This window comes from Ancylobacter terrae (genome assembly GCF_045108345.1).
Lineage (GTDB): Bacteria > Pseudomonadota > Alphaproteobacteria > Rhizobiales > Xanthobacteraceae > Ancylobacter.
This window is the reverse complement of sequence record NZ_JBJGXH010000004.1, coordinates 166,487-220,622: the sequence shown is the minus strand read 5'-3', so window position 1 is coordinate 220,622 and position 54,136 is coordinate 166,487. Positions and strand designations below refer to the sequence as shown.

The 54,136-nt window shown below is 70.3% G+C and carries 57 protein-coding genes, 1 other RNA gene and 1 riboswitch (2 of these 59 cut by a window edge); of the genes, 27 read left to right on the top strand and 31 right to left on the bottom strand.

What is annotated here, in order from left to right; translation table 11 throughout:
- A protein-coding gene (locus ACEUEL_RS19580) for a TetR/AcrR family transcriptional regulator (RefSeq protein WP_405709032.1) crosses the window boundary here: on the top strand, positions 1 to 542 show its 3' portion. Its footprint begins 97 nt before the window's first position; the window shows 542 of its 639 coding nt (coding positions 98-639); its start codon lies off the left edge, out of view; its stop codon occupies positions 540 to 542.
- 79 nt (positions 543 to 621) lie between these two features.
- Here the strand turns inward: ACEUEL_RS19580 and ACEUEL_RS19575 are convergent, their stop codons facing one another.
- From ACEUEL_RS19575 to ffs, 6 genes are all read right to left on the bottom strand, one after another.
- Positions 622 to 930, bottom strand: coding sequence for a hypothetical protein (locus tag ACEUEL_RS19575; protein WP_405709030.1), 309 nt, complete (start codon positions 928 to 930; stop codon positions 622 to 624).
- 135 nt (positions 931 to 1,065) lie between these two features.
- A complete protein-coding gene (locus ACEUEL_RS19570; protein WP_405709027.1) occupies positions 1,066 to 1,377 on the bottom strand; it encodes a hypothetical protein in 312 nt (103 codons plus the stop codon).
- 80 nt (positions 1,378 to 1,457) lie between these two features.
- Positions 1,458 to 1,778, bottom strand: coding sequence for a YbaB/EbfC family nucleoid-associated protein (locus tag ACEUEL_RS19565; RefSeq protein ID WP_405709024.1), 321 nt, complete (start codon positions 1,776 to 1,778; stop codon positions 1,458 to 1,460).
- 12 nt (positions 1,779 to 1,790) lie between these two features.
- On the bottom strand, positions 1,791 to 3,740 hold the full coding sequence (locus tag ACEUEL_RS19560; RefSeq protein ID WP_405709021.1) for a DNA polymerase III subunit gamma/tau: 1,950 nt from the start codon (positions 3,738 to 3,740) through the stop codon (positions 1,791 to 1,793).
- Between the two features lie 76 nt (positions 3,741 to 3,816).
- Complete coding sequence (locus ACEUEL_RS19555) at positions 3,817 to 4,056, bottom strand: toxin-antitoxin system YwqK family antitoxin (protein WP_405709018.1); 240 nt, start codon at positions 4,054 to 4,056, stop codon at positions 3,817 to 3,819.
- Positions 4,057 to 4,099: 43 nt separating this feature from the next.
- An RNA gene (gene ffs, locus ACEUEL_RS19550) (signal recognition particle sRNA small type) lies at positions 4,100 to 4,195 on the bottom strand.
- Between the two features lie 121 nt (positions 4,196 to 4,316).
- Between ffs and ACEUEL_RS19545 the strand changes: the two genes are divergently transcribed.
- The 5 genes from ACEUEL_RS19545 to ACEUEL_RS19525 all read left to right on the top strand — a co-directional run bounded on the left by ACEUEL_RS19545 (position 4,317) and on the right by ACEUEL_RS19525 (position 11,522).
- Entirely contained in the window at positions 4,317 to 4,739 is a 423-nt protein-coding gene (locus ACEUEL_RS19545; protein WP_405709015.1) for an HIT domain-containing protein, read from the top strand.
- A complete protein-coding gene (gene nudC, locus ACEUEL_RS19540; protein WP_405709012.1) occupies positions 4,736 to 5,704 on the top strand; it encodes an NAD(+) diphosphatase in 969 nt (322 codons plus the stop codon). Before ACEUEL_RS19545 ends, nudC begins: the two co-directional genes overlap by 4 nt.
- Before the next feature lie 82 nt (positions 5,705 to 5,786).
- Entirely contained in the window at positions 5,787 to 8,591 is a 2,805-nt protein-coding gene (locus tag ACEUEL_RS19535) for a [protein-PII] uridylyltransferase (protein ID WP_405709009.1), read from the top strand.
- A gap of 59 nt (positions 8,592 to 8,650) precedes the next feature.
- The gene (locus ACEUEL_RS19530) at positions 8,651 to 9,217 is read left to right on the top strand and encodes a hypothetical protein (protein ID WP_405709006.1); all 567 of its coding nucleotides are present in this window, start codon (positions 8,651 to 8,653) and stop codon (positions 9,215 to 9,217) included.
- Between the two features lie 106 nt (positions 9,218 to 9,323).
- Positions 9,324 to 11,522, top strand: a complete 2,199-nt coding sequence (locus tag ACEUEL_RS19525; RefSeq protein WP_405709004.1) for a transglycosylase domain-containing protein — start codon at positions 9,324 to 9,326, stop codon at positions 11,520 to 11,522.
- Between the two features lie 16 nt (positions 11,523 to 11,538).
- On the opposite strand, the gene ACEUEL_RS19520 is transcribed toward ACEUEL_RS19525, so the two are convergent.
- The 3 genes from ACEUEL_RS19520 to ACEUEL_RS19510 all read right to left on the bottom strand — a co-directional run bounded on the left by ACEUEL_RS19520 (position 11,539) and on the right by ACEUEL_RS19510 (position 14,146).
- The gene (locus ACEUEL_RS19520) at positions 11,539 to 12,735 is read right to left on the bottom strand and encodes a multidrug effflux MFS transporter (RefSeq protein ID WP_405709002.1); all 1,197 of its coding nucleotides are present in this window, start codon (positions 12,733 to 12,735) and stop codon (positions 11,539 to 11,541) included.
- A 60-nt stretch (positions 12,736 to 12,795) separates the two neighbouring features.
- A complete protein-coding gene (locus tag ACEUEL_RS19515) occupies positions 12,796 to 13,551 on the bottom strand; it encodes a M48 family metallopeptidase (RefSeq protein ID WP_405708999.1) in 756 nt (251 codons plus the stop codon).
- A 64-nt stretch (positions 13,552 to 13,615) separates the two neighbouring features.
- Positions 13,616 to 14,146, bottom strand: coding sequence for a GcrA family cell cycle regulator (locus ACEUEL_RS19510; RefSeq protein ID WP_405709536.1), 531 nt, complete (start codon positions 14,144 to 14,146; stop codon positions 13,616 to 13,618).
- A gap of 371 nt (positions 14,147 to 14,517) precedes the next feature.
- Here ACEUEL_RS19510 and ACEUEL_RS19505 point away from each other — a divergent pair, with 371 nt between their 5' ends.
- The 3 genes from ACEUEL_RS19505 (at position 14,518) to ACEUEL_RS19495 (ending at position 17,962) form a co-directional block, all read left to right on the top strand.
- Positions 14,518 to 15,729 (top strand): aspartate aminotransferase family protein, encoded by a 1,212-nt coding sequence (locus tag ACEUEL_RS19505; protein ID WP_405708996.1) that lies wholly within the window; start codon positions 14,518 to 14,520, stop codon positions 15,727 to 15,729.
- Positions 15,726 to 16,685, top strand: coding sequence for an ornithine carbamoyltransferase (gene argF, locus ACEUEL_RS19500; protein WP_405708994.1), 960 nt, complete (start codon positions 15,726 to 15,728; stop codon positions 16,683 to 16,685). Before ACEUEL_RS19505 ends, argF begins: the two co-directional genes overlap by 4 nt.
- Positions 16,686 to 16,942: 257 nt before the next feature.
- Complete coding sequence (locus ACEUEL_RS19495) at positions 16,943 to 17,962, top strand: Hsp33 family molecular chaperone (protein WP_405708991.1); 1,020 nt, start codon at positions 16,943 to 16,945, stop codon at positions 17,960 to 17,962.
- A gap of 184 nt (positions 17,963 to 18,146) precedes the next feature.
- Here ACEUEL_RS19495 and argE read toward each other — a convergent pair whose 3' ends face one another.
- The 5 genes from argE to ACEUEL_RS19470 form a co-directional block, all read right to left on the bottom strand.
- Complete coding sequence (gene argE, locus ACEUEL_RS19490; protein ID WP_405708988.1) at positions 18,147 to 19,310, bottom strand: acetylornithine deacetylase; 1,164 nt, start codon at positions 19,308 to 19,310, stop codon at positions 18,147 to 18,149.
- A gap of 78 nt (positions 19,311 to 19,388) precedes the next feature.
- Positions 19,389 to 20,840 (bottom strand): TrkH family potassium uptake protein, encoded by a 1,452-nt coding sequence (locus ACEUEL_RS19485; RefSeq protein WP_405708985.1) that lies wholly within the window; start codon positions 20,838 to 20,840, stop codon positions 19,389 to 19,391.
- 79 nt (positions 20,841 to 20,919) lie between these two features.
- A complete protein-coding gene (gene apaG / locus ACEUEL_RS19480; protein WP_405708982.1) occupies positions 20,920 to 21,312 on the bottom strand; it encodes a Co2+/Mg2+ efflux protein ApaG in 393 nt (130 codons plus the stop codon).
- Between the two features lie 173 nt (positions 21,313 to 21,485).
- On the bottom strand, positions 21,486 to 21,878 hold the full coding sequence (locus tag ACEUEL_RS19475) for a DUF1236 domain-containing protein (RefSeq protein WP_405708979.1): 393 nt from the start codon (positions 21,876 to 21,878) through the stop codon (positions 21,486 to 21,488).
- A 127-nt stretch (positions 21,879 to 22,005) separates the two neighbouring features.
- Complete coding sequence (locus tag ACEUEL_RS19470; protein WP_405708977.1) at positions 22,006 to 23,214, bottom strand: O-succinylhomoserine sulfhydrylase; 1,209 nt, start codon at positions 23,212 to 23,214, stop codon at positions 22,006 to 22,008.
- Between the two features lie 57 nt (positions 23,215 to 23,271).
- A riboswitch (SAM riboswitch) is annotated at positions 23,272 to 23,351 on the bottom strand.
- A gap of 100 nt (positions 23,352 to 23,451) precedes the next feature.
- Between ACEUEL_RS19470 and ACEUEL_RS19465 the strand changes: the two genes are divergently transcribed.
- On the top strand, positions 23,452 to 24,576 hold the full coding sequence (locus ACEUEL_RS19465; RefSeq protein WP_405708974.1) for a 2'-deoxycytidine 5'-triphosphate deaminase: 1,125 nt from the start codon (positions 23,452 to 23,454) through the stop codon (positions 24,574 to 24,576).
- An 82-nt stretch (positions 24,577 to 24,658) separates the two neighbouring features.
- Here ACEUEL_RS19465 and ACEUEL_RS19460 read toward each other — a convergent pair whose 3' ends face one another.
- The 3 genes from ACEUEL_RS19460 to ACEUEL_RS19450 all read right to left on the bottom strand — a co-directional run bounded on the left by ACEUEL_RS19460 (position 24,659) and on the right by ACEUEL_RS19450 (position 27,623).
- Entirely contained in the window at positions 24,659 to 25,222 is a 564-nt protein-coding gene (locus ACEUEL_RS19460) for a PRC-barrel domain-containing protein (protein WP_405708971.1), read from the bottom strand.
- 180 nt (positions 25,223 to 25,402) lie between these two features.
- Complete coding sequence (locus ACEUEL_RS19455; RefSeq protein WP_405708968.1) at positions 25,403 to 26,725, bottom strand: sensor histidine kinase; 1,323 nt, start codon at positions 26,723 to 26,725, stop codon at positions 25,403 to 25,405.
- A 97-nt stretch (positions 26,726 to 26,822) separates the two neighbouring features.
- Positions 26,823 to 27,623 carry a response regulator gene (locus ACEUEL_RS19450; RefSeq protein WP_405708966.1) on the bottom strand — a complete coding sequence of 267 codons (801 nt, stop codon included), beginning with the start codon at positions 27,621 to 27,623 and terminating at the stop codon, positions 26,823 to 26,825.
- 224 nt (positions 27,624 to 27,847) lie between these two features.
- Between ACEUEL_RS19450 and ACEUEL_RS19445 the strand changes: the two genes are divergently transcribed.
- Entirely contained in the window at positions 27,848 to 28,099 is a 252-nt protein-coding gene (locus tag ACEUEL_RS19445; protein ID WP_405708963.1) for a NepR family anti-sigma factor, read from the top strand.
- Positions 28,096 to 28,653 (top strand): sigma-70 family RNA polymerase sigma factor, encoded by a 558-nt coding sequence (locus ACEUEL_RS19440; RefSeq protein WP_405708961.1) that lies wholly within the window; start codon positions 28,096 to 28,098, stop codon positions 28,651 to 28,653. Before ACEUEL_RS19445 ends, ACEUEL_RS19440 begins: the two co-directional genes overlap by 4 nt.
- A gap of 125 nt (positions 28,654 to 28,778) precedes the next feature.
- Here the strand turns inward: ACEUEL_RS19440 and ACEUEL_RS19435 are convergent, their stop codons facing one another.
- Entirely contained in the window at positions 28,779 to 28,949 is a 171-nt protein-coding gene (locus tag ACEUEL_RS19435; RefSeq protein WP_405708958.1) for a DUF1328 domain-containing protein, read from the bottom strand.
- An 87-nt stretch (positions 28,950 to 29,036) separates the two neighbouring features.
- Positions 29,037 to 29,942 carry a LysR family transcriptional regulator gene (locus tag ACEUEL_RS19430; RefSeq protein ID WP_405708955.1) on the bottom strand — a complete coding sequence of 302 codons (906 nt, stop codon included), beginning with the start codon at positions 29,940 to 29,942 and terminating at the stop codon, positions 29,037 to 29,039.
- A gap of 211 nt (positions 29,943 to 30,153) precedes the next feature.
- On the opposite strand from ACEUEL_RS19430, the gene argB reads away from it, so the two are divergent.
- From argB to dapE, 6 genes are all read left to right on the top strand, one after another.
- The gene (argB, locus tag ACEUEL_RS19425; RefSeq protein WP_405708952.1) at positions 30,154 to 31,074 is read left to right on the top strand and encodes an acetylglutamate kinase; all 921 of its coding nucleotides are present in this window, start codon (positions 30,154 to 30,156) and stop codon (positions 31,072 to 31,074) included.
- A 142-nt stretch (positions 31,075 to 31,216) separates the two neighbouring features.
- Positions 31,217 to 32,347, top strand: coding sequence for a DUF1036 domain-containing protein (locus ACEUEL_RS19420; protein ID WP_405708949.1), 1,131 nt, complete (start codon positions 31,217 to 31,219; stop codon positions 32,345 to 32,347).
- A 95-nt stretch (positions 32,348 to 32,442) separates the two neighbouring features.
- Positions 32,443 to 33,243: a class I SAM-dependent methyltransferase gene (locus tag ACEUEL_RS19415; RefSeq protein ID WP_405708946.1), complete on the top strand. Its 801-nt coding sequence runs from the start codon at positions 32,443 to 32,445 to the stop codon at positions 33,241 to 33,243.
- Between the two features lie 20 nt (positions 33,244 to 33,263).
- A complete protein-coding gene (locus tag ACEUEL_RS19410; RefSeq protein WP_405708943.1) occupies positions 33,264 to 34,043 on the top strand; it encodes a pyrimidine 5'-nucleotidase in 780 nt (259 codons plus the stop codon).
- A gap of 78 nt (positions 34,044 to 34,121) precedes the next feature.
- Positions 34,122 to 34,967 (top strand): 2,3,4,5-tetrahydropyridine-2,6-dicarboxylate N-succinyltransferase, encoded by an 846-nt coding sequence (gene dapD / locus ACEUEL_RS19405; protein ID WP_405708940.1) that lies wholly within the window; start codon positions 34,122 to 34,124, stop codon positions 34,965 to 34,967.
- Positions 34,968 to 35,159: 192 nt separating this feature from the next.
- Positions 35,160 to 36,350, top strand: coding sequence for a succinyl-diaminopimelate desuccinylase (gene dapE / locus ACEUEL_RS19400; RefSeq protein ID WP_405708938.1), 1,191 nt, complete (start codon positions 35,160 to 35,162; stop codon positions 36,348 to 36,350).
- A gap of 3 nt (positions 36,351 to 36,353) precedes the next feature.
- On the opposite strand, the gene ACEUEL_RS19395 is transcribed toward dapE, so the two are convergent.
- The gene (locus ACEUEL_RS19395) at positions 36,354 to 36,650 is read right to left on the bottom strand and encodes a hypothetical protein (RefSeq protein ID WP_405708935.1); all 297 of its coding nucleotides are present in this window, start codon (positions 36,648 to 36,650) and stop codon (positions 36,354 to 36,356) included.
- 209 nt (positions 36,651 to 36,859) lie between these two features.
- Here ACEUEL_RS19395 and ACEUEL_RS19390 point away from each other — a divergent pair, with 209 nt between their 5' ends.
- The 3 genes from ACEUEL_RS19390 to ACEUEL_RS19380 all read left to right on the top strand — a co-directional run bounded on the left by ACEUEL_RS19390 (position 36,860) and on the right by ACEUEL_RS19380 (position 38,144).
- Entirely contained in the window at positions 36,860 to 37,300 is a 441-nt protein-coding gene (locus ACEUEL_RS19390) for an NUDIX hydrolase (protein WP_405708932.1), read from the top strand.
- Between the two features lie 51 nt (positions 37,301 to 37,351).
- Positions 37,352 to 37,738, top strand: coding sequence for a TIGR02301 family protein (locus ACEUEL_RS19385; protein ID WP_405708930.1), 387 nt, complete (start codon positions 37,352 to 37,354; stop codon positions 37,736 to 37,738).
- A gap of 133 nt (positions 37,739 to 37,871) precedes the next feature.
- A complete protein-coding gene (locus ACEUEL_RS19380; RefSeq protein ID WP_405708927.1) occupies positions 37,872 to 38,144 on the top strand; it encodes a hypothetical protein in 273 nt (90 codons plus the stop codon).
- A gap of 54 nt (positions 38,145 to 38,198) precedes the next feature.
- Here the strand turns inward: ACEUEL_RS19380 and ACEUEL_RS19375 are convergent, their stop codons facing one another.
- Complete coding sequence (locus ACEUEL_RS19375; protein ID WP_405708924.1) at positions 38,199 to 38,669, bottom strand: YidB family protein; 471 nt, start codon at positions 38,667 to 38,669, stop codon at positions 38,199 to 38,201.
- Between the two features lie 183 nt (positions 38,670 to 38,852).
- Between ACEUEL_RS19375 and ACEUEL_RS19370 the strand changes: the two genes are divergently transcribed.
- On the top strand, positions 38,853 to 39,110 hold the full coding sequence (locus ACEUEL_RS19370; RefSeq protein ID WP_405708921.1) for a GlsB/YeaQ/YmgE family stress response membrane protein: 258 nt from the start codon (positions 38,853 to 38,855) through the stop codon (positions 39,108 to 39,110).
- Positions 39,111 to 39,204: 94 nt separating this feature from the next.
- On the opposite strand, the gene rpsU is transcribed toward ACEUEL_RS19370, so the two are convergent.
- The 9 genes from rpsU to ACEUEL_RS19325 form a co-directional block, all read right to left on the bottom strand.
- The gene (gene rpsU, locus ACEUEL_RS19365) at positions 39,205 to 39,447 is read right to left on the bottom strand and encodes a 30S ribosomal protein S21 (RefSeq protein ID WP_405708919.1); all 243 of its coding nucleotides are present in this window, start codon (positions 39,445 to 39,447) and stop codon (positions 39,205 to 39,207) included.
- Between the two features lie 158 nt (positions 39,448 to 39,605).
- Positions 39,606 to 39,914 carry a DUF1330 domain-containing protein gene (locus ACEUEL_RS19360; RefSeq protein ID WP_405708916.1) on the bottom strand — a complete coding sequence of 103 codons (309 nt, stop codon included), beginning with the start codon at positions 39,912 to 39,914 and terminating at the stop codon, positions 39,606 to 39,608.
- 11 nt (positions 39,915 to 39,925) lie between these two features.
- Positions 39,926 to 40,642 carry an orotidine-5'-phosphate decarboxylase gene (gene pyrF, locus ACEUEL_RS19355; RefSeq protein WP_405708914.1) on the bottom strand — a complete coding sequence of 239 codons (717 nt, stop codon included), beginning with the start codon at positions 40,640 to 40,642 and terminating at the stop codon, positions 39,926 to 39,928.
- 37 nt (positions 40,643 to 40,679) lie between these two features.
- The gene (locus ACEUEL_RS19350; protein ID WP_405708911.1) at positions 40,680 to 41,264 is read right to left on the bottom strand and encodes an NADPH-dependent FMN reductase; all 585 of its coding nucleotides are present in this window, start codon (positions 41,262 to 41,264) and stop codon (positions 40,680 to 40,682) included.
- Between the two features lie 9 nt (positions 41,265 to 41,273).
- Positions 41,274 to 41,888, bottom strand: coding sequence for a class I SAM-dependent methyltransferase (locus ACEUEL_RS19345; RefSeq protein ID WP_405708908.1), 615 nt, complete (start codon positions 41,886 to 41,888; stop codon positions 41,274 to 41,276).
- A gap of 109 nt (positions 41,889 to 41,997) precedes the next feature.
- Positions 41,998 to 43,146: a molecular chaperone DnaJ gene (dnaJ, locus tag ACEUEL_RS19340; protein WP_405708905.1), complete on the bottom strand. Its 1,149-nt coding sequence runs from the start codon at positions 43,144 to 43,146 to the stop codon at positions 41,998 to 42,000.
- Between the two features lie 165 nt (positions 43,147 to 43,311).
- Entirely contained in the window at positions 43,312 to 45,204 is a 1,893-nt protein-coding gene (dnaK, locus tag ACEUEL_RS19335) for a molecular chaperone DnaK (RefSeq protein WP_405708902.1), read from the bottom strand.
- 276 nt (positions 45,205 to 45,480) lie between these two features.
- Entirely contained in the window at positions 45,481 to 46,398 is a 918-nt protein-coding gene (locus ACEUEL_RS19330) for a sugar phosphate isomerase/epimerase family protein (RefSeq protein WP_405708900.1), read from the bottom strand.
- 206 nt (positions 46,399 to 46,604) lie between these two features.
- Positions 46,605 to 46,991: a VOC family protein gene (locus tag ACEUEL_RS19325; protein ID WP_405708897.1), complete on the bottom strand. Its 387-nt coding sequence runs from the start codon at positions 46,989 to 46,991 to the stop codon at positions 46,605 to 46,607.
- Positions 46,992 to 47,212: 221 nt separating this feature from the next.
- Here ACEUEL_RS19325 and ACEUEL_RS19320 point away from each other — a divergent pair, with 221 nt between their 5' ends.
- Genes ACEUEL_RS19320 through ACEUEL_RS19310 form a run of 3 tightly spaced genes read left to right on the top strand, consistent with a single transcriptional unit; the run spans position 47,213 to position 49,951 of the window.
- Positions 47,213 to 47,902, top strand: coding sequence for a glutathione S-transferase family protein (locus tag ACEUEL_RS19320; protein ID WP_405708895.1), 690 nt, complete (start codon positions 47,213 to 47,215; stop codon positions 47,900 to 47,902).
- Positions 47,899 to 49,071, top strand: coding sequence for a tRNA epoxyqueuosine(34) reductase QueG (gene queG, locus ACEUEL_RS19315; RefSeq protein WP_405709533.1), 1,173 nt, complete (start codon positions 47,899 to 47,901; stop codon positions 49,069 to 49,071). The genes ACEUEL_RS19320 and queG overlap by 4 nt, the downstream gene beginning before the upstream one ends.
- Positions 49,072 to 49,081: 10 nt before the next feature.
- The gene (locus ACEUEL_RS19310) at positions 49,082 to 49,951 is read left to right on the top strand and encodes a Rossmann-fold NAD(P)-binding domain-containing protein (protein WP_405708892.1); all 870 of its coding nucleotides are present in this window, start codon (positions 49,082 to 49,084) and stop codon (positions 49,949 to 49,951) included.
- A gap of 15 nt (positions 49,952 to 49,966) precedes the next feature.
- Here ACEUEL_RS19310 and ACEUEL_RS19305 read toward each other — a convergent pair whose 3' ends face one another.
- Positions 49,967 to 50,611 carry a TetR/AcrR family transcriptional regulator gene (locus tag ACEUEL_RS19305; protein WP_405708889.1) on the bottom strand — a complete coding sequence of 215 codons (645 nt, stop codon included), beginning with the start codon at positions 50,609 to 50,611 and terminating at the stop codon, positions 49,967 to 49,969.
- 410 nt (positions 50,612 to 51,021) lie between these two features.
- Between ACEUEL_RS19305 and ACEUEL_RS19300 the strand changes: the two genes are divergently transcribed.
- Both ACEUEL_RS19300 and ACEUEL_RS19295 read left to right on the top strand, forming a co-directional pair.
- A complete protein-coding gene (locus tag ACEUEL_RS19300) occupies positions 51,022 to 52,911 on the top strand; it encodes a potassium transporter Kup (RefSeq protein ID WP_405708886.1) in 1,890 nt (629 codons plus the stop codon).
- Between the two features lie 241 nt (positions 52,912 to 53,152).
- A protein-coding gene (locus ACEUEL_RS19295; RefSeq protein WP_405708883.1) for a putative bifunctional lysylphosphatidylglycerol flippase/synthetase crosses the window boundary here: on the top strand, positions 53,153 to 54,136 show its 5' portion. 108 nt of this gene lie beyond the right edge of the window; only the first 984 of its 1,092 coding nucleotides appear in the window; it begins with the start codon at positions 53,153 to 53,155; the stop codon falls past the right edge of the window.

The following is a 54,136-nucleotide window of genomic DNA, read 5'->3' as shown; positions in this document are numbered from 1 at the left end:
CCCTGCGTCTGTTCGCGCAGCGCGGCGTCGCCGGCACCTCGGTGCGCGACATCGCGCAGGCGGCGGGTGTCGCGGAAGGCGCGCTCTACCGCCATTTCCCATCCAAGGAGGAGCTCGCGCGCGACCTCTTCCTCACCCGCTACGCCGAACTCGCGGCGGCGATCGGCCAGGTCGTGGCGGCGGAAGCGGGCTTCGGGCGGCAATTAGCGGCACTGGTGCGGCACGCCTGCGCGCTGTTCGACGAAGACCGCGCGCTGTTCGCCTATCTGCTGATCACCCAGCACGACCATCTCGCCCATGTACCGGCGGAGCCGGCGCGCAACCTCGTCGCCACGCTGGAAGCGCTGTTCACGCAGGCGATCCGCGACGGCGAGATACCGCCGCAGGATGTGGCGCTGGCGGTGGCGCTGGCGCTCGGCGCGGTGGTGCAGCCGGCGGTCTTCGCGCTGTACGGCCGACTGGAGGCGCCGCTGAGCCCGCGGGCCGATGCCATCGCCGCGGCGATCGGCCGGATGCTGGGATGCGCGCCGGGGATCGGCTGACGCTGGCCGGCCGAGCCGGGCCTCACGCGAAACCGGCGGCCGAGGGGCCGCCGGTCGATTGCTGCAAAGGCCGTCGGGATCAGGGGCAGATCTGCCGCCAGCCCCAGCCGCCGCCGGGCAGCGGGCCGCGACGCCAGACGCAGGCGGGGTCCGCCGGCGGGCCCCAGCCGCGCGCATAGGGCGGCACCGGCCAGTAGCGCCAGTTCGGCCGCCAGCCGCAGCGCCAGATGCCGCAGACCCAGCGGACGTTTTCGGTGAGGGCCGGCGCGTCCGGCGCGCTCAGGCCGACGGCGGGAGCCGCGACGCCGGCCTGCGCACCGCCGGACAGCGCGGCGGCGGAGACCAGGCAGGCGGCGGCGAACAGCGAGTGACGGAACGGCGCTTTCATGGAGGGAGCCTCGTGAGCGGAAGGGCGATCAGCGCACGAAAGACTGCGTCGGCGCCTTGCCCGCGGCAAGCGCCGTCCCTTCGCATCCTTAATGATTGGCGTAGCGCCCTCCGGCCGGCGGCGGCGCCGCGCGCGTCAGTTCGGCCAGCAGCGCTGGAGGCCGCGTCCGAGGTGGTATCCGGGCGGGCATTCGAGCACCGGCGGCATCGGCTCGACGCGCGGACCGGGCGGCACGAAGCCCCGCGGGATTTCCTCGGCGGGCGCCCAGCCATTCGGCCAGCACCGCTGGCCGCCGCGCCCGATATGATAGCCGGGCGGGCACGGCCAGGCGACGGTGGCCACCGTCGAGGGCGGCGTGGCGACGGGGGCGATCGGCGCGGCCGAGGCGGGCGGCGCCGCGAGGGCGAGTGTGGCGGCCAGCCCGGCCGCGAGCAGCGGAAACTTCATCTCGGCGTCTCCCATGGAACGACGGTAGGACAGCAGGGCCGGCGCGCGCCGGGCGGCGATCGGGAGCGGGTGGCTTCCGCTCAGAACAGCTTCATGCCGGGCGGTATCGGCAGGCCGGCGGTGAGCGCCTGCGTCTTCTCCTGCACCAGACGGTCGGCCTTGGCGCGGGCATCGCCATGGGCGGCGACGATGAGATCCTCGAGGATCTCCGCCTCGGCCGGCACCATGAGGCTGGGATCGATGGCGATGGTCTTCAGCGTGCCCTTGGCGCTCATCGTCACGCGGACCAGGCCACCGCCGGAGGCACCCTCGACCTCGGCCGATTCCAGCTCCTTCTGCATCTCCTCCATGCGGGACTGCATTTCCCGCACCTTGGACATCATGCCGAGCAGGTCTTTCATCAGGCGTTCCTTTCAGAAATCGATATCGTCGTCCGGTCCCGGGCCGTCGCCGGCGGAGGGGTCGATCATGTCGAGCGCGTCGGCGTCGGGGGCTGGCGGCGCGCTCTCGCGCGAGCGCACGTCGACGATGGCCGCCCCCGGGAATCGCGTCAGCACCGCCGCCACCAGCGGGTCGGCCCGCACGCCGGTGAGGCGCTCGTCGCGTGCGGCGGCGGCCTGTTCGGCGAGGGTGGGCTCGTCGCTGTCCTGCGAAAGGGCGACCAGCCAGCGACGGCCGGTCCATTCCTGCAGCTTGTTCTGGAGTTCCTGCACCAGCACCGGCGAGGCGCCCGACACCAGCGCGATCTCGATCCGCCCCTCCTCGAAGCTCACCGGCCGCATCTGCGTCTCGACGGCGAACTTGGTGCGCAGGTCGCGCTTGGCGGAAGCGAGGGCGACGACGTCGGCGAGGCTCGCGAGGCGCGGTCCGGGCGCGGGGGCGCTCGCCGCCGCGGCGGGCCGGGGCGCGCTCGACTGCGCGGCGAGGCTGAGCCGGGCGGCGGGCGCGGGCGTCGCCTGCGCAACAGGCTGCGGCGCAGGGGAGGGCGCGGCCATGGCCGGTGCCGCGGCGCTCAGGACGGCACCGCCCGAGGCGGCGCGTGCCGACGGCCCGCCGGAGGGGGAGGGCGCCGCCGGCGCCGGGCTCGCGCCCCCGCCCGAAGGGATCTCGCGCAGCTTGCGCAGCGCCTCGTCCGGGGTCGGCAGATCGGCGGCATAGGCGAGGCGCACCAGCACCATCTCCGCCGCCTGCACCGGCCGGCCGGAGGACTGCACCTCGGCGAGTCCCCTTGTCAGCATCTGCCAGGCCCGCGACAGCACGCGGATCGACAGCGCGCCCGCGAAGGCGGTGCCGCGCACGCGCTCCGCTTCCACCAGCGAGGCGTCCTCGCCGCTCGACGGGACGATCTTGAGCCGGGTAACGAAATGAGTGAACTCGGCGAGGTCGGCGATGATCACGGCCGGGTCGCCGCCGGCATCGTACTGCGCCCGGAGTTCGCCCAGCGCCGCGGCGATGTCGCCCTTCATCAGCGCCTCGAACAGGTCGATGACCCGGGCGCGGTCGGCGAGGCCGAGCAGCCCGCGGACTTCCTCGGCGGGCACACTCGCCATGCCGCCACCCGCCGCGCCGGCATGGGCGATGGCCTGGTCCAGCAGGGAGAGCGAGTCGCGCACCGAGCCTTCCGCCGCGCGGGCGAGCAGCGCGAGGCCTTCCGGCTCCACCGCGACCTGCTCCGCCGTGCAGATGCGGGCGAGATGGGCGGCGAGCTCGCCGGCGTCCACGCGGCGCAGGTCGAAGCGCTGGCACCGCGAGAGCACGGTGACCGGCACCTTGCGGATCTCGGTGGTGGCGAAGATGAACTTCACATGCTCGGGCGGCTCCTCCAGCGTCTTCAACAGCGCGTTGAAGGCCGACGTCGAGAGCATGTGCACTTCGTCGATGATGTAGACCTTGTAGCGCGCCAGCGCCGGCCGGTAGCGCGCCGCCTCGATGATCTCGCGGATGTTGTCGACGCTGTTGTTCGAGGCGGCGTCCATCTCGATGACGTCGACATGGCGCGATTCGATGATGTCGCGGCAGTGCCGGCCGAAGCCGGGCATGTCGAGTGTCGGCCCGCCGCCCCCTTCCGACGGCTCGTAGTTCAGGGCGCGGGCGAGGATGCGGGCGGTGGTGGTCTTGCCCACCCCGCGCACGCCGGTGAGCATGTAGCCCTGCGCGATGCGCCCCGAGGCGAAGGCGTTGCGCAGCGTGCGCACCATCGCCTCCTGGCCGATCAGGTCGGCGAAGGTCTGCGGCCGGTACTTGCGGGCGAGTACGCGATAGGGGGTGGCGCCGCCGCGCGCGGCCGGCGTCCCGCCGAGGTCGAAACCCGGCGCGTCGTCGGGAGAAAGGGCGGTCGGGGGGTCGGGATGGTCCGCGCTCATGGACCCCTTCATAGCATCGCGGCGGGGGGCGGGTGCAATGCGGCAGGCGAGGGCCCGGCGAAAAATGCCGCGGCGGTCAGCCGCCGTCCTTCATTCGCGTGACCTTGTAGACCTCGCCCTGCCGATCGAACGTGGTCCACGTGCCGACCTGCCGGCCCGCCTCGAAATGGCCCGAACGCAGCCGCGTGCCGTCGCGGCGGAACCATTCCCAGAAGCCGGTCGGCAGCTCGTTCAGCGTCTGGCCGCGCGCCCACAGGCTGCCGTCGCGGTGACGCGTCTCGAACGGGACAATGTCGGGATCAGCGTCGCGTGCCATGGCCGTCTCGATCGCCGGAGGGGCTGCGCACGCGGAGCAGAGGGTGGGAGGCTGACATGCGACCCGAGACGGGCTCGTTGGGGCTGCTTCCTTCCGGACCTGACCCGGTTGGCGAGTGGCTCGTCCACCGCCAACCTCCCGGTCCCTATATCGTCCGAACCGGCGGCGGGTGCAAGGGGGGCGCCCGCGACCAAAGTCGCATGCTGCGCCCAGCCGGCGAATGCCGTATATGGGCGGTCCCTGGCCGGCCCGGAGCCCGCATGTCCCCGCACGACGCCTTCCAACTCGACCCGCGTCTGGAGGCCGACACCCTCTATGTCGGCGAGGCGCCGCTCTCCACCATCCGCCTGCTGGACGATTCCCGCTTCCCCTGGATCGTGCTGGTGCCGCGCCGGCCCGGCGTGGTCGATCTCCGCGATCTCGACGCGCAGGAGCGCACCGTGCTGATGGAGGAGATCGTCGGCATCAGCGGCGTGCTCAAGGCCATGACCCAGTGCGACAAGCTGAATGTCGGCACGCTGGGCAATGTCGTGCCGCAGCTTCACGTGCACATCGTCGCCCGCTTCCAGACCGATGATGCCTGGCCGCGCCCGGTCTGGGGCCATGGCAAGCGCGAGCTCTATGACGAGGCGGTGGCGGATGCGCTGCTGACCCGGCTGCGGGCGGAGCTCGGCGTCAGGTGAGCGGCAGCCTCGCGAGCAGCATCGGTGCGCTCGGCCGCTGGCCGCATCTCGGCTATGCCGGCTTCGCGCTGGACAGGGTCAGCGAACGGCGTGGCGAGGCGGCCGCCTTCGCCGCCCACCCTGAGGCCCGGGCCTGCCTGATCGCCGGCGAGACCATCGTGCTGGCGCCCGGCGCCGGCGGGTTTCCCTTCGATGCGTTGATGACGCTGGAGCGGGCACGCGCGCTCGGCGGCACCCTGAGCGAAGCCTGCCTGCTCGGGCTCGACGGCGAGGCGCCGCGCTTCGCCCTGCCGCTGCCCGCCCCGGCGCTCGGGGCGCTGGATCGGCATGCCGATCTCGCCGTCTCGGATCTGCGCTCCATCGCGGTCGAGGAAAAGGTGCCGGCGGGCCAGGTCGGGCTGCTGGCCTGCGCCAAGGCGATGCTGGCCTGGCACGCGCGGCGCAGCTTCTGCTCCAATTGCGGCGGCCGGCTGGAGGCGACCGAGGGCGGCTGGCGGCGCGACTGCGCCCAATGCGGAGCGCAGCATTTCCCCCGCACCGACCCGGTGGTGATCATGCTCGCCATCGACGGCGACGATTGCCTGCTCGGCCGCTCGCCCCGCTTCGCGCCGAACATGTGGTCGGCGCTGGCCGGATTCGTCGAGCCGGGCGAGACGCCCGAGGCGGCGGTGCGCCGCGAGACGCGCGAGGAGGCGGGCATCGCCACCGGCGCGGTCCGCTACGTCGCCGCCCAGCCCTGGCCGTTCCCGATGTCGCTGATGCTCGGCTTCCACGCGCAGGCGCTGGGGCGCGAGATCACCCTCGACGCCAACGAGCTGGAAGGCGCGCGCTGGTTCTCGCGCGCCGAGGCGGCGAGCCTTCTCGCCCGCACCCATCCCGACGGGCTCGTGGCGCCGCCCGCCATGGCCATCGCCCATCATCTCATCCGCGCCTTCGTCGAGGGCCGCGATCCGCCCCCGCTCTGACACGCCCCCTCCGTCCCGCGCTGCAGGATGACGGGTCGGAGCGGATCGGCTAAAGCGGATGGCTCAGCCGCCGGACCCGCCCATGAACGAGATTCGCCGCCGCCGCTCCGACTTCGCCTTCAAGGAGCTGTTCGATGTCGACGAGGTGCGCGGGCAGCTGCGCGAACTGGCGCGCGAGCATTCCAGCGGTCCGAATTCCCGCAACGACGCCGAACTGCGCACGGCCGTCGCCCGGCTGCTCAAGCGCGTCTTCCTCGAGGGACAGGCGACCGCGCAGCGCTGGCTGATGCAGGACGGCTCCGGCCGGCGCTGCGCCGAGCGGCTCTCGCGGCTGCAGGACGAGATCATCGGGCTGGTGCACGAGATCGCGGTCGGCATCCTCTACCCTTCCGACAACCCCTCCACCGCCGAGCACATGGCGATCGTCGCCATCGGCGGCTATGGCCGCGGGCTGATGGCGCCGGGCTCGGACACCGACATCCTGTTCCTGCTGCCCTACAAGCAGACCGCCTGGGGCGAGAGTGTCGCCGAGGCGATCCTCTACGTGCTCTGGGACATGGGGCTGAAGGTCGGCCATGCGACGCGCTCGGTGGACGAGTGCATCCGCCAGGCGCGCGGCGACATGACCATCCGCACCTCGCTGCTGGAGGCGCGCTTCCTGCTCGGCGACCGCCCGCTCTTCGACGAGCTGGTGCGCCGCTTCGACAAGGAGGTGGTGGAAGGCACCGCCGCCGAGTTCGTCGCCGCCAAGCTCGCCGAGCGCGAGGAGCGGCTGAAGCGGGCGGGCCAGTCGCGCTACCTGGTCGAGCCCAACGTGAAGGACGGCAAGGGCGGCCTGCGCGACCTGCACACGCTGTTCTGGATCGCCAAATATGTCTACCGGGTGCGCGAGACCCGCGATCTCGTCGCCAAGGGCGTGTTCACGCCGGAGGAGGCGGCGCTGTTCCGGCGCTGCGAGGACTTTCTCTGGTCGGTACGCTGCCACCTGCATTTCCTCGCCGGCAAGGCCGAGGAGCGCCTTTCCTTCGATCTCCAGCGCGAGATGGCCGAGCGGCTCGGCTACACCGAGCATCCCGGGCTGAAGGATGTCGAGCGCTTCATGAAGCACTATTTCCTCGTGGCCAAGGACGTCGGCGATCTCACCGCCATCGTCTCGGCGGCCCTCGAGGAGCGCAACGACAAGCCGGTGCCGCGGCTGAACCGCATGATCGCCCGGCTGCGCCGCTCGCCGCGCCGCGCGCTGAAGGAGAGCCCGGACTTCATCGTCGACCATGACCGCATCAATGTCGCCGATGGCGGCGTGTTCGAGCGCGATCCGGTCAACCTGATCCGCCTGTTCCACATCGCCGACCGGCACGAGATGTCGTTCCACCCGGACGCGATGCGCCTCGCCACCCGCTCGCTCAAGCTGATCGACGCCCGCGTGCGCGAGGATGCCGAGGCGAACCGGCTGTTCCTCGAGGTGCTGTGCTCGAAGAAGACGCCGGAGATCGTGCTGCGCCGCATGAACGAGGCCGGCGTGCTCGGCCGCTTCGTGCCGGAGTTCGGCCGCATCGTCGCGATGATGCAGTTCAACATGTACCACTCCTACACGGTCGACGAGCACCTGATCCGCTCGATCGGCGTGCTGACCCAGATCGAGAAGGGCGAGCGGCCCGAATACGGCCTCGCCAACGAGCTGATGGGGCAGATCAAGAACCGCCAGCTGCTCTACGTCGCCGTGTTCCTGCACGACATCGCCAAGGGCCGCCCGGAGGATCACTCGATCGCCGGCGCGCGCGTCGCACGCAAGCTGTGCCCGCGCTTCGGCCTCAACGCGGCCGACACCGACACCGTGGCGTGGATCATCGAGCAGCACCTGACGATGTCGACCATCGCCCAGTCGCGCGACCTCTCCGACCGCAAGACCATCGAGAACTTCGCCAGCGTGGTGCAGACGCTGGAGCGGATGAAGCTGCTGCTGATCCTCACCACCGCCGACATCCGCGCGGTGGGTCCGGGGGTGTGGAACAACTGGAAGTCGCAGCTGCTGCGCACCCTCTATCACGAGACCGAGCCGGTCATCACCGGCGGCTTCTCCGAGAGCAACCGCCTGCAGCGGGTGGCGCGGGCGCAGAGCGAATTCCGCGCGGCGCTGCCGGACTGGAGCCCGGAGACGCTGGAGCGTTACATCGGCCTGCACTACCCGACCTACTGGCTGCGCATGGACCTCGCCCACAAGCTGGGCCATGCCCGCTTCATCGCCGAGGCGGAGGCCGCCGGCCGCGCGCTCGCCACCACCGCGCACACCGATGCCGCGCGCGGCGTCACCGAACTGACCGTGCTGGCGCCCGACCATCCCAAGCTGCTGGCGGTGATCGCCGGGGCCTGCGCCTCCTCCGGCGCCAACATCGTCGACGCCCAGATCAACACCACGACCGACGGGCGCGCGCTCGACACCATCGCGCTGACCCGCGCCTTCGAGCAGGACGCCGACGAGATCCGCCGCGCCGACCGCATCTCGGCGGCGATCGAGAAATCGCTCTCGGGCGAGATCCGCCTGCCCGAGGTGGTGGCGCGCCGCGTGCCGAAGCGCCCGCGCGCCTTCCATGTCGAGCCGGAGGTGACGCTGAACAACGCCTGGTCGAACCGGCACACCGTCATCGAGGTCTCCGGCCTCGACCGGCCCGGCCTGCTCTACGGCCTGACGCAGACGCTCTCGCGGCTGAACCTCAACATCGCCTCCGCCCATGTGGCGACCTTCGGCGAGCGCGCGGTCGACGTGTTCTACGTCACCGACCTCATGGGCGCCAAGATCGTCGGCGCCGCCCGCCATTCCAGCATCCGCCGGGCGCTGTTGCACGTGCTCGACGCCGACGACGAGGCGGAGGCCGCGAAGGCGGTGTGAGCCGGCGGGGCACGGGCGACATCCGTGCGGGAAAGGGAACACGGGACAGGCCGCCGCACATGGGCCGCGACACGATCGACGTGGAGATCAGGCTGCGGGACATCCGCAACTTCTTCACCGAGCCGGATATCGATCCGTTTGAGGGCGAGATCATCGACCTCTCCGGCATCGAGCAGGTAATGGATGCGCTGAAGAGCCGCCCGGGCTGGCGCAGGTGCCGGCTGCGCACCCGGCTGTCGGTGCCCTTCACCGCCGAGACGGCCTCGATCGAGGCGCGCATGCCCGAGGCGCTGCGGGCCTATTGCGACAAGCACATCCAGTATTGCGAGCGCAAGATCCGCGAGGTGCGGATCGAGGGGCGGCGCGGGCTGAGGGTCGGCGCGTTGTTCCTTGCCGCCTGCATGGCGGCGTCCGCCAGCGTCGACACGCTCCTCGCCATTCCCGGGCTGCTCGGCCAATTGCTGTCGGAAGGGCTGCTGATCGCCGGCTGGGTCGGGCTGTGGCGGCCGATCGAGCTCTTGCTCTACGAATGGTGGCCCTACTCGCGCGACATCGCGCTCTACCGCAAGATCCGGGACATGACGCTGGTGATCGAGCCGGCGCCCGCCGCGTCGCCATCCGCCTGACGCTGCGAAAGCAACCACCCTCCCGCCGCAAAACGGCCCCTTAACGCCCCCTTAAACGGCCGGTTTTAAGGTTGCTATGCCGCGTCGGCGAAGGGTTGGGGACTAGATGGCGAGACGAGGCGGAAACGGGGAGCGGCGCGAGCCGGTGATGGGCTCGGCCGACGCCGTCGCCGAGCTGCGCCTCGGGCCGGACGATCGCCCCGGCGCGTTCCGCGCCACGATGCCCGATCGCCCGTCGCGCCGCACGTCCTTTCCCGAGTTCGAGCCCGAGGTGACGCGCGTGCCCAAGGCCTCCCGGAGCACACGCGGAACGACCACGGGCACCCGCCGCAAGCGCGGCGGGCGCGGCTTCCTCGCGCGCGCCTTCTACTGGAGTCTCGTCGCCGGCATCTGGGTGGTGCTCGGCGTCGCCGGCTTCGTCGCCTATGAGGCGAGCCACCTGCCGGCGATCCAGAACCTCGCCATTCCCGAGCGCCCGCCCACGGTGATCATCCAGGGCCAGGACGGCAAGACCATCGCCACCCGCGGCGACATGCGCGGCGCGGCGATCCCGCTGAAAGCGCTGCCGCCCTACCTGCCCAAGGCCTTCGTCGCCATCGAGGACCGCCGCTTCTACGATCATTTCGGCCTCGACGTGATCGGCCTCGCCCGCGCCGTGGTGGTGAACCTCACCGCGGGACGGCTGCGCGAGGGCGGCTCGACGCTCAGCCAGCAGCTCGCCAAGAACCTGTTCCTGACGCAGGACCGCACCCTCTCGCGCAAGGTGCAGGAGGTGGTGCTAGCGATCTGGCTGGAGAGCAAATATTCCAAGGACGAGATCCTCGAACTCTATGTGAACCGGGTCTATTTCGGCGCCGGCGCCTATGGCGTCGAGGCCGCCGCCCAGCGCTATTTCGGCAAGCCGGCGCGGCAGGTCACGCTGTCGGAAGCCGCGATGCTGGCGGGTCTCGTCAAGTCGCCCTCCGCGCTCGCGCCCACCCGCAACCTGAAGGCGGCGCAGGACCGCGCCGCGCTGGTGCTGGCGGCGATGGAGGAGGCCGGCTTCATCGACCACGCCACCGAGCAGGTCGCGCTGGCCCATCCGGCGACGCTGGCCAAGAAGCAGGGCCCGGATTCCAGCGGCTATGTCGGCGACTGGGTGATGGAGCAGCTCGAGGACAAGGTCGGCCCGATCGAGGGCGACATCACCGTCCAGACCAGCATCGACCCCAAGCTGCAGGCGGCGGCGGAGCAGGCGCTGACCGAGACGCTGAACCGCAGCGGCGCCAAGTTCGGCGTGCAGCAGGGCGCGGTGGTGATGATGGACACCGACGGCGCCGTGCGTGCGTTGGTCGGCGGGCGTTCCTACGAGGACAGCCAGTTCAACCGCGCCGTGACGGCGCGGCGCCAGCCCGGCTCCGCCTTCAAGCCGTTCGTCTATCTCACCGCCATGGAGCGCGGGCTGACCCCCGACACGGTGCGCGAGGATTCCCCGCTCCAGCTCAAGGGCTGGAAGCCGGAGAACTACAGCCACGAATATCGCGGCCCGGTGACGCTGGAGACCGCGCTCGCCTATTCGCTCAACACGGTGGCGGTGCGCCTCGCGCTGGAAGTGGGCCCGGCGGCGGTGGCGAAGACGGCCACGCGGCTCGGCATCGCCTCCAAGCTCGATCCCAATCCGTCCATCGCGCTCGGCACCTCCGAAGTCTCGGTGCTGGAACTGACCAGCGCCTACGCCCCCTTCGCCAATGGCGGCATCGGCGTCACCCCGCACGTGATCGAGCGGGTGCGCGACGCCAAGGGCAGGGTCATCTATTCGGCGCCGGGCGCGAGCCGCGGCGCGGTGATGGCGCCCCCGCACGTCGCCATGATGAACCGCATGCTGCAGCAGACCATCGCCATCGGCACCGCCCGCAAGGCGGAGCTGCCGGGGTGGCCGGCGGCCGGCAAGACCGGCACCAGCCAGGATTTCCGCGACGCCTGGTTCGTCGGCTACACCGCGCGCTACGTTACCGGCGTGTGGCTCGGCAACGACGACTCCTCGCCCACGAAGAAGGCATCCGGCGCCGGCCTGCCGGTCGAGATCTGGAGCCGGGCGATGCGGGTGGCGCATGAGGGCGTGCCGGTCGCCGCGCTGCCCGGCATGCGCACGCCGAGCCCGTATGAGCAGGCGGTGTCGGGGACGGAGATCATCGACGAGCCGGTGACCACCGGCGCGACGGCCCCGGCCGGCATTCCGCGTCCCTCGGCCGTGGTCGGCGGCGGCGCGCAGGGCACCGGCACCATCGACAACTGGCTGCTCGACAAGCTGTTCGGCCGAAACTGAGCGAAGGGCGCCCCGCTCACGCCGCGCGGATGGCCCGCGTGCTCCGCTCCAGCACGAAGGCGGCGATGCCCATCGCCGCCACCGCCCCGGCGAGCGGCAGCGCCGTGCCGCCCAGCATCTGCCCGAGCCCGATGCCGACCAGCGCGCTGAAGCCCATCTGCACGAAGCCGGCGAGCGAGGAGGCCGCGCCGGCGCGGTCGGGGTGGCGCTGCAGCGCGCCGGCGATGCTGTTGGGGAAGCTGCACCCGACCCCGGCGAGGTAGAGCGCCATCGCCGCGACCAGCCCGGCCACCGGCGCGAGGCCGGCCAGCACCGCCGTCAGCATCATCACCCCGCCCAGCGCCTTGAGCAGGCAGCCGACGCCGATCACCCGGTCGACCGTGAAGCGGTGGCGGTCGATCAGGAACGGGCCGATGAAGGTGCCGGCCATGTAGCCGAACACGCTGATGCCGAAGCACAGCGCGAAGGGGATCTCGCCGAGGCCGTAGAGCCCCTGCAGCACGAAGGAGGACGAGGATATCCAGGCGAAGATGCCGGCATAGCCGAGCGTCATCAGCCCGATATAGACGCGCGTCGCCGGCGTGCGGGCCACCGCCGAAAGGCTGGCCAGGATGGAGCGCGGCGACAGCGCCTCCGGCCGCGCGGCCCGCAGCGTCTCCGGCAGCGCCTTCGCCACCACGAAGGTCGCGCCGAGGCCGATCGCGAAGGACAGCGCGAAATTCGAGCGCCAGCCGAAGGCGACTTCCAGCATGCCGCCGAGCAGCGGCGCGGCGGCCGGCACCACCGCCATGATCGAGGCCATGCGGGCGAGTTCGCGCCCCGCGCGCGGGCCCTCATAGAGATCGCGCACGATCGAGCGGGCGAGAACGATCGGCCCGCAGGCGCCGAAGGCCTGCACGAAGCGGGCGGTGGAGAGCACCTCGATCGAGGGCGCCAGCGCGCAGGCGGCGCTCGCCGCGCAGAAGATGACGAGGCCGGCGAGCAGCACCGGCTTGCGCCCGAAACGATCGGCCAGCGGGCCATAGACGATCTGCCCCGCCGCGAAGCCGAACAGGAAGGCGGAGAGCGTGAGCTGTCCGCCGGCCGGGCTCGCCCCGAGCGCGCGGGTGAGCGCCGGCAGCGAGGGCAGGTACATGTCGGTCGAGAGCGGCCCGAGCGCGGTGAGCAGCGCGAGCAGCACGGTGAGGGCGAGCGTATCGGGGCGAAGCATCATGGCGGGCGGCGCCGGTTTAGACCCGCCGCGGGCGGCTGTCGAGGCGGTGCGCGTCGGGGGTCAGGCGCCGTAGCGGTGCAGGCCGGCGCCATTGGCCTTCAGCCAGGCCTCAGCGCGCCGCCGCTCGGGAAACAGCCGGTCCACCGTCTGCCAGAAGCGCGGGCCGTGGTTCATCTCCCGCCGGTGCGCCACCTCATGGGCGGCGAGATAGTCGAGCACGAAGGGCGGGGCGAGGATCAGCCGCCAGGAATAGGACAGTGCGCCGGTCGCCGAGCACGAGCCCCAGCGGCTCGCCGTATCGCGCAGCGTGATGCGGCTGACGGTGACGCCGAGCGCCCCGGCATGCCGGCGCGTGGCGGCGACGAGGTCGGCTCGCGCCTCGCGCCGGAGATAGTCGCTGATGCGCCGGGCGATATGGGCGGCCTCGCCGGCGACGCACAGAAGGGCACCGGCCTCGCTGGTCTCGCGCCAGACCGTGCCGCGCGCGCCCGGCCGGTGCTCGATCCGGTGCGGCTCGCCGCGCAGCGGCACCAGCGCACCCGGCGCGAAGGCGACCAGCTGCGGCAGCCGGGCGAGGCGCTGGGCGATCCAGTCGGTGTGGCGTTCGGCGAAGAGCCGCGCCTCCTTCAGCGAGCCGCGCGCGGGGATGGTGAGCATCACGTCGCGTTCGGCATTGCGCACCCGCAGCGTGTAGCGCCGCGCCCGCGGATTGCGGCGCAGGCCGACGCTCACCTCCTCGCCGCCGATGCGCAGGGTCAGGCGGTCGGGCTCGGGTTCCGCCGGCGCACGGCGCGGGCGCAGAAGTCGAAGCAGCATGGGCATGGCTCGCGATGCGGTCGTCTTCGCATCCCACCCAACCATGGCCGCGGCGCGGCAGTCCTCAGAGGCGGACCATGCGCCGGTCGCGACGGCGGTCCTGCACCGGCTGGTAGGCGATGCGGGCGTGGTAGGCGCAGTAGGGCAGGCCGGTCTTGGAACGGCTGCCGCAATAGTAGAAATTGTCCGTACCCGGATCGCCCACCGGCCAGCGGCAGGTGAATTCGGTGAGGTCGAGAATGGTGCAGCGCTCCGCCAGCGGGATCACCTGTGCCACCGGGTTCGGCAGATCTTCCGGCTCGATCTCCACCATCGGCTGGAGCGAGGCCGCCAGCGCGGTATTGCCCTGAACCATCGGGCGCGTCCGCATGGCCGGCGCGGCCGGAGCCGGGGTTCCCGCCGGGCGCGGCTTGCGCGCCCGCGGCGGGGTGGCGACCGCCACCGTCTTGGCGCGGCCGGAGAGGCCGAGGCGGTGGACCTTGCCGATCACCGCGTTGCGGGTGATGCCGCCGAGCTCGGCGGCGATCTGGCTGGCGGAAAGCCCTTCCGACCACAGTTTCTTGAGGAGCTCGACGCGCTCGTCCGTCCAGTTCATCGGCTGTTCCTCCTTGCGCTCGTCCATCGAGAGCGGAATCCCCAACCCCGCCGGTCGAGCGAACCCGACCGACCCTACGCCGCCGACGCCACTATGGGATTTCACCGCCGCACGAGATGTCGTATCTGACGATCGGGAGGCTACAATATGCGTTGACTCCCGAACAAGAGTCGCCGAGCCGAAACAATTGTTTTCCCCAGTTGAGAGTCCGCGCTGCAACACTGCACCGCCGGCGCGGCCCCGCGACACGGCGCAGCGGTTGAACCGGCTGCCGCGCTCATGTAGATTCCGGCCTGCGGGTGCCGCCCATCGGGGCGGCACGTTTCGTTTTGGACCCCGGTTTTGGCCTGAAGAGAGAGGGGAGGGGATACGTGATCGACCCCATCCTGCCGACCTATAATCGTGTTGACCTCGTCTTCGAGCGCGGCGAAGGCGCCTGGCTCGTCACCCGAGACGGGCAGCGATATCTCGACTTCACCGCCGGCATCGCGGTCAATGTCCTCGGTCATGCGCACCCTTATCTGGTGGCGGCGCTCACCGAGCAGGCCGGCAAGCTGTGGCACACCTCGAACCTGTTCCGCATGGAAGGCGGCGAGAAGCTCGCCAACCGCCTCATCGCCGCGACCTTCGCGGACACCATGTTCTTCACCAATTCGGGTGCGGAAGCGCTGGAATGCGCGATCAAGATGGCGCGCCGGTACCATTTCGCCAGCGGCCATCCCGAGCGCACCCGCATCATCACCTTCGAGGGCGCCTTCCACGGGCGCACGCTGGCGACCATCGCCGCCGGCGGCAACGCGAAGTATCTGGAGGGCTTCGGCCCGGCCATGCCCGGTTTCGACCAGGTGCCGTTCGGCGACCTGGCGGCGGTGAAGGCCGCCATCACGCCGGAGACCGGCGCCATCCTGATCGAGCCGGTGCAGGGCGAGGGCGGCGTGCGTGCCGCGCCCTGGCCGTTCCTGCGCGAGCTGCGCGCGCTGTGCGACCAGCACGGGCTGCTGCTGATCCTCGACGAGGTGCAGTGCGGCGTCGGGCGCACCGGCAAGCTCTTCGCCCATGAATGGGCCGGCATCACGCCGGACATCATGGCGGTGGCCAAGGGCATCGGCGGCGGCTTCCCGGTCGGCGCCTGCCTCGCCACGGAGGAGGCCGCCAAGGGCATGACCGCCGGCACCCACGGCTCCACCTATGGCGGCAACCCGCTGGCCATGAGCGTCGCCAACGCCGTGCTCGACGTCGTGCTGGCGGACGGGTTCCTCGACCAGGTGCAGGCGACCGCGCTGCGGCTGAAGCAGCGCCTTGCCGAGCTCAAGGACCGCCACCCCGCCATCATCGCCGAGGTGCGCGGCGAAGGGCTGCTGCTCGGCCTGCGCACGCTGGTGCCGAATGGCGAGGTGGTCAACGCGCTGCGCGCCGAGGGCATGCTCGGCGTCGGCGCCGCCGACAATGTCGTGCGCCTGCTGCCGCCGCTCAACATCGGCGAGGCGGAGATCGACGCGGCGTTCACGCGGATCGATGCGGCCTGCGCGAAGCTGGAAGCGAACCTCAGGGCGGCCGGCGCGCCGCGGGGAGCCGCCGCATGAGCGCGAACGGCAGCCACACGGACGGCCTCCAAGGCGGCGGCATCCGCCATTTCCTCGATCTCGACGCCCTGCCGGCGGGAGAACTGCGCCACCTGATCGACCTGTCGCGCGACCTCAAGAGCCGGCGCAAGCATGTGGCGGCGGAGAAGCCCTTTGCCGGCAAGGTGCTGGCCATGGTGTTCGAGCAGCCCTCGACGCGCACGCGCATCTCCTTCGATGTCGCCATGCGCCAGCTCGGCGGCGAAACGATCATGCTGACCGGCGCCGAGATGCAGCTCGGCCGCGGCGAGACCATCGCCGACACGGCGCGGGTGCTCTCGCGCTATGTCGATGCCATCATGATCCGCATCCTCGACCCGGAGTCGCTCGCCGAACTGGCGGCGAACGCGACCGTGCCGGTGATCAACGGCCTGACGCGGGCCTCGCATCCCTGCCAGATCATGGCCGACGTGATGACCTTCGAGGAGCATCGCGGCCCGATCGGCGGGCGCACCGTGGCCTGGACCGGCGACGCCAACAATGTGCTCGCCTCCTGGATCCACGCCGCCCAGCGCTTCGACTTCGCGCTGAACGTGGCGACGCCGCCGGAGCTGGCGCCGCGCCCGGCGCTGGTCGACTGGGTGCGCGCGACCGGTGCGAAGGTGACGTTCGGCCATGACGCCGAGCGGGCCGTCGAGGGGGCCGATTGCGTCGTCACCGACACCTGGGTGTCGATGGGCGACGAGGAGGCCGAACGGCGGCACAACCTGCTGATGCCCTATCAGGTCAATGGCGCGCTGATGAAGCGCGCCAACCCCGATGCGCTGTTCATGCACTGCCTGCCGGCCCATCGCGGCGAGGAAGTGACCGACGAGGTTATGGACGGCCCGCAATCGGTGGTGTTCGACGAGGCCGAGAACCGCCTGCACGCCCAGAAGGGCATCCTCGCCTGGTGCCTCGAGGGCGCCGGGGCGTAGCAGCAAGGCACGCCCCTCATCCTCTCCCGCCCGCGGGGGAGGTGGCCGGCGGCGCCGGTCGGAGCGGGAAGCGTCGTCGCGCGCGATGGTTCGGCCCCAGAGGGGCCACATCCGCCGCTCCCCGCCAGCGGGAGAGGAGGGACGGAAGGGTCCGCAGACGCGGCCCGCGATGGCGGGGGGGCTCGCCAGTCCCCCATCGCGGTTCACCCCTCGCATTCCCGGACGAGGGCACCTATATGGCGCGGACGGAGCCATCCATGACATCACAGAGCTTTACCGCCCGTTCGCCCAGTGCCGAGGCCGTCGACGATCGCGTCCTGCCGTTCCACGTGGACGGGCTCGACGTGCGCGGCCGCATCGTGCGGCTCGGTCCCACCCTCGACGCGGTGCTGGCGCACCACGCCTATCCCGCGCCCGTCAAGCGGCTGCTCGGCGAGGCGGTGGCGCTCACCGTGCTGCTCGGCTCGACGCTGAAGATCGAGGGCCGCTTCATCCTGCAAACCCGCACCGACGGGCCGGTCGACCTGCTGGTGGTCGACTTCACCGCGCCCTCGAACGTGCGCGCCTATGCCCGTTTCGACGCCGAGCGCCTCGGCGCGCTCGATGCAGCGGCGCTGCGCGACAGCGGCGCGCTGCTCGGGCGCGGCCACCTCGCCATGACCATCGACCAGGGCGTGCAGCTCAACCGCTACCAGGGCGTCGTCGCGCTGGAAGGCGGTGGGCTCGAGGATGCCGCGCACCAGTATTTCCAGCAGTCCGAGCAGATCCCGACCCGCGTGCGGCTCGCCGTCGCCGAGGAAGTGCGCGCCGGCGGGGCGGCCTCGTCCTGGCGCGTCGGCGGGCTGATGGTGCAGTTCCTGCCGACCGAGGGCGGGCGCGTCGCCCATGCCGACCTCGCCCCCGGCGACGCGCCGGAGGGGACGCCGGTGCACGAGGTGGCGGAGGACGATGCCTGGCGCGAGGCGCAGTCGCTGGTCGGCACGCTGGAGGATGTCGAACTGGTCGACGCGAGCCTGTCGAGCGAGCGCCTCCTGTTTCGCCTGTTCCACGAGCGCGGCGTGCGCGTGTTCGATCCCGAAGGCATCGTCGCCCGCTGCTCCTGCTCGCGCGAGCGGGTGATGAACGTGCTGGCGAGCTTCGGCCGCGAGGAGCGCGCCGATCTCGTCGAGGACGGCAAGGTCACCGTCACCTGCGAGTTCTGCGGGCGGAGCTACGGCTTCGCGGCGGAGGAAGTGGTGGGGCCGGACGAGGCGGGCGAGGCACCGGCGGCGCACTGACGGGCGAGGCGGGGCGGCTTCCTCACGTCGCGCCGTCATGCCGTCATCCCCGGGCCGAGCCCGGGGATGACGGCATGACGGCGGGGACCGTGTGAGCAAAGGCGGAACGCGATCCCGGATCGGCTTTCGGCCGTCCCGGACACGTGCCGCCGAGGAAAACAGCGCTGATCGACGGACGACCCGCCTACCCCGCGCACTCCGCGATCAGCCCCTTCAGGAACCGCTCGCAGGCGCGCAACTGGGCGACGTCGATATATTCGTCGGGCTTGTGCGCCTGATCGATCGAGCCGGGGCCGCAGATGACGGTGGGAATGCCCGCCGCCTGGAAATGCCCGCCTTCCGTGCCGTAGGAGACGGCGAAGGTGCGGTTCTGGCCGGCGAGGCGCAGCGCCAGCGTCTCCGCCTCCGATCCCGGCTCGGGGGCCAGCGGGGGCACCTTGTAGATGAAATCGGTGACGATCGAGGATTCCGGCGCCGTGGCGCGCAGCCCCGGCAGCACCTCGCGCTCGGCATAGGCCATGACGGCGGCGATCAGTGCCTCCTCGTCGAAGCCCGGCAGGCCGCGCACGTTCCAGCGCAGCGCGCAGCGCTCGGGCACGATGTTGCCGGCGGTGCCGCCCTCGACGATGGTCACCTGGAGGGTGGAGGACGGCGGGTCGAACCGCCCGCTGGGGTCGCCCGCGGCCTCCAGCGCCGCGCGGTGCCGGTCGATCTCGCCGATCAGCCTGGCCGCGGCGAAGATGGCGTTGGCGCCGAGATGGGGCATCGAGGAATGTGCCGACCGCCCGGTCACGGTGGTGACATAGGCGATGCCGGACTTGTGCGCGTCGACCACCCGCATCGAGGTCGGCTCGCCGACGATGCAGGCCCTCGGCTTGGGCAGGTCGACGCCGAGTCGGCGCACGGCGGGCACGACGCCGGTGCAGCCGATCTCCTCGTCATAGGAGATGATCAGGTGGATGGGGGTCGCCAGCCGCGCCGCGAGCATGTCCGGCACCATGGCGAGGCAGGTGGCGACGAAGCCCTTCATGTCGCAGCTGCCGCGCCCGTAGAGCCGCTCCCCGCGCAGCGCGAGGGCGAAGGGATCGCTGCTCCACGACTGCCCCTCCACGGGAACGACGTCGGAATGGCCGGAGAGGCAGATGCCGCCCCGCCCCGGCGGCCCGATCGTGGCGAACAGGCTGGCCTTGTCGCCGGTCTCGTTCGGCACCAGCGTCGAGGCGACGCCGAGCCCGGCGAGATAATCCCGCACATAGTCGATCAGGGCGAGATTGGAGCGGCTGCTGGTGGTGTCGAAGCCGACGAGGCGGTCGAGAAGCTCCTCGGTGGTGGGTCGGCCGGCCGGCATGTGATCTCCCCGATGCAATGCGCCGCAGCATAAGGGCGCGCTCGCGCCGCTCCAAGGACGATCTCAGCGCGGGCGGTCTCAGCGCATCCAGAACCGCGGCAGGAACAGCACCAGCACGGTGAACAGCTCGAGCCGCCCCAGCAGCATGCCGAAGGAGAGCAGCCAGATGACGCTGTCCGGCATGCCGGCGAAGTTGGAGGCCGGCCCCACCAGCGGCCCGAGGCCGGGTCCGACATTGCCGATCGCCGTCACCGCCGCCGACAGCGCGGTGGCTAGATCGAAGCCGAGCGCGTTGATGGCGAGACCCAGCACCAGGAAGCTGCCGAGATAGAGAAACACGAAGGAGAGCACGGAGCCGACCACCTCGCTCGGCACTGGCGAGCCGCCATAGCGCACGGGGAACACGCCGTTGGGGTAGATCAGTCGCTTGAGGTGCTGCACCAGCGCCGAGCCGACGATGGCGAGGCGGAAGGTCTTGGCGCCTCCCGAAGTCGAGCCGGTGCAGCCGCCGAGGAACATGATCATGAAATAGAGCATCTCGGTGGGGGCGCCCCATTTCGAATAGTCGTCGCCGACGAAGCCCGTTGTCGACATCAGCGACACGACGTTGAACAGCGCGTCGCGCAGCGCCGGCTCGCCGCGGTCGATCCCGGCCAGCACCTGCTGCAGGAAGGAGATGAAGGTGAACAGGGCGATGAGGCCGAGGAACAGCCGCACCTCGGTATTGGCGACCAGGCGGCTGAAATCGCCGGCCAGCACGCGCACATAGAGCACGAAAGGCAGCGAGCCGGCGAGCATGAAGACGATGGCGGCGTAATCGATCGCCGCGCTCTTGAAGAAGCCGATCGAGGCGTCGTGCGTCGAGAAGCCGCCGGTCGAGATCGTCGCCATGGCATGGGCCACGGCGTCGAACACGCTCATGCCGCAGGCCGCATAGGTGATGGCGCAGGCGAAGGAGAGCAGCAGATAGGTGCCGAGGATGCCCTTGGCCATCTGGGCGGCACGGGGCAGCATCTTCTCCGACTTGTCCGAGGATTCCGCCCGGAACAGCTGCATGCCGCCGATCTGCAGCATGGGCAGGAAGGCGATGGCGAAGACGATGATGCCGATGCCGCCATACCAGTGCAGGAAGGCGCGCCAGATCAGGATGCCGGGCGGGCGGGTATCGAGGCCGGAAATGACCGTGGCCCCCGTCGTGGTGAGGCCCGAGACCGCCTCGAAATAGGCGTCGGCGAAGGACAGCCGCGTCTGCGCCCACATGAAGGGGATCGCCGCGAAGGCCGAGAGCACCACCCAGCTCGCGGCGGTTAGCAGGAAGGTCTGCCGCAGGTCCAGCCGTTCCACCCCGCCCGAACGGCCGGCGAGCCAGAGCGACAGGCCGACGAACACGGTAACAGCGCAGGCGACGATATAGACGAGAAAATCCGACTGACCCGCGGCGAGGTCCACCAGCGCCGGGATCATCATCGTGGTGCCGAGGATGGCAAGGAGGACGCCGAGAACGGCGGCGATCGGGCGAAGGTCGATCACGTGAGCAGGAACCGCGCGAGCAGGAACGCGACCATAGCCGCTTCGTGGCGCGGCCGGAAGCGCCGGCAGCCGCGCCGCATCAGTTGAGGATGCGCGCCGCGTCCGGCAGGTCGAGTGAGAAGGCCGGGATGTCGGCAGTGAAGACCTCGCCGCCGGCGGTGACGAGTTCGTAGCTGCCTTCCATGATGCCGGTCGGGGTCGGGAGGGGAACGCCGCTGGTATATTCGAACTGCGCGCCGGCCGCGAGCACCGGCTGTTCGCCGACGACACCGGCGCCGCGCACCTGCTGCACGCGGCCGAAGGCATCGGTGATCGACCAGTATCGCGTCTTGAGCTGCACCGTTTCGGGACCGAGATTCACGATCTCCACCGTATAGGCCCAGAAATACTGGTTACGCTCGGGGTCGGAGCGCTCGGGCGCGAAGCGCGGCGTCACGGTCACCTGTATGTCTCTCGTCGTGGCCCGATACATTCTGCCCTCTGCCGGCTGACGCGACCAGTGAAGAGCTTTTGGCGCCGCCGGGCAAGCGCCGTTGAGCCAGCGCCGTTGAGCCAGCACCGTCCTTTGCCGGCGCCTCGCGCGCGTCCATGCGAAAGGCCGCCCGTCCTCTCTGGACGGGCGGCGCTTGGGGCGACGCTGGAATGCTAGTTCACCACCTCGATGATCGTGCGCGTGCGCGGGTCGACGATGACGTGGCGCTCGTTCACCACCGCGAAACGGTATTTCTCGTAGCGCGGCACCTCATAGAGCACCACCTGCTCGGGCAGCGGCTCGCCCACCGCCACCTGTCCCTCGTAGATCACCGAGGGCCGTCGCTCCTCGACGACATAGGTGCGCACCGCCGGCGGCGGCGGATCGATCGCGGTGCCGAGCACGCCGCCGGCAATACCGCCGACCACCGCGCCCACCGGGCCGCCGATCACGGCGCCGGTAACGGCACCGCCGGCCACGCCGGCCGCCGTCCCCTCCTGGGCGGCGGCGAGGCCCGGCGCCAGAAACGCGATGGATACGGCGCCGATCATCAAGGTCTTGCGCATGAATCTCTCCCTGTACGTGGATGCGTACTGTTCTATGGAAAGATGAACGCAGTAGAAGAGCGGAGGTTCCGCCCCCGTATTGCTGACCTATTTCAGCAACCCATTACCGGGCGTCGATCCGTATAGGTCAGACCCGCGCCAGCGCCTGGGCGATATCCTCGGAGAGGTCGTCGACATGCTCCAGGCCGACGGAGAGCCGCACCATGCCGTCCGAGATCCCCATCTCGGCCCGCGCCTCCGGCGAAAAGCGCTGGTGGGTCGTCGTCGCGGGATGGGTGACGAGGCTTTTGGCATCGCCGAGATTGTTGGAGATGCGGGCGATCCGCAGGCCGTTGAGGAAGCGAAAGGCGCCGGCCTTGCCGCCCGCGACCTCGAAGGTCACCAGCGTGCCGCCGCCGCGCATCTGCCGCCGGGCGAGATCATGCTGGGGATGGTCGGCGCGGAACGGATAGATCACCTTGGTGATCTTCGCGGCCTCCGCCAGCCGGTCGGCCAGCGTTGCCGCGCTCGCCTGCATGCGCTCGACCCGCAGCGGCAGCGTCTCCAGCCCCTTCAGCATCACCCAGGCATTGAACGGCGAGGCGGACGGGCCGGTCTGCCGCAGGAACGTCTGCAAATGGTCGGTGAGGAACTTCTGCGAGCACAGCACCACGCCGGCAAGGCAGCGGCCCTGCCCGTCGATGTGCTTGGTCGCCGAATAGACGACGACGTCGGCCCCGAGCGCCAGCGGGCTCTGCAGCATCGGCGTGGCGAACACGTTGTCGACCACGAGGCAGGCGCCCGCCGCCTTGGAGATGGCGGCGACGCCGGCGATGTCGACGATCTCCAGCGTCGGGTTGGTCGGGCTCTCGAGGAAGAACACCTTTGTCTCCGGACGCACCGCCGCCTGCCAGGCGGCAAGGTCGGTGCCGTCGACCAGCGTGGCGGCGACGCCGAAGCGCGGCAGCAATTCCTCGATCACATAGCGGCAGGAGCCGAACAGCGCACGCGCTGCCACCACATGGTCGCCGGCCTTGAGCTGGCAGAGCAGCGCGGCCGTGACCGCCGCCATGCCGGACGCGGTGGCGCGGGCGACCTCGGCCCCTTCGAGCAGCGCGAGGCGGGTCTCGAACATCGCGACGGTGGGGTTGGAATAGCGCGTGTAGATGAAGCCGGGATCGTCGCCCTTGAAGCGGGCCTCGGCCTGCTCGGCGGTGTCGTAGACATAGCCCTGCGTGAGGTACATCGCCTCCGCCGTCTCGCCATAGGGCGAGCGCAGGATGCCGCCATGCACGAGGCGGGTATCCGGCCGCAGGGCGGCGACATCGGCGGGGGTGAGCTTGGGCGTGTCGTTCATCTGCGCTCTCCGGACCTCGGGCCATGACCGGAGACAGGCGCACCTCAAGGCGGAGGCATCGCCACGCATCCGGCCTTTTAGCATCCTTGTTTTACGTGGCGGCAAGCCGGCCGGCTCAAATAACCACGGTGAGAGCGGCGTAAAGCAATGCATGGCTTGGCGTCAAGGGGCGCGTCCGTTAAAGCGAACGACGGGCGCGGGTCCACCGGCACCGGGCGACCCGAGGGGAGAGTGAGCGTGCCCGAACTCGACTTGCCGCGACACGGCGACGGCATCCTGCCCGACAGCGCCATCGCCGCGCTACATGCGGCGGGCGCCATCCGCGCCGCCTCGCCCTTCGACGCCGACCAGATCCAGCCGGCGAGCCTCGACCTGCGCCTCGGGCCAGTCGCCTGGCGCATCCGGGCGAGCTTCCTGCCCGGCGCCGAGGCCGATGTCGAGGATCGCCTGCGCCAGCTTCTGCTGCACACGCTGGACCTCACCACCGGCGAGGTGCTGGAAACGGGCTGCGTCTATCTGGTCGAGTTGCAGGAGGCGCTGGCGCTGCCCGCCGACATCGCCGCCTCGACCAACCCGAAGAGCTCCACCGGCCGGCTCGACGTCTTCACCCGCGTCATCGCCGATCGCGCCCGCTCCTTCGACGCCATCCCGGTCGGCTATCGCGGCAAGCTCTATCTGGAGATCAGCCCGCGCACCTTCCCGATCCTCGTCCGCCAGGGCTCGCGCCTGTCGCAGATCCGGTTCCGCCGCGGCGATGCGCGCCTCGACGAGACCGCGCTCGCCGCGCTGGACCGTCGGGAGCGCCTCGTCGACGCCCCGGCGCCGGACGTCGCCGGCGGCGGGATCGCGGTGAGCGTCGACCTCTCGGGCGAGGGCTTCGGCGGCCTGCTCGGCTTCCGCGCCAAGCGGCACACCGGCCTGATCGACGTCGACGTGCGCGGGGCCTGCGACGTCGACGACTACTGGGAGCCGCTGGCGACGCGCGGGCGTCGCGAACTGGTGCTCGACCCCGACGCCTTCTACATCCTGGCCTCCAAGGAGGCGGTGCACGTGCCGCCCGACTATGCGGCGGAGATGGTGCCCTTCGACCCGCTGGTCGGCGAGTTCCGCGTCCACTATGCCGGCTTCTTCGACCCCGGCTTCGGCCATGCGGCCGCCGGGGGGCGCGGCGCCCGGGCGGTGCTGGAGGTGCGCTCGCGCGAGGTGCCCTTCATCCTCGAAGATGGGCAGATCGTCGGGCGGCTGGTCTATGAGAAGATGCTGGCGCGGCCGCGTTCGCTCTATGGCGAAGGGCTCGGCTCGAACTACCAGGCGCAGGGCCTGAAGCTCTCCAAGCATTTCCGCGCCATACCGCGGGGCTGAAACGCGCGAGAGCCCGCCGCCGGAAAATCCGGCCGCGGGCCCGCGGCGGTGTGGGACCGCCGCACTACCGATTGAGGCGCCTTTACTGGGTGCGCGTGGTGTTCGAGGCCTGACGGACCTCGTCCAGCGTGCGGAACTGCGGCGCGGCGTTCAGCTCTTCCTTGGTCATCGCGACCACGATCTTGGTGCCGTTCTCGGTCGGCGCCATGGTCAGCGACTCGAAGGAGACCGCGACCGGCTTCGCACCGATGCCCAGGAAGCCGCCGACATCGATCACCGCGCCGCCCACGCTGCCGTCCTTGTTGACGACGACATCGCTGATGGCACCGAGCTTCTCGTCATTGGCGGTCACCACGTCGGTGCCGATGAGATCGCTGCCGAGAATCTGGTCGGCGCTCTGCTCCGAGACGAAGCGCGGCGTCGCGGGCACGGTGGTGGCGGTGGTGTTCGGCACGGCCGGCGCCGCGTTCGGGGCCGGGCTCGTCATGCTGTCGGGCATCTTCTCGGCCGGCGCGGGCGGCAGCGGGCTGCTGGGGTTGGCCGCGGGCGGGGGCGAGGTCGGGTTGGGCGCCGTCTGGGCAAAGGCGACCGCCGGGGTCACCGAAAGCGCGGCGAGGGTGACGAACGTCGCGATCTTGCGGGTCATGCTGTCCTCCAGTAGCGGTTATCATCCGGTCCAGCCGAGCGACTGATGTCGTTGCCGGCTGTCTGAAGATGAAACGTCCCTGAGGCTTTTATTGTTCCCATTACGTAAGGGAATATTGCCGAATTAACGCAGAGGGATAGTGAAAACTATGATATTACCACGCGCGAATGCGGGTCTCGCTCAGCGTGGTGCCAGGATATGCTGCGCCGGTATAAGGACCCGGCAGGAAAGACCTTCGGGCGCGAAGGTGAGCGTGACCTCGCCGTCCAGCGCCCGCGATAGATTCCGTTCGATCACCAGCGAACCGAAGCCCCGTCCCTCGGGCGGCTGGACGGGCGGGCCACCCCTCTCGGTCCAGCTCAGCTCGATGTCGTCGCCGTCGGCGTTGCGCCGCGACCAGGCGATGTCGACCCGGCCGCCCGGCACCGACAGCGCGCCGTATTTGGCGGCGTTGGTGGAGAGCTCGTGCAGCGCCAGGCCGATGTTCTGCGCGGCTTCCGGCTTCAGCATCACGTCGGGACCGCTCAGCCGGACCTGGGCGTTCTCGCGATCGATGTGATGGCCGAGCTGCGAGCGCACCATGTCGGTGAGCGAGGCGCCATGCCAACTCTCCTGCACCAAGAGGTCGTGCGAGCGGGCGAGCGCCTGCAGCCGGGCGCTGAACTGCTCCACGAACTCGTCGATCGAGCCGGCATGGCGCGCGGTCTGCCGCGCCATGGCCTGGATCACGGCCAGCAGGTTCTTGGAGCGGTGCGTGAGCTCGCGCATGAGCAGCCGCAGATGGCGCTCCTGCTCCTTGCGCTCGGTGATGTCGACGATGGCGCCGGTGAGCCCGACCGTCTGGCCGCCGATATCCCGCAGCGGCTCGACGTGAAGGTCGTACCAGTGCGTGCCTTCGGCTTCCTCGACCTCGATCTCGCCCTTGGTGGTCTCGTGGCGTTCCAGCGCGGCGCGCTTCAGCCGCACGATCTCGGTGCAGCCCTTGTCGCCGAGCAGGTCGGAATCGCTGGCGCCGAGGGCGCGTTCCAGCGGCAGGCCGAACAGGGGCTTGCTGATGGAGGTGTAGCGCTGCTCGCTGTCCTGGGTGAAGATCGCGACCTTGGAGCCGCGCAGGGCGAGTTCGTAGCGTTGCAGCGCGGTGGCAAGTTCGAGCGTCAGACGCCGCTGTTCGCTGGCGGCGTAGCCGGGCGTCGGCATCTGCCGCAGCGAATCCAGATTGAGCCAGAGCAGGATCGCGATGGTCACCGCGAACAGGCTCGCGCTGAGCCGCACCGAGCTTTCCACCACCGGCCAGGCGGCGCCGAAATTGATGGCGGCGAGCACCGAGAGCAGACCGACCGACAGCACCAGCGCGGCCAGCAGCAGCATCAGCCACCAGCTGCGCGGGGAGAGGTCCGAGCGTCGCCGCAGCAGCCAGAAAAGGGCCGCGCTGATGGCGATGCAGGACAGGGCCGTGGTGAAGCGAGCGAGGTCGTTGATGAGGTCGAGCGTCTCGGGATTCATGCGGCGCTGTCACGCATTCTGCCGGGGGCCTTGAAGGACGGAAAAGCCGGCGGGAGCCCCGCCGGCTTTTCCCGACGGGCTCGCCGCCGGCACGCGATCACGCGGTGGCGTGCTGCTCGCGCGGGCGGGCCTTGCGCTCGAAGAACAGCGCCTGGCTGATCACCGCCGCCACCGTGGCGGGCTGGAACGGCTTGGCGATCAGGAAGGCCGGCTCCGGGCGCACGCCGGTAAGGAAGCGTTCGGGATAGGCGGTGATGAAGATCACCGGCACCTCGACGCTCTGGATCAGCTCGTTCACCGCGTCGAGGCCGGAACTGCCGTCGGCAAGCTGGATATCGGCCAGCACGAGGCCCGGCGTCTTGCGGCGGGCGAGGGTCATGGCCTCCGAATGGGTGCGGGCAATGCCGGTGACATGATGGCCGAGGCTCTCGACCAGGCCCTCGAGGTCGAGCGCGATGAACGGCTCGTCCTCGATGATCAGCACGTCGGTGGCGATCTCGGCGGCGAGCTCGCGCCCCGCCTGCTCGACCAGCGAACGCAGCTGGGGCACATCGACGTCGAGGATCGCGGCGGCGTGCTCCTCGTCGAAGCCTTCGAGGGAGACCAGCAGGAAGGCCTGCCGTACCGGCGGGGTGATATGGCCGAGCCGCTCCTCGCCGCGGATCGGCGCCGGTCCGCGCTCGACCTCGCCGTTCAGCGGCACGGAATTCCACAACCGCGTGAGCATGCGGTAGAGCGCGACGCGCGGATCGCCGGTGTCGAGCATCTTCGGATCGGCGATCAGCGTTTCGATCAGGCTCGTCACATAGGCATCGCCCGACGATTGGCTGCCGCTGAGAGCCCGTGCATAGCGGCGAAGGAACGGCAGGTGCTGCGCAACGATTTGCGACGTGCTCACGAAATTCTCCCCATGAAACAACCCAGAGCGGGCGTTCCGGCAGTCGGGTCCGGACCCCACCTTAACGCCGCCGATGGTGACCGGTTCCGACCGAAGCGAAAAAAGTGGTGATTTTCATTTTTCGGATGGAACCGCCGTCCCCGCCCGCTGTTATCGGTGGCATCCGGCGCTCGGGACGTGTGGTGTCCGTGCCATCGGAAGTGTGAATGTCAGGAATAGAGCTGATGGAAGACAAGCAGTCGGAGGTCGGCGCGGACGGCTCGACCGAAGCTGTCGCGGCCGGCACTTCAGGTTCGGCGGCCAAGCGTATCGTGGCGGCCGGGCGGGAAACGGGGTTGGACGGGGATATTCAGGCCAAGATCGGCCAGCATCTGCGCGCCATGTATGATGACGTGGTGCGGCAGGGGGTGCCCGATCGCTTCATGGATCTTCTGTCTCGGCTTGACGGCCACGATGAGCGGGAGAAGGGCCGGTGAGCCAGTTCGATCCGGCCCTGCGGGACGAGATCATCGCCGCGATCCCCAACCTGCGCGCGTTCGGCATTTCGCTGACCGGCAGCGTGGATCGGGCGGACGACCTCGTGCAGGAGACGCTTCTGCGCGCCTTCGCGAACATCTCCTCGTTCCGCCCGGGCACCAATCTGTCGGCGTGGCTGTTCACGATCCTGCGCAACCTGTTCCGGTCGGAATACCGCAAGCGCCGGCGCGAGGTTCCCGATTCGGATGGTGCCTTCGCGGCCACGCTGGCGACCAGCCCCGACCAGAATTCGCATCTGGACTTCGAGGATTTCCGCGCCGCCCTCGACCGGCTGCCGAACGACCAGCGCGAGGCCCTCGTGCTCGTCGGCGCGTCCGGCTTCTCCTACGAGGAAGCCGCGGATATTTGCGGCTGTGCCGTCGGCACCATCAAGAGCCGGGTTAACCGCGCCCGCAATCGTCTCGGCGAGATGCTCGCCATCGAGACGAGCGAGGATTTCGGTCCCGACATCGCGACCCGCGCCGTTCTGGCCGTGGGCGGCGAGCGCCGGTGAGGCGCATTCCATCCTGAAAATCAGAGAAGGCGGGGCGTCTGCGCGCAATGGCGTCGACGCGCGCATCGGATTCGGCCCGACGGGCGGCCACCCCGGCGCCGTTTCAGCGGCGCCGGGGCGGGTGTCTAGGCCCGCCGACCGCGCATGAACCCCATGATCGCCGAGATGGCGAACAGCACGATGGCGACGAAGAAGATGATCTTGGCGATCTCGATGGCCGTTCCGGCGATGCCGCCGAAGCCGAGCACGGCGGCGATCAGCGCGATCACCAGGAAGGTCAGGGCCCAACCCATCATGTCTTTGATCCTCCAGCCACGCGGGCGCCTGCCCGCCAGTGGCTGTACAACCAGCCCGATGGTGCGCGGTTCCCGGTCGTCGGCGGATTAAGGACGGAAGCGCTTCATCAGCTCCGGACCCAGCCGCCGCGCCTCGGCGACCAGCGCCGCGGTGATCGGGGTCATCGGGTCGCGATCGAGCACGACGAGGCCGATCTCGTGCACCACTTCCGGATCGACGATCGGAAGGGAGCGGATGGTCGAGGGGAAGGAGAACACGTCGGCCAGCGTCGTCGGCACCACGCTGGACCACTGCCCCGTGCGCACATGCGACAGCAGGGCGATGGTCGAGTTCGATTCCAGCGTCGGCGCCACGGTGTGGCCGGCGCGGGTGAGCTCCGCCTCGACGATGCGCCGGTTCTGCATGTCGGGCGTCAGCAGGCACAGCGGCACCTGGCCGATCTCCTTCCAGGTGACGCTGTCGCGGTCGCCGAGCGGCGCGCCGAGCGAGGTGAGGAAGCGATAGCCCTCGCGGTAGAGCGGCACGGTCTTGACCCGACCCAGCGGCTCGTTGTCGAGATAGGTGACGCCGGCGTCGACCTCGAGGTTCTCGATCAGCCGCAGCACCTCCTTCGAGGTCGCCGAGACCAGCGTGAACTGCACGCTGTCGTGGCGCAGGCGGTAGGGCGTGGTGAGTTCGGAGAGCATCGGCATCGCGGTCGGCACCGCGGCGATGCGCAGGTGCCCGGTCAGCCCCTTCTTGAGCGCGGTGATCTCCTGCCGCATCGCCCGCGCATCGCCGATGATGCGCCGCGCCCAGACCAGCGCCCGCTCGCCCTCGGGCGTGAAATCGATGAAGCGCGAGCCGCGCTCCACGAGGCGCACCCCGAGCGCTTCCTCCAGCTGCTTCAGACCCGCCGAGAGCGTCGGCTGCGTCACCCCGCAGGCCTCGGCCGCGCGGCCGAAATGGCGTTCCTTGGCGAGGGCGAGGAGAAGTTCGAAACGATCGAGCACGCGGATCTTCCTGGAACGCTTGCAAACCGCATTTCTATCAGAAGGCGCGCGCCGATGCGAATTGCCGATGGGCTGATTGTCATTGCCTCTCATGGGCCGGCGTGCGGCGCCGCCGGTCAAATCCGGCCGATCCGCGAAAAGCGCTTCGCACCTGTCATGATCTTGGCTTAGAAGAGCCCGGCCGTTTTTCCTCCCGAGCTATGAGGGCGCCATGAACGCTCCCGACAAGATCGCCGCCGCGCCCGACGACATCACCGATGTCCATGCCCAGGCGCGCGTGCTGGTGCAGGCGCTGCCGCACATGCAGCGCTATGACGACGCCATCGTCGTGGTGAAATATGGCGGCCACGCCATGGGCGACGAGCAGGTGGCCCGCGACTTCGCGCAGGACATCGTGCTGCTCGAGCAGTCCGGGGTGAATCCGGTGGTCGTGCATGGCGGCGGCCCGCAGATCGGCGCCATGCTGGCCAAGCTCGGCATCAAGTCCGAATTCGCGGCGGGCCTGCGCATCACCGACAAGGCCACCGTCGAGATCGTCGAGATGGTGCTGGCCGGCTCGATCAACAAGTCGCTGGTCGGCTTCATCAACGAGGCGGGCGGCAAGGCGCTGGGCCTCACCGGCAAGGACGGCAACATGGTGCGCGCGACCAAGGTCACGCGCTCGGTGATCGATCCGGCCTCCAACACCGAGCACGAGGTCGACCTCGGCTTCGTCGGCGAGCCGAGCCACGTCGACACCACCGTTCTCGACCAGATCCTCGGCCGCGAGCTGATCCCGGTGCTCGCGCCGGTGGCGACGGGCGAGGGCGGCGGCACCTTCAACGTCAACGCCGACACCTTCGCCGGGGCGATTGCCGGTGCGCTGGGCGCCAAGCGCCTGCTGCTGCTCACCGACGTGCCCGGCGTGCTCGACCGCAACAAGGAGCTGATCAAGGAGCTCAACATCGCGGAAGCGCGCCGGCTCATCGCCGACGGCACCATATCGGGCGGCATGATCCCGAAGGTCGAGACCTGCATCTACGCGCTGGAGCAGGGCGTCGAGGGCGTGGTGATCCTCGATGGCAAGGTGCCGCATGCGGTGCTGCTGGAACTGCTGACCGACCACGGCGCCGGCACGCTGATCCGGCGCTGAGGGGTCGGCGCCTCGTCTACACACGACACGTCATCCCCGGGCTTGTCCCGGGGATCCACGACATCGGCGGGAGTGCCTGCACCAGCCCGACCATGACCGCGGTCAGCGTCGCCGGAAGCGTATAGCGGAACGGGAGCTTCGCATGCCGATGGTGCCGGAGGTGACGCCGGCTGACGACAGGGACGGCCGCGACTGGATGGATGACCGGGCCGAGCTTGGCCATGAGGCCGGACTCCGTGCCCGTCGGCTGGCATGGCGGCTCGCCGCCGGGCTCGCCCTTCTCCTCGCCGCGCCGGCCGCCGCCCGCGCCGACCTCGCGCTGTGCAACCATACGAGCTACGTCGCCGAGGCCGCGCTCGGCATCGAGCAGAGCGGGGTGCGGGTGACCCGCGGCTGGTTCCGCCTCGATCCCGGCCGCTGCCGGACGGTGATGCGCGGCGAGATCGCCGCCGAACGCTTCTTCCTGCATGCCCGCGCCCTGCCGCTCTACGGACCGGTGGCGATGAGCGCGGCGAACGGCACCCGGCTCTGCGCCGGCACCGGCGACTTCCTGATCGCCGATGCGGACACCTGCGCGGGCGAGGGCCGCACGCTCCTCCCCTTCGCGCCGATGCGCCCGACCGGGGAGGGTGGCGCGCTCACCCTCAACCTCGCCGAGGCGGACGAATATGGCGACGAGCAGGCGCGCTTCGCCGCTCTCCAGCGCCTGCTCGCCCTGCTCGGCTACGACCCCGGCCCGGTCGACGGCACCACGGGCCCCAAGACCGATACCGCGCTCGCCGCCTTCCTCGCCGACCGCAAGCTCGATGCGGGTGCGGCGGCGCGGCCGGACCTTCTCGACCGGCTGTTGCAGGCCGTGCGCGAGGGCGAGGGGCCGGGCCTCGTCTGGTGCAACGACACCCGTTTCACCGTGATGACCGCGATGGCCCGCGAGGAGAAGGGCGCGGACGGTCGCATCGACGTCGTCGCCCGCGGCTGGTGGCGCATCGCGCCCGGGCGCTGCCTGCGCGCGCCCGACGCTGAGGGCGAGGATGGCAGCGCCGACGGCAAGCTCTACAGCTACGCCACCGCGCTCGATGCCGACGGTGCGCCGCTGAAGCGCCCCGACGGCGGCCGTCTCGACTGGGGCGGTGGCGTCACGCTCTGCACCCGCGCCAGCCCGTTTGAGATCCGCGCTCACGACGACTGTGCCGGCCGCAATCTCGACCCGACGCCCTTTGCGCCGGTGACGCGTTCGGCGCGCGGCGCGGCGCAGGTCCGCTTCACGCAATAGCGATCGGTCGCGCGGCCGGGGCACCTCCGTTTCGCCGCGATCCCGGCCCTCGATAGCGACGCCGCGATCCGCGCCAGCGCCCCGGGGTGAGCCTCATGTCCACCGTACCGTTCGAGCCGCGCCGTTTCCGCTCCACCGCCGATTTCTACGCGCGCTACCGCGTCCCCTATCCGGACGATCTCATCGCCCTGGTCGCCCGCCGCGCCGGTCTCACGCCGGGGGAGGGCGTGCTCGACCTCGGCTGCGGGCCGGGCGTGCTGGCGCTCGCCTTCGCCCGCCTCGGCGCGCGGGTGACCGCGCTCGATCCCGAGCCCGAGATGCTGGACGCCGCCGCGGCGGCGGCCGAGGCGGCGGGCCTCGACATCACCGTGCAGCCGGGCTCGTCCTATGAGCTCGACGCGCTGTCCGGCCCGTTCCGCCTCGTCGTCATGGGTCGCTCCTTCCACTGGATGGATCGTGCGGCGACGCTGCGCTCGCTCGACCGGCTGGTCGCGCCCGGCGGCGCGGTGGCGCTGTTCGGCGACCGGCGCATCGCCGCGGCCCCGGACTGGCACGGCGCCCTGCAGACGCTGGGCGAGACCTATTCCCCCTCCCGCATGGCCGAGCGGAAGATCCGGCGCGGGCCCGGCTGGATGCCGCATGAGGGCGTGCTGGTGCGCTCGCCCTTCGCCCATGTCGAGCGGATCGGCCGTATCCTCGAACGCCCGCTCGATGCCGACGCCATCGTCGGCCGCGCCTTCTCGCGCTCGGTCACCTCGCCCGAGGCGCTCGGCACGCTGCGTCCCGCCTTCGAGATCGCGTTGCGGGCGGAGCTGAAGCGGCTGTCGCCGTCCGGTGCCTTCACCGAGATCGTCGGGGTCGACGCCATACTGGGCTTCCGCGCGCCGCCCGACTGACCGGCGCCGCGCGCATTCCCATGAGCGCGCGGAGCCTCTACAAGGGCGGCATGTCCGAGCCCCGCCCCGCCGTGCCGCCGCATCCCGATGCCATCCGTCCCGATCACTCCCACGTCGACGGCTTCCGGCACGTCGATATCTGGGTGTTCGACCTCGACAACACGCTCTACCCGCCGGGGCTCGACCTGTGGCGGCAGATCGACCTGCGCATGCGCGCCTATATCGCCGACTTCCTCGGTGTCTCGCTGGACGAGGCCTTCGCCCGGCAGAAGGACTATTACCGGCGCTACGGCACCTCGCTGCGCGGGCTGATGATCGAGCACGCCATGGACCCGGACGCCTTCCTCGCCCATGTCCACGCCATCGACCTCACCGGCCTCGCTCCCGCTCCCGCGCTGGGCGCGGCATTGGCCGCGCTGCCCGGCCGCAAGCTGGTCTACACCAACGGCTCGCGCCGTCATGCCGAGCGCATCCTCGACAAGCTCGGCTTCCTCGATCACATCGAGGGCGTACACGACATCGTCGCCGCCGAGTTCCACCCCAAGCCGACCGAAGAGGCCTATCGCCGCTTCCTCGACGCCTATGCGGTGGAGCCGACGCGCGCCGCCATGTTCGAGGACCTCGCCCGCAATCTCGAAGTGCCGGCGCAGCTCGGCATGCGCACGGTGCTGGTGGTGCCGCCCGGCCTCGCCGTGAGCCCGGCCGACCGCGAGGCGTGGGAGCATGAGGGGCGCGATGCCGCCCATATCGACCATGTCACCGAGGACCTCGCCGGCTTCCTCGCGCCCCTGCGCCGTTGAGCGCCGGCGATTTCGGCCGTTGACATCGGCGTCGCCCGCCGGGAGAAGACGCCTCGCCTTATGCGGAGAGAACGCGCCATGTCGACCACCGAGCTTCAGTCCATCATCGAGGATGCCTTCGAGAAGAGGGCGGAGATCGGCTTCGACACCGGCGGCCCCGTCCGCGCGGCGGTGAACGAGGCGCTCGGGCTGCTCGACGCCGGCAAGGTGCGCGTCGCCGAGCCGGCAGCCAATGGCGACTGGACCGTCAACCAGTGGCTCAAGAAGGCGGTGCTGCTCTCCTTCCGCCTCAACGACATGGCCATTATCCCCGGCGGCCCGGGCCAGGCGGTGTGGTGGGACAAGGTGCCCTCGAAGTTCGACGGCTGGGGCGAGGCCGAGTTCCGCTCGGCGGGTTTCCGCGCCGTGCCCGGCTGCGTGGTGCGCCGCTCGGCCTATATCGCGCCGAACGTCGTGCTGATGCCCTCCTTCGTCAATCTCGGCGCCCATGTCGCCAGCGGCACCATGGTCGATACCTGGGCGACGGTGGGTTCCTGCGCGCAGATCGGCAAGAACGTGCACCTCTCGGGCGGCGTCGGCATCGGCGGCGTGCTGGAGCCCTTGCAGGCCGGGCCGGTGATCATCGAGGACGACTGCTTCATCGGCGCCCGCTCCGAGGTTGTCGAGGGCGTCATCGTGCGCCGCGGCGCCGTGCTCTCGATGGGGGTGTTCATTTCCTCCACCACCAAGATCGTCGACCGCACCACCGGCGAAGTGTTCGTCGGCGAGGTGCCGGCCTATTCCGTCGTGGTGCCCGGCGCGCTGCCGGGACGCCCGCTGCCCGACGGCACGCCCGGCCCCTCGCTGGCCTGCGCGGTGATCGTCAAGCGTGTCGACGAGCAGACCCGCTCCAAGACCTCGATCAACGACCTGCTGCGGGATTGACCGGCGGGCCTGCTGGCGGCGCTTCCGTCTTGACCGTCATCCCGGCCGGAGCGTAGCGAAGAGCCGGGATCGGAGGCTGAAAGTGGCGCCAGTCTCGGCACGCGATCCCGGCTCGGCTTCCGGCCGTCCGGGATGACGGGGGCCCGGTCGTGGGCGCGCCGGTCCGACATGGCGTTCGCAGGGAGCTGTCTCATGGCCGATACCGTTTCCGCCTCGTCCGCCGATCCGGTCGAGATCACCCGCAGCCTGATCCGCTGCCCCTCCGTGACGCCCGAGGAGGGCGGCGCGCTCGACTATCTCGCCGGGGTGCTGGGCCGTGCCGGCTTCACCGTGCACCGCGTCCGGCTGTCGGGTCCCGATACGCCGGACGTCGAGAACCTCTACGCCCGTTTCGGCACGCGCACGCCCAATCTCTGCTTTGCCGGCCATACCGACGTGGTGCCGCCGGGCGATCCCGCCGACTGGACTTTTCCCCCCTTTGAGGGCGCCATCCATGGCGGCCTGCTCTACGGGCGTGGCGCGGTCGACATGAAAGGTGGCGTCGGCGCCTTCATCGCCGCGGCGCTCGACTTCGCGGCCGCGCACGGGGAGAACGCCCCAGGCTCGGTCTCGCTGCTGATCACCGGTGACGAGGAAGGCCCCGCCATCAACGGCACCGAGAAGCTGCTGCGCTGGCTGGCCGACCGCGACGAGCGGCTCGACCATTGCGTGCTGGGCGAGCCCTCCAGCCGCGCCGTGCTGGGCGACATGGTGAAGATCGGCCGGCGTGGCTCGCTGTCGGGCACGCTCACGGTGCACGGCCGGCAAGGCCATGTCGGCTATCCCCACCTCGCCGACAACCCGATCCGCGGCCTGCACCGCCTGCTCGGCATCCTGCTCGACGAGCCGCTCGATGCCGGCACGGCGCATTTCCAGGCGTCGAACCTCGAGGTCGTCTCGGTCGACGTCGGCAACCCCGCCTTCAACGTCATCCCGGCGCAGGCGCGGGCGCGCTTCAACGTGCGCTTCAACGAGCTCTGGCAACCCGACACGCTCGCCGCCGAGATCGAGCGGCGGCTGCACCACATGGCCGGCAACGAGGTGCGCTGGTCGGTCGCCTTCGAGGAGCGCTCCAGCGACAGCTTCCTGACCGCGCCCGGCGAGTTCGTCGATCTCGTGGTCGCCGCCATCGCCGAGACCACGGGGCGTACGCCCGAGCTCTCCACCACCGGCGGTACCTCGGATGCGCGCTTCATCAAGGATTACTGCCCGGTGGTCGAGTTCGGGCTGGTGGGGACGTCGATGCACGCCGTCGACGAGGCGACCCCGGTCGACGAACTGCGCGCGCTGACGCGGGTCTATCGCGGCATCATCGACCGCTATTTCGCCGCCTTCGGCCGCTGAGGCTCAGCGTGAGCGCAGCGCCGGGGCGGTGAGGCTGCCGGGCGCGGCGTCGTAGCTCTGCGCGTAGCCTTCCATCTGCACATTGCCGCTGATCTTGACGCAGGTCTGCGTGCCCGCGAGGCGCTGGAAGCCGGCGCCCATCGCGCGGCAGAACGGATCCTTAGCCGGATCGACCGGCTCCGGTGCCGTATTCTTGGCCGGCGCGGCAGGCGTCTTCGTCTGCGCAAGGGCACCGGACGCGGCGACGCCGGCAAGAAGGATCGCGATCAGCGCAGTGCCGGCGGCGCGGGGAAGGATCATGCCGGGGTCTCGCAACGGGGGGATCGGGTGTCCGCAGGCTCGGGCAGGATTGCGGCGTCATCCGGGCGCGGATGATAGACGCAGGGGCCGGGCGCTGTGCCAGAGCCTGTTTCGCAAAGAGCGTTCTCACGCGTCGCCGGTGAACCGGTATCCACCGCGCTCGAAAACGCTCTAGGCTGGCGCACCGTGATTCCCCTCCGGAGCCCGCCGTGCCCGACGCGCCCGTCCGTCCCACCCTCGCCGCCAGCGCCGCGGTGTTTCGCGACGGCCGCGTCCTGCTCGCGCGCCGGGGGCAGGCGCCGGCGGCGGGCATCTGGTCGCTGCCGGGCGGGCGGGTCGAGCCGGGCGAGCCGCTGGCGCTCGCCGCCACCCGCGAGGTGATGGAGGAGGTCGGCGTCACCGCCCGGGTCATCGGCGTCGCCGGCGCGCTCGACATCATCCGCCACGATCCTGCGGGCGGTCTGACGGCGCATTTTGTCGTCATCGCCCATGCCGCGCGCTGGCAGGCCGGCGAGCCGGCCACCGGGCCGGAAGCCGCGGAGGTGGGCTGGTTCGCTCCCGACGCGCTGCCCGCCCCGGCGACCGAGGGCCTCGCCGGCATCGTCGCCGCCGCCCACGCGCTCGTCGCCGCGTCGGATGGGGAGGCGTGAGTGGGCGGCACGCCTCTTGACCGGCCGCGCCGCCCGGCGCAGGTAACCGCCATGCGCCCCATCCTCCTCGCCGCCGTCCTGTTCCTGGTGCCGCTCGCGGACGCGGCGCAGGCGCAGCAGACCGAAGGGGCGCCCCCGCCCTATGAAGCCGAGATGAGCCAGCTCGCCGAGCTGATGGGGGCCTTGCACTATCTGCGCCCGCTGTGCGGGGCGAAGGAGGGCAACCGCTGGCGCGACGAGATGCAGGCGCTGATCGACGCCGAGCAGCCCTCCGAGGCGCGCCGTTCGCGCCTGATCGCGGCGTTCAACCGCGGCTATACGAGCTACCAGCAGGTCTACCGCACGTGCACGCCCTCGGCCGAACTCGCCGGCAGGCGCTATCTCGACGAGGGGGCGCGGCTGTCGCGCGACATCGCCACCCGCTATGGCAGCAATTAACAGCGCATTTGAACGACCCTTGCCTCAATTTTGTCCGCCCAGGTTAACCTTCTCTCAAAACATGGGCCGACCGGCCGGGCCATCGTGCTATGGTCCGATTCGGCGCGTCGCGGGGGACGCGCGGAGGTGAGCCGTGTCGAACGTTCCCGAACCGCACCGCCTCGACGGCGAAACCAGCGAGGCCATGGAAGACGAGCGCTACGCGGCGCTCGCCTATCTCGACGAGGCCTGGAACGAGGCGGTCTATGACGGGCTGGACGAGGATTGCCTGGCGCAGGCGGCCCTGTTCACCGCCATCCGCTCGCTGGTCGCCACCTATGGCGAAGAGGCGGCCGCCCGATTCGCCGAGCGCCTGTCGGAGCGGATCCGCAGCGGTGAATACACCGTGCCGTTGAACCGGCAGTAGCGCCGGCCGGTCGCGCAAGGCGCGGGCGGCGCGGGCCGCCCGCAGGATCGCGCATCAGCGCGACTGGAACAGCGACGCCACCTGCCGCAGGTCCGGCACGCGCCCGTCCGGCGTCATCTTGTCGACGAGGCCCGGCAGCACGCGGGCGAGCTGGTCGAGCAGCTCCTGTTCGCTGACCCCAGCCTTGCGGGCCAGCTCCGAGATGGTTTGCTGGCCGATCGCCGAGCCGAGCTGGCCCGGCTGCACCGGCTTGTTCTGGCCGGTTCCCACCCACGAATCGGCCGCGTCGGCGAGCCCGCCGGTGCGAAGCTTATCGAGCAGGCCGCCGAGCCCGCCCAGCAGGCCGCCATCGGCGTCGGCGGTCTGTGGCAGCGGCGCGCGCGGCGCCGGCTCGGCCGGCGCCTGAGGTTGCGCCTCCGGCTCGCTCTTGCCCGCCAGCATCTTGCTGACGAGCAGCGCGCCGAGGGCGATCATGATCGGCTTGGCGATATTGCCGCCGGGAACGGCGTCGTCGAACAGACCCATGGTGGCCTCCCTGACTGATCGGACGCCTTATCTGGCGCTCCGAAGGTGGCGAGCCTACGACACAATTGGCAGCGGCCGAAGCCCCGCCTATCCTCAGCGCGCGTCCGTCGCCCCCGTGGGGGTGCGGGCGCCGGCGGCACGCTCCGGCGCCGGTAGCCGCGGGGCGGCGGAAGGGGAATACCCATGTCGGTTCTGGGCTGGATCCTGCTCGGCCTGATCGCGGGCTGGCTCGGCAGCAAGCTCGTCAACAAATCGGGGCAGGGGATGCTGCTGGACATCGTCCTCGGCATCGTCGGCGCCGTGGTCGGCGGCGTCATCTTCAACTTCTTCGGCGCGGCGGGGGTGACCGGCTTCAATATCTGGAGCCTGATCGTCGCCGTCATCGGCTCGGTGGTCGTGCTCTGGCTCTACCATCAGCTCTCCGGCCGCCGCAGCCTGTAGCGGCGCCGTAAACGCCAAAAGGCGCGACCCGGCCGGGGCGCGCCTTTTGTGATTGCGTCAGCGGAACAGCGCGGCCCGGAGGCCGCCGCCGAGATCAGCGCGGGCCGGCCGTGACGGGCTTCGGCTTGGAGGGAAGCAGACCCTCGCGCTGAGCGCGCTTGCGAGCGAGCTTGCGGGCGCGGCGCACGGCCTCGGCCTGCTCGCGGGCGCGCTTCTCGGAGGGCTTCTCGTAATGGCCGCGCAGCTTCATCTCGCGGAAGATGCCTTCACGCTGCATCTTCTTCTTGAGCGCCTTGAGGGCCTGGTCGACATTGTTGTCGCGGACGAGAACCTGCACGTGTGTTCCTCTTCGAGCTTTCGCGATAGCGCCGGCGTTGTTCCTGGGGACGGACACGGGGCGATCGAACGCCGCGCATATGCCCGTCGAGGCGTGGGGAATTAGCAGAACCCGCCTGTCCTGTCCAGCCCGCCGATATCAACACTCGGTGGCCCGGTTCACTCGCCCGGCTGAGGCCCGTCGTATCCCTCGACGATGATCACCTCGGCCCGCGAGGCCGCCGTCCGGAAGGCCAGCGCGTGCTGGTATTCCGGCGAGCGGTAGCAGGCGAGCGCGGTGGCGTAGTCGGCGAACTCGATCACCACGTTGCGCGCGCGGGGCGTGCCTTCGACGGCCTCGAACGGGCCACCGCGCACGAGGAAGCGCGCGCCGTAGGCCGCAAAGGGCGCGGCATTGGCCACGACATAGGCCTTGTAGGCCTCGAGGTCATCGACATCGACGCGGGCGATCCAGTAGCCCTTAGGCATCGCGGCTCTCCTCAGACGCCCGCCACCGCGGCGGCGATCTCGGCCTGGATGGCGCGGGCGGCGGCTGCCGGGTCGGGCGAAGCGACGACCGGCCGGCCGACGACGAGATGGTCGGCGCCGGCGCGGATCGCGAAGGTCGGCGTCGCGATCCGCTTCTGGTCGCCGGTCGCGCTCCCGGTCGGGCGCACACCCGGCGTGACGACAGCCGGCCGCGGCCCGAGGATCGAGCGCACCATCGCGGCGTCGGTCGGCGCGCAGACGAGGCCGTCGACGCCGATCTCGCGCGCCTGCGCGGCACGGCGCCGGATCGTCTCCTCGACGCCGAGCCCGTAGCTCGCCTCGGCGAGGTCCGCCTCGTCATAGGAGGTCAGCACGGTGACGGCGAGGATGCGCAGCGGGCTCGCGCCCTTGCCCTCCATCGCCGCCCGCATGGTCTGGGGATAGGCGTGCACGGTGAGGAAGGTCGCGCCCAAGGAGGCGATCGAAGCGACGCCGTGCGCGACCGTATTGCCGATGTCGTGCAGCTTGAAGTCGATGAACACCTTCTTGCCGTCGGCGATGAGATCGCGGGCGAAGCCGAGGCCGCCGGAGAAGCCGAGCTCGTAGCCGATCTTGTAGAAGCTCACCGTGTCGCCGAGCCGGGCGACGATGGGTTCTGCGGCCCGCACCGAGGGCAGGTCGAGCGCGACGATCAGCCGGTCGCGCGGGTCGGTCGGGGGCGTCGCCATCCTGTCCTCGTCGTTCCGGCCGATGAAGCCGTCGATATCAGCCGCGCGCGGCGGCGCGGAGCTTCGCCTGCGCGACCAGCACGGAGAGCACGCCGCGCAGCTGCGTCTGGGCGCGTTCCTCGGCGAGGCCGCCCTCCTCCGTGAAGGCCTTTGCCGCGCCGCTCACCACCATCTGCTCGCCGAGCACGAGGCAGGAGAGGCCGAGCGCCAGGGTCTGCCGCAGCATGATCGAGGCGCGGTAGCCGCCCAGCGCGCCGGGCGAGGTCGCGCCGATCGCCCAGACCGGCCCCTTGTACGGATCGCCCGCACCGTCGCGCACGCGGCTCACCCAGTCGATGGCGTTCTTCAGCAGCGGCGGCACGCCGGCATTGTATTCGGGGGTCACGATGAAGACGCCGGCGGCGCCCGCCAGCACGCCGTGCAGGCGCTTGGCCGCCTCCGGCACGCCTTCGGCCGCCTCGAGGTCGCCGTCATAGATCGGCATCGCATAGTCGGCGAGGGTCAGGTGCACCGCCTCGGCGCCGAGCGTGGGCAGTTCGCGGGCGGCGAGCGCCGAGAGCTTCGCCGAGAAGGAGCCAGTCCGGATCGAGCCGGCGAAGGTGACGATGCGGGGACCGGCCATCGTGGCTCCTCAACTCTGCGCCTGCGCGGCGCGGTAGACCCACACCCGTGCCGGCGGCAGGTTCAGCCACACGCGCGGCGAGCGGTGGGCGGTGAAGCGGGCGGGCGCGAGCGGCATCGGCGATACCGTCGCATAGGTGAACTGGATGAACGGCGCGCCGGCCTGCGCCAGGCCGAAGGCCTGGGCGAGCAGGTTCTCCCGCTCGCGCGGCGGCCGGGTGAAGAGCGGCAGGCTGGAGACGATGGCGGTGGCGGGACTCGCCAGCGTGTCGCCGAGCGTGCGGGCTATGTCGTAGGCGTCGCCGCGGATGATGGTGGCCGCCGGGAAGCGGCTCTTCAGCATGCGGCAGAAATCGGGATTGTATTCGATCAGGACCAGCCGTTCCTGCGCCACGCCGCGGGCGATCAGCGCGCTGGTCACCGGGCCGGTGCCGGGGCCGAGCTCGATCACCGGGCCGGTATCGGTCGGGTCGACATAGCCCGCCATGGTGCGGGCGAGCGCCCGGCCGGAGGGCGAGACCGCGCCGGTGCGCAGCGGGTTCTGGAACCAGGACTGGAGGAAGCGGACCTCGTCGTCGAGACGCGGTTTCGTCGGCGCGCAACCCGTCTTGGAACGATGCAGCATACGATCCGATTCCAGTTGTCCGAGGGCACCGTATCCCGGCGATTAGACGGGATCAAAACAGGGGTCAAGCCGAACGCGAGAGCCGCGCGGCGATGACGCAGCGTCCCGGCTATTCCGCCTCGCCGGCAAAGAAATCCTTAACCTTGGCGAAAAAGCCGTGCGATTCGGGGTGGGTCTCGCCCGAGCATTCGCGGTCGAATTCGGCGAGCAGCTCGCGTTGGCGGCGGGTGAGGTTCTGTGGCGTCTCCACCACCACTTGCACATGCATGTCGCCATGGTTGCGGGTGCGCAGGACCGGCATGCCCTTGCCGGTGAGGCGGAAGCGCTTGCCGGACTGCGTCCCCTCGGGGATCTTCACCTTGTTCTTGGCACCGTCGATGCCCGGCACCTCGACGCTGCCGCCGAGGGCGGCGGTCACCATCGAGATCGGCACGCGGCAGAACAGGTCCGCCCCGTCGCGCTGGAAGAATTCGTGCGCGGCGATGGACAGGAAGATGTAGAGGTCGCCCGGCGGCCCGCCGCGCACCCCCGCCTCGCCCTCGTTGCCGAGCCGGATGCGGGTGCCGTCCTCGACGCCGGCGGGGATCGCCACCTGCAGCGTGCGCTCGTGGGTGACGCGGCCGGCGCCGGCGCAGGTCGGGCAGGGGTCTTCGATGACCTGACCGCGGCCCTGGCAGACCGGGCAGGTGCGCTCCAGCGTGAAGAAGCCTTGCGCCTGTCGGATGCGGCCCGAGCCGCCGCAATGGCGGCAGGAGGAGGGCTGGGTGCCCGCTTTCGCGCCGGTGCCCGAGCAGGTCTCGCAGGTGACCGAGGTCGGCAGCTTCAGCGTGGCGTTCTTGCCGGTGAAGGCTTCCTCGAGGGTGATCTCCATATTGTAGCGCAGGTCCGCCCCGCGCTCGCGGCCCTGGCCCCGGCCCTGGCCGCGCCGGCCTCCCCCGCTCATGCCGAACAGGTCCTCGAAGATGTCCGAGAAGGTCGAGGCGAAATCGGCGCCGAAGCCGGCTCCGCCCGCGGCGCTGGAGCCCATGCCGTTCTCGAACGCGGCGTGGCCGAAGCGATCATAGGCGGCGCGCTTCTGCCCGTCCTTCAGGACCTCGTAAGCCTCGCTGAGTTCCTTGAAGCGCTGCTCGGCCGCGGCATCGCCGGGGTTCTTGTCCGGGTGCCACTTCATGGCCAGCTTGCGGTAGGAACTCTTGAGCTCGCCGTCGGTGACGGTGCGGGAGACCTCGAGGATTTCGTAATAGTCGCGCTTGGACATGCTGGATGAGCCGTTCCGGATTTCGATCGGTCACACCCGGTCCCCACGGGACTCGGCAGACGCGCTAGTCAGGAGACGCGGCATGCAGGAACCCTGCCGTGCCTCTCCCTGTCATACAGAAAACGACCCCCGGAGCAGGTCCGGGGGCCATTCATCGGGAGCAGATCAGGCCGACTTCTTCTTGTCGTCGTCCACCTCGGTGAACTCGGCGTCGACCACGTCGTCCTTCGGCGCCTCGCCGGCCGGCGGCTCCTGCTGGGCGGCGTAGGCCGCCTCGCCGAGCTTGAGGGAGGCCTGGGCGAGGGCGTTGGTCTTGGCCGTGATCTCGTCGGCGTCGCCGCTCTCCAGCACGCCCTTGAGATCGGTGATGGCCGTCTCGATGGCCGTTTTGTCGTTCGCCGCGATCTTGGCGCCGTGCTCGCCGAGCGCCTTCTCGGTGGAGTGGACCAGCGCTTCGCCGTGGTTCTTGGCTTCGACCGCGGCGCGGCGCTTCTTGTCTTCCTCGGCGTGGGCCTCGGCGTCCTTCACCATCTTGTCGATGTCGGAGTCCGAGAGGCCGCCCGAGGCCTGGATGCGGATCTGCTGCTCCTTGCCGGTGCCCTGATCCTTGGCCGAGACGTTGACGATGCCGTTGGCGTCGATGTCGAAGGCGACCTCGATCTTCGGCATGCCGCGCGGCGCCGGCGGGATGCCGACGAGGTCGAACTGGCCGAGGATCTTGTTGTCCGCCGCCATTTCGCGCTCACCCTGGAACACGCGGATGGTGACCGCGGTCTGCCCGTCCTCGGCCGTGGAGAACACCTGGCTCTTCTTGGTCGGGATGGTGGTGTTGCGGTCGATCAGCCGGGTGAACACGCCGCCCAGCGTCTCGATGCCGAGCGAAAGCGGGGTCACGTCGAGCAGCAGCACGTCCTTGACGTCGCCGGCCAGCACGCCGGCCTGGATCGCGGCGCCGATGGCGACCACTTCATCCGGGTTGACGCCCTTGTGGGGCTCCTTGCCGAAGAACTGCTTCACCACTTCCTGCACCTTGGGCATGCGGGTCATGCCGCCGACGAGCACGACCTCGTCGATCTGCCCGGCGGTCAGGCCGGCATCCTTCAGCGCCTTGCGGCACGGCTCGACCGTGCGCTGGATGAGGTCGTCGACCAGCGCCTCGAACTTGGCGCGGGTGAGCTTCATCGTCAGGTGCTTCGGGCCGGACGCGTCGGCGGTGATGAAGGGCAGGTTGATCTCGGTCTGCGTCGCCGACGACAGCTCGATCTTGGCCTTCTCGGCGGCTTCCTTCAGCCGCTGCAGGGCGAGCTTGTCGTTGCGCAGGTCGATGCCCTGCTCCTTCTTGAACTCGTCCGCGAGGTAGTTGACGAGCCGCATGTCGAAGTCTTCACCGCCGAGGAAGGTGTCGCCATTGGTCGACTTCACCTCGAACACGCCGTCGCCGATCTCGAGGATCGACACGTCGAAGGTGCCGCCGCCGAGGTCATAGACCGCGATGACGCCGGCCGACTTCTTGTCGAGGCCATAGGCGAGCGCGGCCGCGGTCGGCTCGTTGATGATGCGCAGCACGTCGAGGCCGGCAATCTTGCCGGCGTCCTTGGTGGCCTGGCGCTGGGCGTCGTTGAAATAGGCCGGCACGGTGATGACCGCCTGGGTCACCTTGGCGCCGAGATAGGCCTCCGCGGTCTCCTTCATCTTCTGCAGGGTGAAGGCGGAGATCTGCGAGGGCGAATACTTCTTGCCGTCCGACTCGAGCCAGGCGTCGCCGTTGTCACCCTTGACGATCTTGTAGGGGACCAGCTTCTTGTCCTTCTCGACGGTCGGGTCGTCGTAGCGGCGGCCGATCAGGCGCTTCACCGCGAAGAAGGTGCGCTCGGGATTGGTCACCGCCTGGCGCTTGGCCGGCTGGCCGACGAGACGCTCGCCGTCTTCCGTGAAGGCGACGATGGACGGGGTGGTGCGCGCGCCCTCCGCGTTCTCGATCACCTTGGGCGTCGAGCCTTCCATCACCGCGACGCAGCTGTTTGTCGTGCCGAGGTCGATGCCGATGACTTTGGACATGCTTTCTCTCCTTTCGGCGGGCCGTGCGAACCCTCTCAGAGGCCTCCGCCATACGGGACATGCCCGGACGGCCCCCATTGAAATCCGGCGCGCTTCTATCCGAAGCGGCGCGTTCCGGGGCGTATATAAGAAGGCGCCGAAACGGCCGCAAGGCGGCATGTGGAGGGAGTTTCGGGCATCGGTGCGAGGCCCGCCGCGCGCTCCGCGGGCGGGCGACACCCGGCATTCAGGCGGAACCGGATACGGCCGCTCCGGCGCTCGGAGCGGCCGGCCGCCTCAGGCCTCCACCGTCGCGAAACGGGCGGCGAGCGCCTTCAGCACCGGGATCTGGGCACCGAGCTCGCGCCAGTGGCGCGGATTGAGCTCGAGGATCGCGGTGGCCGCCTGCGGCAGCCGGGCGGCGCCGATAACCGCCTCCCAGTCGAGCCCGCCCCAGCCGATCGGCAGGTGCAGGTCGCCTTCCCCGAACGCCACCGCCTCGGCCGGATCATAGGTCCAGAGCTCGGTCGGCCGGCCGAAGGAATCGTGCAGATGGAGATGCGCCGCGTGCCGGGCCAGCTCCGCGATCTCCGCGATCGGGTCGAGCCGGGCGTCGGTGCAGCGGATGAAGGCGTGGCTGACGTCGAGCGTCGCCTTCACCGCCGGATGGGCGATGGCGTCGAGTTCGCCGGCGAGCCGCGCCGGGCTCGCCGTCTCGCGGGCGTCGCCGAAGCGGAAGATGTTTTCCACGCACAGCGTAACCCCTGCGCTCGCCGCGATGTCGCCGGCCCGGGCGAGCGCGTCGCGCTGGCGGGAATAGGCGACCTCGATGTCGTCGGCCGGATCGCGCACCATGCCGCTGTGCACGACGAGGTGCCGGGCGCCGATGGCCCCGGTGATCTCGATGCTCGCCGCCAATACCGCCTCGTGGCGGGGCAGCCGATCGGGAGTATCCATCAGGTTGGTCGCGAGCGGGCCGTGGACGCTGTAGCGCAGGGCGCGGCCGGACAGCGCCTGTGCGAGGTCGGCGACCCGCTCCGTCAGCACCCGCCCGTCGACGATCAGGTGCCACGCATAGAGCGGCAGTTCGACCACGTCGACGCCGAGCGCTTCGGCCTCGTCGAGGCTCGCACCGAGATCGTCGAACTCGGGCGAACCTTCGCGGAGCGAGTAGCCGGCGGCGGGGAGGGTGGGGCGGTCGATGCGTGCGTGCATGAGCGGGCTCCTTCGGAAGCAGGTGGCCGGGGCCGGGTGAATGGTGGCCGGGTGAAATCGCGGCCCGTGAAATCGGGACAAATGAAAAGCGGTCGACGCCGCAGGGCCGGGACAGAACGCAATGACCGGCCGATGACCGGGCGGCGAATCACGGCCGCCCGGGACAGGATAGTGGCACAGCAGCAGTGATGGCCGTGCGACGGCGGTCAGCCGGCCGGCATCGGCACCGGCGTGATCCAGCCGACGACGGCGCCGGTCGGGTCCTTGACCACGCCCATGCGGCCGACCTCGGGCACGTCGAACGGCGCCTTGAGCACCGCGCCGCCGGCGCCCGCGACCTTGGCGATGCGCGCATCGACGTCGTCGACGGCGATATAGGCGAACCAGTGGCTCGGGATGCCCTCGAACTCGGCGCCGGTGATGTCGAAGATGCCGCCGACGGTCGTGTCGCCCGCCTTCACCACCGTGTAGGTGAAGCCCGGCATCGGCATCGCCTCGTAGCTCCAGCCGAGCGTGGCGGCGTAGAACGCCTTGGCGCCCTCGACGTCGCGGGTGTTGAGTTCGTTCCAGAAGAACGTGCCGTGCGTGCTCATGTTGTGGCCCCCGGATGACAGGGCGCGGATCATAGGCAGGACGTGACGGCATGGCCATGACAGTCCCTTACCTCCGCACCCCCGGACCTTACGCAGCGTCGCCTCGGGCCGTCCGCGGGCGGTCATGAAGCGTGATGCGGCCAAGGCTTGCGATGTCGGGCGAACCTCTCTAGACCGTTAGGCGACGGGCCCGATCGCGCGGCACCGCAGCCCCCTGAGCGATGCGTCTTCATCATCATCCCTTCTGTCCCCATTCGCGTTTCGTGCGCCTCGCCTGCAGCGAGTTCGGCATGGAGCCGGAACTCGTCGAGGAGCGGCCGTGGGAGCGGCGGGAGGAATTCCTGCTGCTCGATCCGGCCGGCGCCACGCCGGTGGCGGTGGAGGATCACGGCCTCGCCATCCCCGGCGCCGGGGTGATCGCCGAATATCTGGACGAGACCCGCGGCCTTGCGCTGGGCGAACGGCGCCTGCTGCCCGAGACGCTGGCCGAGCGCGTCGAGGTGCGCCGCCTGATGGCGTGGTTCAACGACAAGTTCTTCGCCGAGGTCTCCGAGCCGCTGGTGCGCGAGAAGGTCTACAAGCGCTACATGACCCGCCAGCAGGGCGGCGGTCCGCCGGAAATGACGGTGATCCGCGCCGCCCGCAACAACATCCGCTATCATCTCCACTATATCGGGTGGCTGCTGAAGGCGCGGAACTGGATCGCCGGCGACCGGCTCACCTATGCCGATCTCGCCGCCGCGGCCCATATCTCCAGCGTTGACTATCTGGGCGATGTGCCGTGGGACGAGGACGAGATGGCGAGGAACTGGTACGCGCGGATCAAGTCGCGCCCGTCCTTCCGTCCGCTGCTGGCGATCACCATGGCCGGGATGGCACCGGCGGCGTGCTACGCCGATCTCGACTTCTGACCTCGCCGCCGCGCCCGCTTTCGCCTGCCGCGGCCCGCCGGCTGCTGGACGACCTCGCCCGCGCCGAGGGCTTCGACGCGATCGGCGTCGCCGCGCCCGATTCGATCCCCCATGCCGCCCCGCGCCTCGCCGCCTGGCTGGCGGAGGGCGCCCATGGCGACATGGACTGGATGGCGGACACCGCCGGACGCCGGGGGGCGCCGCGCGCGCTGTGGGGCGAGGTCGGCGCCGTCGTCATGCTCGGCCTCAATTACGGCCCGGACGAGGACCCGCGCGAGGTGCTGTCCCGCCGAAGTTGCGGGGCCATCTCGGTCTATGCCCGCGGCGACGATTATCACGACCTCATCAAGGGCAAGCTGAAGCGCATCTGCTCGCGCTTCGTGCCGCGCGCGGGCGGTCCGGAAAACGTCGAGGTGAAGGTGTTCGTCGACACCGCGCCGCTGATGGAGAAGCCGCTGGCGCAGGCGGCCGGGCTCGGCTGGCAGGGCAAGCACACCAACCTGGTCTCGCGCGAGCGCGGCTCCTGGCTGCTGCTCGGCGCCATCGCCACCACGCTCGACCTGCCGCCCGACGTGCCCGAGCGCGACCATTGCGGCTCCTGCCGCGCCTGCCTCGATGCCTGCCCGACCGCGGCCTTCCCCGCGCCCTACCGGCTCGATGCCCGCCGCTGCATCTCCTACCTCACCATCGAGCACAGGGGACCGATCCCGCACGAACTGCGCGCGGCTGTCGGCAACCGAATCTATGGCTGCGACGACTGCCTCGCCGCCTGCCCGTGGAACAAGTTCGCGAGCCTCGGCCGCGAAGCCCGCCTCGCCGCCCGCGAGGCCAACCGCGCCCCGCGCCTCGACGAACTCGCCCTCCTCGACGATGCCGCGTTCCGCGCACGCTTCGCGAAAAGCCCGATCAAGCGCACGGGGCTGGCGCGTTTCCGGCGCAACGTGATGATCGCCATCGGCAATTCGGACGATGCGACGCTCGCGCCCGCCGCGGTCCGCGCCCTCGACGACGCCGCGCCGCTGGTGCGCGGGGCGGCGGTGTGGGCGTTGTCGCGACTGCTCGGCCCCGCCGCCCTCGCGCGGGAGGCCGAGGCCCGGCTTGCCGGCGAGAATGACGACGACGTGCGCGGCGAATGGCGGCGGGCGCTCGATCCCGCCCCGTCAGACTGAAGGAACCGCCATGACCCTGCTTGCCGCCCTCGGTCTGGGCTATTGCGCGCGCCGCTTCGCGGCCCTCCATCGCGACGATTTCAGCCGCGTCGTCGGCACCCATCGCCGGCCGGCGGAGGCGGAGGCGGAGCCCGGCGTCGAGACCCTCGCCTTCGACGGGGCGCCGTCAGCCGCGCTGCGCGCCACCGTGGCGGAGGCCGACGTCCTCCTCATCTCTGCGGCGCCGGGGGAGGGGGGCGATCCGGTGCTGGCCGCGCTCGCGGACGACATCGCCACCGGCGGACGCAGAGGCCCCATCGTCTATCTCTCCACCATCGGCGTCTATGGCGACAGCGGCGGCACCTGGATCGACGAGAGCGCCCCGCTCGCCGGCCATCTCGACCGCGCGCGGCGGCGCATCGAGGCGGAGGCAGGCTGGCAGGCGCTCGGCCGCCGCCTCGGTCGGCCGGTGGCGCTGCTGCGGCTCGGCGGCATCTACGGTCCCGGCCGCAACGCGCTGCGGGATGTCGCCGACGGCAGCGCCCGGCGCATCGTCAAGCCGGGACAGGTGTTCAACCGCATCCATGTCGACGATATCGCCGCCGCCATCCGGGCCGCGATCGTGCTCGGCTTCGAGGGGCGGGTGAACGTCGTCGACGACGTGCCCGCGCCGGCCGAAGCGCCGATCCTCCACGCCGCGGCGCTGCTCGGCCGCGAGCCGCCGCCCGCGCTCGACTTCGATGCCGCGGGCCCGCTGATGTCGGCGATGGCGCGCAGCTTCTGGGCCGACAACCGCCGCGTCCGCAACGGCGTCCTGCGCGAGAGGCTCGGCGTGGAACTGCGCTATCCCGATTATCGCGCCGGTCTCGACGCGCTCCACGCCGCCGGCGAAGGGAGCTGACGACCTACGCCGCGCTCAGCGCTCCCGCGCATAGGCGCGCAGGAACATCTCCACCATCTGCGTGACCACCTCCTCGATCCGCCCGTCGCTCGGGGCCGGCTCGCTGGCGAACAGCATCGGCATGGCGATCGAGGCGTGGCAGCCCATCAGGAACTGCCAGGCGGCGAGATCGGTGTCGCCGATGCGCAGCAGGCCCTGTGACTCTTTGCCCCGCAGCCAGGCGGACAGGCGCGCCACCCCCGCCCGCGGCCCCGCCTTCAGGAAGGCATGGCCGACCTCCGGGAACTTCTCCGCCACCGCGATCACGGTGCGCACCGTGGCGATGTGCTCCGGCCGGATCATCGCGTGGACATAGGTCACGCCCATGCGCATCAGCGTGGAGCGCAGGTCGGTGCCGTTCTCGTCCATCTCGAAGGTCAGTTCGGCGGTCTGGCTGCACTCCTCGCCGACCAGCGCCGCGAAAAGCTCCTGCTTGGAGCCGAAATAGACGTAGAGCGTGCCCTTGGACACGCCCGCGCTGCGCGCGATCTCGCCCATGCTGGCGCCGTCGAAGCCGTGGGCGAGGAAGATGTCGCGGGCCCCCGCCAGGATCTGCCGGCGTTTTTCCGTGTCCTGTCCGGCGGCGCTGGCCGGCGCGGCGTCGGCATGGAGCGTGTTCATGGTTGCGGTCCCGCCTCCCTGACACCGGCGTCCGGAGGTATGAATGTGACCGAACCGTTCGGTCACCTATTGAAACCGAGTAGAGAAACTCTTAATCTGCCTGTCAACCGTTCGACTGGAATTCGGAGGTTCCCGCAAGCCTTCGTGCCTTTCGGTCGATGGTCGAGGGAGGAGAGTTAACCGCCCCCCAACTCTCCTCCCTCATCCGCCTCCCGCTACCTGCGGCGGCGCCTTCGTGCGCATGGCAGGGTTGCGGCGGCGCACGCCGCCTCTTGGCGAAGCGCAGGCGCGGCTGTATCTCTCCGCGGCCGGATGGGCGGCGGCTGCAGGCAGCGCATGGATAACCTCTTTTTCGGTCTTGCGCCGCATGATGGGCGCGCCCCATCCTTGGGCGGCGTCCCGAGACTCTCATGTCCAAGCTGATTTCACACGGCGGCGGCCGTGCCTTTCCGTTCAAGGCGGAGATCGCGGCGCTCGGCGTCGTGTTCGGCGATATCGGCACCAGTCCGCTCTATGCCTTCCGGCAGGGCCTGCTCGCCACCGGCGGGGCCGAGGGCTTCACCCATGCCGACGTGCTGGGCCTGCTGTCGATCATCACCTGGGCCATCATCCTGTCGGTGACCATCAAATACGTCATGCTGGTGCTGCGCGCCGACAATGACGGCGAAGGCGGCATCCTCGCGCTGGTCACGCTGCTCGACCTCCACCGCAGCGCGGCCGGCGGGCGGCTCATCCTGCTCATTGTCGGCCTCGTCGGCGCCGCCATGCTGATCGGCGACGGCGTGCTGACCCCGGCGATCTCGGTGCTCTCGGCGATCGAGGGACTGGAGGTGGTGGCCCCCGCGCTCGATCACTGGATCGTCGCGGTCACCGTGGTGGTGATCATCGCCGTCTTCCTGTCGCAGCAGGCCGGCACGGCGAAGATCGGCGCGTTGTACGGGCCGATCATGCTGGTGTGGTTCACCTCGCTCGGCGCCATCGGCGTGCACGGCATCATCCAGGCGCCGCAGGTGCTGCTGGCGGTCGATCCCCGCCACGGCATCGCCCTCTTGGCCGACCATCCCCTCATCGCCGGCGCCATTCTCGGCGCGGCCTTCCTCGCCATCACCGGCGGCGAGGCGCTCTATGCCGATCTCGGCCATTTCGGCCGGCCGGTCATCACCCGCGCCTGGCTGATGGTGGCGATGCCCGCGCTCCTGCTGAACTATTACGGCCAGGGCGCCACCGTGCTGGTCGACCGCGCCGCGGTGCGCAACCCGTTCTACGACCTCTCGCCGGACTTTTTCGACCTGCCGCTGCTGTTCCTCGCGGCGATGGCCACGATCATCGCCTCGCAGGCGATCATCACCGGCGTGTTCTCGCTGGCCAAGCAGGCGATCGAGCTCGGCTACCTGCCGCCGATGCGCATCCGCTACACCAGCGAGGAGAACGAGCAGCACATCTATGTCGGCCGGCTCAACTGGATGCTGATGCTGGCCTGCATCGCGGTCGTCGTCTCCTTCGGCTCGTCCGACCGGCTGGCCTCGGCCTACGGCATCGCGGTGGCGATGGCGATGGTGTCGACCACGGTCCTGCTGGTCGCCTATATCCGCCGGAGCTGGAACTGGCCGCTGCCGGCGCTGATCGGGCTGGCCGGCGGGCTCGCCACCATCGACGTCTCCTTCGCGCTCGCCAATCTCACCAAGCTGCACGATGGCGGCTGGCTCCCGGTGATGATCGCCAGCATCGTGCTGCTGGTGATGGTCAGCTGGCGGCGCGGCATGGAGGCGCTCGGTATCCAGCAGCGCCGCTTCACCGAGCCGCTCGACGACTTCATCGAGCGCGGCGCGCCGGTCAACTGCGCCCAGAGCCCGCGCACCGCCATCTTCCTCTCCCGCGCCGGCGCGGTGACGCCGGTGGCGCTCAGCCGCCTCGCCGATCTCGCCAACATGCGTTTCGCCAAGGTGGTGATCGTCTCGGTGTGGATCGCCTCGCGCCCGCGCGTCCAGCTCGACGACCGGGTCCGCATCACCCCGCTCGATTCCACCCATGTGCGGGTCGACCTGCGCTTCGGCTACATGCAGCAGATCGACGTGCCCGCCGTGCTCGGCCCCGCCCTGCACGCGCAAGGGGTCGACCCCGACCAGGCGGTCTACCTCATCGGCCACGAGCGCGTGGTGCCGCCCGACGAGGTGCGCAGCATCCGCGACGTGCTCGCCCACCTCTTCGCCTTCCTCGCCCGCAACGCCGAGCGCTCGGTGGACCGCTTCGGCCTGCCGCGCCCGCGCACGATCGAGATCGGGTATCCCGTCCGGCTGTGACGCCGGCGTCGGCGCCTCGCCAAATCGTGCGCGCGGGTTTGCTTGCGTTTGCCGGCCGGCGGGGCGACATCACCCCCGCCGGACGCCAATTGCCGCAGGTGACGCAACGGCAAGGATTTCTTCGGCGTCGTGTGGTTCCATCCGGGGCCAAAGGGCTCTACAGCAGAAGCGGGCGGCAGGCATTTCGGCGCACGGAGCGGCGCCGCGGTTCTGGCGGCGGCGCAGGAAGTGGATGCGGTGAATGGGTAGCCTGAGGCGGATCGGCGGCTTTCTGCGCGAGCGCATCGGCTGGCACACGCTCGGCGTGGTGGCGAGCCTCGCGATCATCGGTACGGCGATCGTCGTCCTCTACAACATGCTGCGGAACATCAATCCGGGCGAGGTCTTCGCCGCGCTGGCGGATACCCCGCCGGAGCGGGTGGCGCTCGCCGGGCTGTTCGTCGCCGGCGCCTATTTCACGCTGACCTTCTACGACTGGTTCGCCCTGCGCACCGTCGGCAAGCCGCATGTGCCGTATCGCGTCGCCGCGCTCGCCTCCTTCACCTCCTATTCCATCGGCCACAATATCGGCTTCTCCGCCTTCACCGGTGGCACGGTGCGCTACCGCATCTATTCCGCGCACGGGCTCGGGGCGGTGGATGTGGCGAAGCTCTGCTTCATCACCGGGCTGACCTTCTGGCTGGGCAACATCGCCATCCTCGGCCTCGGCGTCACCATCGAGCCCTGGGCGGCCTCGAAGGTCGATCGCCTGCCGGTCGAGGTGAACCGGCTGATCGGCATCGCCCTGCTGCTGGGCCTGACCGCCTATGTGGTGTGGGTGGCGCTGCGGCCGCGGCGCATCGGCATCGGCCACGGCCAGTGGGCGGTGACGCTGCCGGGCTGGAAGCTGACCCTGCTCCAGATCGGCATCGGCATCGTCGATCTCAGCTTCTGCGCCGCCGCCATGTATGTGCTGATGCCGGCGGAACCCTATATCGACCCGATCGCGCTCGGCGTCGTCTTCATCTCGGCGACCCTGCTCGGCTTCGCCAGCCATTCGCCCGGCGGGCTCGGCGTGTTCGATGCGGCGATGCTGCTCGCCCTGCCGGAGTTCGAGAAGGAGCCGCTGCTCGGCGCGCTGCTGCTGCTGCGGCTGCTGTACTACATCGTGCCCTTCGCGCTGGCGCTCACCATCATGGGCGCGCGCGAAGTGCTGATGAGCCGGCGCCGCAAGGCGGCGGTGGCC

Excerpts from the sequence above, each read along its gene's own strand:
- ACEUEL_RS19575 (WP_405709030.1), bottom strand. The coding sequence starts at position 930 with ATGAAAGCGCCGTTCCGTCACTCGCTGTTCGCCGCCGCCTGCCTGGTC.
- ACEUEL_RS19570 (WP_405709027.1), bottom strand. The coding sequence starts at position 1,377 with ATGAAGTTTCCGCTGCTCGCGGCCGGGCTGGCCGCCACACTCGCCCTC.
- ACEUEL_RS19565 (WP_405709024.1), bottom strand. The coding sequence starts at position 1,778 with ATGAAAGACCTGCTCGGCATGATGTCCAAGGTGCGGGAAATGCAGTCC.
- ACEUEL_RS19560 (WP_405709021.1), bottom strand. The coding sequence starts at position 3,740 with ATGAGCGCGGACCATCCCGACCCCCCGACCGCCCTTTCTCCCGACGAC.
- ACEUEL_RS19555 (WP_405709018.1), bottom strand. The coding sequence starts at position 4,056 with ATGGCACGCGACGCTGATCCCGACATTGTCCCGTTCGAGACGCGTCAC.
- ACEUEL_RS19545 (WP_405709015.1), top strand. The coding sequence starts at position 4,317 with ATGTCCCCGCACGACGCCTTCCAACTCGACCCGCGTCTGGAGGCCGAC.
- ACEUEL_RS19535 (WP_405709009.1), top strand. The coding sequence starts at position 5,787 with ATGAACGAGATTCGCCGCCGCCGCTCCGACTTCGCCTTCAAGGAGCTG.
- ACEUEL_RS19530 (WP_405709006.1), top strand. The coding sequence starts at position 8,651 with ATGGGCCGCGACACGATCGACGTGGAGATCAGGCTGCGGGACATCCGC.
- ACEUEL_RS19525 (WP_405709004.1), top strand. The coding sequence starts at position 9,324 with ATGGCGAGACGAGGCGGAAACGGGGAGCGGCGCGAGCCGGTGATGGGC.
- ACEUEL_RS19520 (WP_405709002.1), bottom strand. The coding sequence starts at position 12,735 with ATGATGCTTCGCCCCGATACGCTCGCCCTCACCGTGCTGCTCGCGCTG.
- ACEUEL_RS19515 (WP_405708999.1), bottom strand. The coding sequence starts at position 13,551 with ATGCTGCTTCGACTTCTGCGCCCGCGCCGTGCGCCGGCGGAACCCGAG.
- ACEUEL_RS19510 (WP_405709536.1), bottom strand. The coding sequence starts at position 14,146 with ATGAACTGGACGGACGAGCGCGTCGAGCTCCTCAAGAAACTGTGGTCG.
- argF (WP_405708994.1), top strand. The coding sequence starts at position 15,726 with ATGAGCGCGAACGGCAGCCACACGGACGGCCTCCAAGGCGGCGGCATC.
- ACEUEL_RS19495 (WP_405708991.1), top strand. The coding sequence starts at position 16,943 with ATGACATCACAGAGCTTTACCGCCCGTTCGCCCAGTGCCGAGGCCGTC.
- argE (WP_405708988.1), bottom strand. The coding sequence starts at position 19,310 with ATGCCGGCCGGCCGACCCACCACCGAGGAGCTTCTCGACCGCCTCGTC.
- apaG (WP_405708982.1), bottom strand. The coding sequence starts at position 21,312 with ATGTATCGGGCCACGACGAGAGACATACAGGTGACCGTGACGCCGCGC.
- ACEUEL_RS19475 (WP_405708979.1), bottom strand. The coding sequence starts at position 21,878 with ATGCGCAAGACCTTGATGATCGGCGCCGTATCCATCGCGTTTCTGGCG.
- ACEUEL_RS19470 (WP_405708977.1), bottom strand. The coding sequence starts at position 23,214 with ATGAACGACACGCCCAAGCTCACCCCCGCCGATGTCGCCGCCCTGCGG.
- ACEUEL_RS19460 (WP_405708971.1), bottom strand. The coding sequence starts at position 25,222 with ATGACCCGCAAGATCGCGACGTTCGTCACCCTCGCCGCGCTTTCGGTG.
- ACEUEL_RS19455 (WP_405708968.1), bottom strand. The coding sequence starts at position 26,725 with ATGAATCCCGAGACGCTCGACCTCATCAACGACCTCGCTCGCTTCACC.
- ACEUEL_RS19445 (WP_405708963.1), top strand. The coding sequence starts at position 27,848 with ATGGAAGACAAGCAGTCGGAGGTCGGCGCGGACGGCTCGACCGAAGCT.
- ACEUEL_RS19435 (WP_405708958.1), bottom strand. The coding sequence starts at position 28,949 with ATGATGGGTTGGGCCCTGACCTTCCTGGTGATCGCGCTGATCGCCGCC.
- argB (WP_405708952.1), top strand. The coding sequence starts at position 30,154 with ATGAACGCTCCCGACAAGATCGCCGCCGCGCCCGACGACATCACCGAT.
- ACEUEL_RS19420 (WP_405708949.1), top strand. The coding sequence starts at position 31,217 with ATGCCGATGGTGCCGGAGGTGACGCCGGCTGACGACAGGGACGGCCGC.
- ACEUEL_RS19415 (WP_405708946.1), top strand. The coding sequence starts at position 32,443 with ATGTCCACCGTACCGTTCGAGCCGCGCCGTTTCCGCTCCACCGCCGAT.
- ACEUEL_RS19410 (WP_405708943.1), top strand. The coding sequence starts at position 33,264 with ATGAGCGCGCGGAGCCTCTACAAGGGCGGCATGTCCGAGCCCCGCCCC.
- dapD (WP_405708940.1), top strand. The coding sequence starts at position 34,122 with ATGTCGACCACCGAGCTTCAGTCCATCATCGAGGATGCCTTCGAGAAG.
- dapE (WP_405708938.1), top strand. The coding sequence starts at position 35,160 with ATGGCCGATACCGTTTCCGCCTCGTCCGCCGATCCGGTCGAGATCACC.
- ACEUEL_RS19395 (WP_405708935.1), bottom strand. The coding sequence starts at position 36,650 with ATGATCCTTCCCCGCGCCGCCGGCACTGCGCTGATCGCGATCCTTCTT.
- ACEUEL_RS19385 (WP_405708930.1), top strand. The coding sequence starts at position 37,352 with ATGCGCCCCATCCTCCTCGCCGCCGTCCTGTTCCTGGTGCCGCTCGCG.
- ACEUEL_RS19375 (WP_405708924.1), bottom strand. The coding sequence starts at position 38,669 with ATGGGTCTGTTCGACGACGCCGTTCCCGGCGGCAATATCGCCAAGCCG.
- ACEUEL_RS19370 (WP_405708921.1), top strand. The coding sequence starts at position 38,853 with ATGTCGGTTCTGGGCTGGATCCTGCTCGGCCTGATCGCGGGCTGGCTC.
- ACEUEL_RS19360 (WP_405708916.1), bottom strand. The coding sequence starts at position 39,914 with ATGCCTAAGGGCTACTGGATCGCCCGCGTCGATGTCGATGACCTCGAG.
- pyrF (WP_405708914.1), bottom strand. The coding sequence starts at position 40,642 with ATGGCGACGCCCCCGACCGACCCGCGCGACCGGCTGATCGTCGCGCTC.
- ACEUEL_RS19350 (WP_405708911.1), bottom strand. The coding sequence starts at position 41,264 with ATGGCCGGTCCCCGCATCGTCACCTTCGCCGGCTCGATCCGGACTGGC.
- ACEUEL_RS19345 (WP_405708908.1), bottom strand. The coding sequence starts at position 41,888 with ATGCTGCATCGTTCCAAGACGGGTTGCGCGCCGACGAAACCGCGTCTC.
- dnaJ (WP_405708905.1), bottom strand. The coding sequence starts at position 43,146 with ATGTCCAAGCGCGACTATTACGAAATCCTCGAGGTCTCCCGCACCGTC.
- dnaK (WP_405708902.1), bottom strand. The coding sequence starts at position 45,204 with ATGTCCAAAGTCATCGGCATCGACCTCGGCACGACAAACAGCTGCGTC.
- ACEUEL_RS19330 (WP_405708900.1), bottom strand. The coding sequence starts at position 46,398 with ATGCACGCACGCATCGACCGCCCCACCCTCCCCGCCGCCGGCTACTCG.
- ACEUEL_RS19325 (WP_405708897.1), bottom strand. The coding sequence starts at position 46,991 with ATGAGCACGCACGGCACGTTCTTCTGGAACGAACTCAACACCCGCGAC.
- ACEUEL_RS19320 (WP_405708895.1), top strand. The coding sequence starts at position 47,213 with ATGCGTCTTCATCATCATCCCTTCTGTCCCCATTCGCGTTTCGTGCGC.
- ACEUEL_RS19310 (WP_405708892.1), top strand. The coding sequence starts at position 49,082 with ATGACCCTGCTTGCCGCCCTCGGTCTGGGCTATTGCGCGCGCCGCTTC.
- ACEUEL_RS19305 (WP_405708889.1), bottom strand. The coding sequence starts at position 50,611 with ATGAACACGCTCCATGCCGACGCCGCGCCGGCCAGCGCCGCCGGACAG.
- ACEUEL_RS19300 (WP_405708886.1), top strand. The coding sequence starts at position 51,022 with ATGTCCAAGCTGATTTCACACGGCGGCGGCCGTGCCTTTCCGTTCAAG.